Source organism: Kitasatospora sp. NPDC091276, assembly GCF_040684355.1.
In the GTDB taxonomy this organism is placed as follows: domain Bacteria; phylum Actinomycetota; class Actinomycetes; order Streptomycetales; family Streptomycetaceae; genus Kitasatospora.
Genome location: NZ_JBFBFU010000018.1, coordinates 1 through 57671 on the forward strand (window position 1 = coordinate 1; position 57671 = coordinate 57671).

Here is a 57671-nt window from a genome sequence, read left to right on the forward strand (position 1 = left end):
CGCGCCCCGCTGGGGGGGCGGGGGGGCGGCGGGGGGCCGCTCCCCCCCCCGGCCCGGCGCGCGCTCCCCCCCCCCCCCCCCCCACCGCGACCGCGACAACCCGGTCGGCCACCCCGGCGCCCGCGTCCGCCGCCCTGGGCCGCCGGGTCGCCGAGGTGGCCACCGCCCAGCTCGGCGTGCCCTACGCCTGGGGCGGCGGTGACCGGCTGGGGGCGAGCCTCGGCTTCTGCGACGACGAGAACGGCTACCTGGACGGCGTCTGCGTGGGCGAGAGCACGGTCGGCTTCGACTGCAGCGGCCTGTCCCTCTACTGCTGGTACCGGGCCAGCCACGGCACGGTCGAGCTCGGGCACTACACCGTCGCCCAGTTCCACCGCAGCGCCCCGGTGGAGCGTGACGCCCTCGCCCCGGGCGACCTGCTGTTCTTCTCCCGCCCGGACGCGCCGCTGCACCACGTCGGGATCCACGTCGGCGACGGCGCGATGATCCACGCCGAGCGCACCGGGACGCCGGTCGCCCGGGTCGAGCACGTCCTCGACGTCCCGCGCTGGGCCGGCGAGTTCGCCGGTGCCCGCCGCCCCGGGCCGGCCGGCTGAGCGGGCCTCAGAGGCCGCGCCGCTCCCCCGACCCCTGGTGTCCCTGGTGGACGCGCAGCAGCAGGCCGTGCAGCAACTGCCGCTCCCGCGCGTCCAGCGGCGCCAGCACCTCGTCCTGCACCGCGCGCGCCCGGGCGTCCAGCTCCGCGAGCAGCGCCCGCCCGGCGCCGGTGACCGACACCGAGACCCGCCGCCGGTCCGCCGGGTCGCGGACGCGCTCGACGTACCCGGCGGCGGCCAGCTGGTCGGCGACCTTGGCGAGGTCGCTCGGGTCGATGCCCAGCCGCTGGACCAGGTCCCGCTGGGCGTGCGGCCCGAAGTCGGCGAGCGCGGCCAGCACGGCCATGTCCCAGAGCCGGAGGCCGTGCTCGGCGAGCTGCTCGGCGAGGCGGCCCCGTGCCGTCCGGCCGATCCGGGAGAGCAGGTAGGTACTGAGGTCGAGCAGCGTCGGCGGCAGGGAGGGAGTGGACAGGGGAGGGTCGGACAGGGAAGGGGCGGGCAGCGGGGATTCGGGGAGCGGGGGTTCGGGGGCCATGGCGTCAGTCTAGGGTTCATCCCTATAGTGGGTGCCGACCCACTGATATCCGACTGATCCGACCCGCTGAATCCCCGAACCCGGGAGCTTCGACCGTGGACGCCCTGTACCCCCGCCTGCTCGTGACCCGTTTCGCCGAGTGCTTCGGGTTCTACCGGGCGGTCCTGCCGCCCCTCACCGGCGCCGCCCTGGTCAAGGGCGCCCCCGACGGCCCCTACGCCAACTGGGACGTCGACGGGCAGGCCGTCCTGGTGCTCTTCGACCGCGCCGCGATGGCCGCCGCCCTGGGCACCACCGGCCTGCCCGAACGCCCGGCCGCCCCCGCCCAGGACGCCGCGATGCTGGTCTTCAGGGTGGCCTCCGTGGACGACGCGTTCGCCCTCTGCCTGCGCCACGGCGGCGCCCCGGTCGTCGGCCCGGCCGACCGGCCCCGGTGGGGCCCGAACCTGCGCAGCGCCCACCTGCGGGACCCGGACGGCCATCTGATCGAGCTCCAGTCCTACTGAGCCGCCCCGCCCGACCGGCGCGCGGGGTCGTCCGCCCAGAGGTCGGCGCTGCACGCCGCCACCAGCGCGCCGATCCTGGCCCACGCCTCCTCCGCGGGCAGCGGTTCGAGCCGGCGGCCGTCCCGCAGCCGCAGCGCGACCCGGTCGTCCACGGCCTCCTGGGCCCCGATCACGGCCTGGTACGGCACCAGGCGCGCCGCCCGGATCCGGGCGCCCAGGCTGCCGTGCCCGGGCCCGGCGACCTCGGCGCGCAACCCGAGGTCGAGGCAGCGCCGCCGGAGCCGCTCGGCCTGCGGCAGTTCGCCCTCGGAGACCGGCAGCAGCACCACCTGCGCCGGGGCGAGCCAGGCCGGGAACGCGCCGCCGTACAGCTCGATGAGGTGGGCGACCACCCGCTCCACGCTGCCGATCACGCTGCGGTGGACCATCACCGGCCGGTGTTTCGCGCCGTCCGGGCCGATGTAGTGCAGGCCGAAGCGCTCGGGCTGGTGGAAGTCGATCTGCACGGTGGAGAGGGTGAACTCGCGCCCGGCGGCGTCGGCGATCTGCACGTCGATCTTCGGCCCGTAGAAGGCGGCCTCGCCCTCCGCGGCCTCGAACGGCACGCCGGAGCGTTCCAGCACGTCGGTGAGCAGCGCGGTGGCCCGCTCCCAGAGGGCCGGATCCGCCACGTACTTGCCGCCCGCGCCGGGCAGCGAGAGCCGGTAGCAGACCGGTTCGATGCCGAGCGCGCGGTGTGCCGCGCGGATCAGCTCCAGTGCGGCGACGGCTTCGTCGGCGGCCTGCTCCGGGGTGCAGAACACGTGCGCGTCGTTCAGCTGGATCGCCCGGACCCTGGTCAGCCCGCCCAGCACGCCGGACAGTTCGGAGCGGTACATGCCACCCAACTCGGCCATCCGCAGCGGGAGTTCCCGGTAGCTGTGGGGTCGGGAGCGGTAGATCAGGGCGTGGTGCGGGCAGAGGCTCGGCCGGAGCACCATCTCCTCCGAGCCCAGTTCCATGGGTGGGAACATGTCGTCGCGGTAGTGCGCCCAGTGGCCGGAGATCTCGTACAGCTCGCGCTTGCCGAGCACCGGCGAGTACACGTGGCGGTAGCCGGCCCGCCGCTCGCGCTCGCGGATGAACTCCTCCAGGGTGTGCCGGATCGCGGCGCCGTCGGGCAGCCAGTAGGGCAGGCCGGAGCCCATCAGCGGGTCGGTGTCGAACAGGTCGAGTTCGCGGCCGAGCTTGCGGTGGTCGTGCGCGGGGTGGTCGTGTGCAGGGCGGTCGTGCGCGGCGTGGTCGTGCATGGGGTGGTCTCCACTCGGATCTGCGGGCGAGTGGTCCGGAAACGGCGAAGCCCCGGGGCACTCGCCCCGGGGCTTCGGACTAGGTCAGCAGTCAGCGCACCGGGACTCTCTCCGGCGTCGTCGTGGCGAGTGCAGCGCGCTTCATGAGATCCACGATAACAGGGCGCCGACCGCCGTGGTGATCTTTATCCGCGGCCGCTCAGAACAGGACGGCGCAGCCGCGCGCGTCGAGCGCGCCGAGCAGTCGCGGCGAGGGGCGCGCCTCGTTCCACCGCAGGTCCAGCTTCTCCAGTGCGGGCAGTTCGGCCAGCCAGTGCGGCAGTTCGGTGATCCGGTTGCCCCGAAGGTCGAGCCGGCGCAGCAGCGGCAGCCCGGCGAGCACCGGCGGGACCTCGGCGAGCGCGTTGTCCCGCAGTTCGAGTTCACGCAGCGCGGTGAGGCCGCCGAAGGTGTCCGGCAGGGTGGTCAAGTGGTTCCCGCACAGCCAGAGTTCACGCAGGGCGGTCAGTTCGCCGAGACGGTCGGGCAGCGCCGCGAGCCGGTTGCGCTGGACGCGCAGCTCGACCAGGGCGGTCATGTCGCCGATGGTGGCGGGAAGTTCGGTGAGCCGGTTGTCGCCGACGTTGAGGTAGCGCAGCGCGGTGAGGCGGCCGAGCGCGGCCGGCAGTGCGGTCAGCGCGTTGTCGTGCAGGTAGAGGAAGTCGGCGAGCCCGGTCAGCTCGCCCAGTTCGGCGGGCACGCCGGTGAGCCGGTTGTGCCCGAGGTCGAGGGTGCGAAGCCGTCGCAACCCGCCGACCTCGGGAGGCAGTTCGGTCAGGCCGGTCTCGGCGAGGATGAGCACGGTCAGGTCGGTCCGGTCCCACACCTCGGCCGGCACCGCGCCGAGGGGCCGGCGCCAGAGGTTCAGCGTCACGTCGGTCACGCCCGTCATTGTCCCGTCCACGCGCCCGCTGCCGACGGGCGGTCGTGACGACATGTGAACGGATCTGGCGCCTTCCTTCACTGCTCCGATACGTTCTGGATCACTCAGCGGTCAGCAGCCCCTCCGGGAGTCGTCATCAACGCTCAGCCCGTCCCCGTGCCCCTCACCCTCCCCGCCCTGCTGGACCACCGGGCGGCGCTGCACCCCGACCGGGAGGCGCTGCTGGTGCCGGGCGGCGGCAGCCTCACCTACGGCCGGTGGCGCGAACGGGCGGTGCGGGCCGCGCACGGGCTGGCCCGGGCCGGGGTACGGCCCGGGGACCGGGTGGCGCTGCTGCTCGACAACCGGGAGTGGGACGCGTACGCCGTGGCGTTCCTGGCCGCGCACTACGCGGGCGCGGCGGGGCTGGTGATCCGCGCGGACCTCTCCGGGGCGGACGTCGCGCGGCTCGTCGACGCCGCCGGGGCGCGCTGGGCGATAGCCGGGAACGGGCCGCGCACCGCTCTGCCCGCCTTCACCCTCGACGGCCTGGAGAACAGCGGTGACGGCAAGGGAAGCGGTGACGAACCGCCGCATCGGGCCGCTCCCGGGGACCTCGCCCAGATCATCGGCACCTCCGGCACCACCGGCACCCCGAAGGGCGTCCGGGCCGCGCACGCCAGCCTGACCGCCGGGCTCGTCCTCAACCCCCGCCCCCGCCCGTACGCGCACTCGCGCTACGCGGTGCACGCCTTCCCGATCGGGACCAACGCCGCCCAGGTCGTCCTGGTGAACGCGCTGACCGCGCAGCCGGCCACGATCTGCCTGCCGCGCTTCGACGCGGAGGAGTTCGGCCGAGTGGTCGAGGAGTACGGCGCGGGCACCGTCTTCCTGGTGCCGTCGATGGCGGTGGAACTGCTGAACTCCGGGATCGCCGAGCGCCGGGACCTGAGCAGCGTCCTCCTGGTCAGCTCCTCGGCCGCCGCGCTCCCGCCCGCCGTCGCCGCCGGGCTCTGCGCCGCCCTGCCCAAGGCGACCGTCGTCAACACCTACACCTCCGCCGAGGCCTCCCCCGCCCAGATCTCCGCGATCGTGGACGCCGGCCGCCCCGGTTCGGTCGGCCGCCCCACCGACCCGGCCGACCTGCGGATCCTGGACGAGGCCGGGCAGCCCGTCGCGCCCGGCGACACCGGCGAGCTCTGGCTGCGCCAGCCGGGCCCGCCCCGGGGGTACGTCGGCGCGGATTCCGGCGCCGTGTTCCGCGACGGCTGGGTGCGGATGGGCGACCTGGGCCGGCTGGACGGGGACGGCTACCTCCACCTGGTCGACCGGGAGAGCGACATCGTCAAGTCCGGTGCGCTGAAGGTCTCCACGCTGCGCATCGAAGCGGTGCTGCACGAGCACCCGCAGGTCGCCGACGCGGCCGCGCTCGGGCTGCCGCACCCGGTGATGGGCCAGGTGCCGGTGGCGGCCGTGGTCCCGCTCCCGGGCGGGATCGACCTCGACGGGCTGCGGCTCTTCCTCGGCGAGCGGCTCGCCCGGGCCGAACTGCCCGTACGCCTGCTGGTGACGGACTCGCTGCCGCGCAACCCCAGCGGAAAGGTCGTCAAGCACCGGCTCCGGGCCAGGTTCGAGGAGCCCGTGCCCACCGCCGGCACCGCACCGGCCACCGCCCGGGAGCGCGCGCTGGCCGAGCTGTGGCGGGGCGTGCTGGGGCGGCCGGTCCGGGCCGTGGAGGAGGAGTTCTTCGCGCTCGGCGGGGACTCCTTCCGGGCCGTCCAGCTGGCCGCCGCGATCTCCGCCGAGTTCGGCGTGGCGGCCGGTACGGCCCTGGTGTTCGAGCGGCCCTCACTGCGGGCCCAGGCCGCCTGGCTGGAACAGGCGGTGGCCTCGACCGGCTCCGCCGGGCCGGTGGAGCCGGTGGAGGCCGAGGCGACGGCGTTCCTGCGCTCGCTGCGCGCCCAGCCGCACGAGCTCCCGCTCACCGCGCAGCAGGAGAACTTCCTGCGCTGGATGGCCGAGGCCGCGGGCCGCAACGTCGGCTCGGTGGCGGTGATGTTCCGGGTGCTGGAGGAACTGCGGACGGACACCCTGGCCGACGCCCTCCACCAGGCGATCCGCCGCCACCCCGCGCTGCGCACCAGGTTCGTCCCGGTGCCGGACGCCGAACCGGGGGTGCTGCGGGCCGTGCTCGACGACGAGCCGCGCGCGGACGTGGTGCTGCTGGACGCCCCCGGCGCGAGCGATGCGGAGGTGTCGGCCCGGCTCGTCGCCGAACGCGACCGGCTGACCGACCTGGCCTCGGGGGCGATGACCAGGCTCGCCGTGGTGAGCCGGGGTCCCGGGGACCACGTCGTCATGCTGGCGGTCCACCACATCGTCGCCGACGGCTGGTCGCTGGGCGTGCTGCTGCGCGACCTGGGCGTGCTGTACTCGGCGCTGCGCGGCGGCCGCCCGGCGCCGGCCGCCCGGCCCGGCCCGGCGTACCGGGAGCTGGTGGAGTGGTCGAACGCGCACTGGCCGGCCACCCGGGCGCACTTCGCGACGGCGCTCGCGGGCGCCCCCACGGCGATCGACCCGTTCCCCGGGCGGCAGGACACCGAGGTGGTGCTGAGCGCCGTCCGGACGCTGGAGGTGCCGGCCGAGCGGGCGGGCGCGCTGCGGGCCCGGGCGGCGGAGCTGGGGGCCACCCCGTTCCTCGCGATGGCGGCGGTGTGGAGCGGGCTGCTGGCCGCCCGCAGCGGACAGCGGGACTTCGTCCTGATGACCCCGGTGCCCGGCCGCACCAGGCCGGAGGCGGAACGCGCGGTCGGCTGCTTCGTCCAGTCGCTGCTGCTGCGGGTGGACGCCGCCGGGGAGCCCGGGTTCGCCGAACTGCTGGACCGCGTCCGCACGGCCGCCACCACCGCGCTGGACCACCAGCTGTACCCCTTCGCCGAGTTCAGCCCGCTGGTCCCGTTCGCCGCCTGGCTGCGGTACGAGAGCTGGAGCGCCCCGGCACAGCTGCCCGGAGTGGCGTGCGCCGCGTGGGAGCTGCCGCGCAACGCCACCGTGCCGTACCCGCTGCCCGGCGGCGACCGGCACGTGCCGGAGCTCGCCGTCACCGAGCAGCCGGACGGCTCGCTGCGCTGCTGGCTGCGGTACAACGAGCACGCCTTCACGGCCGAGGCGGTGGACGCGCTGGCCGCGGACCTCGCCGCCGCGCTGGCCGGCGCCGCGCGGGTGTGAACCGGGGCCCCCGCCCCCGCGCTGGGGGCGGGGGGGGGCCGCCGGCCGTGCCCTCAGCCGGTGAGCCGGCCGGCGGCCTCCGCCTCGGTGAGGCCGTCGATCTCGGCGATCAGCAGCGCCTCGATCCGGGCCGCCAGGACGGCCGGGGTGCTGCTCTCGAAGACGTCCCGGATCGGCACGTCGAGGCCGAGCCCGGCCCGGATCCGCGCGGCGACCCGGGTGACCAGCAGGGAGTCCCCGCCGAGCGCGAAGAAGTCGTCGAGCACCCCGACCCTGGGCACGCCCAGCACCTCCTGCCACAGCTCGGTGACCAGGTGTTCGGCGTCGGTGCGCGGCGCGAGGTAGCGGGCCCCCGCGGCCGGTTCGAGGTCGGGCAGGGCCGCCGGGTCGGGCTTGCCGTTCGCGGTCAGCGGCAGCCGGTCCAGCAGCACCACGGCGTCCGGCACCAGGTAGGCGGGCAGCCGCCGGGCCAGGTGCTCGCGCAGCTCCGCCGGGCCGGGCCGGGCGCCCGGGCGGGGCACCGCGTACGCCAGCAGCCGCCGCCCGTCGCGCAGCAGCACCGCGGCCTGGGCGACGGCCGGGTGCGCGGCCAGGGCGGACTCGATCTCGGCGGGTTCGATCCGGTAGCCGCGCAGCTTCAGCTGGCCGTCGCCGCGCCCCAGGTACTCCAGCTGCCCGTCCGTGCGCCAGCGGACCCGGTCGCCGGTGCGGTACATCCGGCCGCCGGTGAGCGGGTCCACGGTGAGCGGGTCGCCGGTCGACGGGTCAGCGGTCGACGGGTCAGCGGTGAACGGGTCGGCGGTGAACGGGTCGGGCACGAAGGCGGCCGCCGTCAGGTCGGGCCGGCCCAGGTAGCCGCGCGCCAGCCCGGCGCCGCCGAGGTACAGCTCGCCCTCGGAGCCGCGCGGCAGCAGGGCACCGCGCTCGTCCAGCACGTGGAGCCGGACGCCGGGCAGCGGGCGGCCTAGCGCAGGCCGGCGGGCGGTGTCCGCGGCGGTCAGGTCGGTCGCGGTGACGATGACGGTGGCCTCGGTGGGGCCGTAGGTGTTGACCAGCCGGACGGCGTCGCCGTGCCGCTGCCGCCACCGGCCGACGGCGTCGGCGCCCACCTGGGAGCCGCCGAGGATCTGCAGGCGCAGCGCGGCCGGCCAGCGGGTCTGCTCGCCGAGGCCGACGAGCTCCTCCCAGTAGGCCGTGGGCAGGTCGAGCACGGTGACGGTGTCGCCGTGCGGGCCGCCCAGCAGGTCGGGCAGGGTGCGGCCGCCGCCGGGCAGCAGGACGACGCAGGCCCCGGAGGCGAGCGCGGGCCAGAGCTCCTCGACGTGGGTGTCGAAGCCGAGCGAGGCGAACTGGACGATCCGGTCGGCGGGTCCGAGCGCGTAGCCGTCGGGCCCGGCCATCCAGGCCACCCGCGCGGCCAGCGCGGCGTGGTCGACGGCGACGGCCTTGGGCGCGCCGGTGGAGCCGGAGGTGTAGAGCACGTAGGCCGGGCCCCAGGGGTCCGACGGGACGGGGTCGGCGTGCCCGGGGTCGGGGTCGGCGTGGTCGGGACCGTCGTGGCCGGGGCCGTCGATCGCCGGGTCGACGCCGGTGAGGACCAGGGCGGCGTCGGCCTCGCGCACCATCAGCCGGCGGCGTTCCTCGGGGTGGGCCGGATCGAGCGGCAGGTAGGCGGCGCCGGCCTTCCAGATCGCGGTCAGGGCGACGACCAGGTCGAAGGAGGGCGGCATCGACACCGCGACGACCCGGCCCGCCACCCGGCCGAGCCGTCGCGCCAACGCGCTGGAGCGCCGGTCGAGTTCGCCGTAGGTCAGGCTCCGGCCGTCGCACTCCAGCGCCGGGGCGTCCGGGCGGGCGGCGGCCTGCTCGGCGAACCGCTCCAGCACCGTCCGGGCCTCCTGGGCCTCCGGGCCCGCTCCCAGTGCGAGCAGTTCCGCCCGCTCCTCGGGCCCCACCAGCCAGTCCCCGTGCAACGGGAGCTGCGGGTCGTCGACCACCCGGGCGAACAGGGCGCGGCACCGCCGGCCGAGGGCCTCGACGGTCTCCCGGTCCAGCACCTCGCGGTCGAAGCAGAAGGACAGCGCGATCCCGCCGTCGGCGGTGCGCCAACTGTCCAGCAGCAGGTCGGTCTTGGCCTGCTCGAAGCCGGAGTCCATGCTCGCGGTGCGGACGCCCGCGGGCAGGGCGGGCGCGCCGGGGCCGCCCGCCAGGTCGTACTGGCTCTGGTGGACGAAGACGGCCCGGTACAGCGGCCCGGCGCCGGGCTCCGCGGGCAGGCCGAGGTGGCCGGCGAGCCGTTCGACCGGCACGTCCTGGTGGCCCAGGGCGGCGAGCGTGGCCGAGCGGGTGCGCCGCAGCACGGTGCGGAAGTCGGGGTCCCCGGTGTCGGGGTCGCCGGTGAGGTCGGCCCGGATCACCGCCGTCCGGCTGAAGTAGCCGAGCAGCGCCTCGTGCGCGGCCTCGTTGCGGCCGGCCAGCGGGGTGCCGACCACGAAGTCCCGGCAGCCGGTCCAGCGCGCGAGCACGTACTGGTACCCGGCCAGCAGCACCATGAACGGGGTGCACCGCTCCTGTCGCGCCAACCGGTCGAGGGCGGCGGTCAGTTCGGGGTCGAGGCGGACGGTGGTGAACCCGGCGGGCCGGGCCGGGTCGGCCGGCCTCGGGTGGTCGAGCGGGAGGCGCAACGCCCCGGTGCCGGCCAGCCTCTCCACCCAGTAGCGGAACGCCTCCTCGCCCGCCCCGCCGGCCGTCCTGGCCTGCTCGGCGCGGGCGAAGTCGCCGTACTGGAGCGGGAGTTCCGGCAGCTCGGCAGGGGCCTCGCCGATCGCCTCGCGGTAGAGCGCGAGCAGTTCGCGCCACATCGTCCGGAACGACCAGCCGTCCGAGACGATGTGGTGGACGACGACGCAGAGCGCGTGCTCCCCCTCCCCCGCGCTGATCAGCGCGGCCCGCAGCGGCGGCCCGGCGGCGAGGTCGAAGGGCGCGTTGACGTACGGGCGGCAGGCGTCGGTGAACTCGGCCTCGGCCGCGCCCTCGGGCAGCCGGACCAGGGCGAGGTCGATCTCGGCCGGGGGCTGGACGAGTTGGACGGGTTCCTCGCCGTCCGCGGCCGCGGGCCCTGCGGCGGCGCCGAGCGCGAAGCGGGTGCGCAGGATCTCGTGCCGCGCCGTCAGCCGGTGCAGCGCGGTGCGCAGGGCCTCCGGGTCGATCGGCCCGGTCCACCGCCGGTTGAGGTACATGTTGAAGCCGGCGTCGTCCGGGTGGAGTTGCTGGAGGAACCAGAGCCGGCGCTGTTCGCCGGTCAGCGGGTGGATGGCGGTGGTCACCGGACGGTCACCTCGGTCTCGGAGCGGCGCGGGGCGGCAAGGGCAGCGGGAGCGACAGGAGCAGCAGGGGTGGCAGGAGCAGCGGGGGCAGCGGGGGCAGCAGGGGTGGCAGGAGCGGTCGCGGCCCGGTCCTGGAGGGTCTTCAGCCCGACCAGGTCGTCGGGCTCGGCGTCGGGGACGTCCCGGTCGAAGTGGCGCAGCACGGGCACGGCCAGGCAGACCAGCACCAGGGCGGCCATGGCGAGGCCGAACAGCAGGTAGAGCAGCCCGATGCCGCGGCCGTCGCCGGTGCCGATGAGCCGGCCCACGGTCGGGGCCAGGGCGCCGTCGTGGTCCATCAGCGGCTGGAGCAGCCGGGGCCCGAGCGGGGCGACCAGGGCGAAGCCGACCGGCAGGGTCGACCAGGCGACCATGGTGTTCACGGCGATCACCCGGCCGTGGAAGCGCAGCGGCACCTTGGTCTGCACGATGGTCGCGTAGACGCCGTTGACCAGGGCCAGGCCGAAGGCCATGCCGAACGCGCCGAGGGCGACCACGACCAGCGACGGGCGCAGCCCGGTGACCAGGCACGCCCCGGCCAGGGCCAGGGTGGCGAGCAGCACCCCGCGCAGCCGCAGGTGGCGCGGCCCGCCCCAGGCGAGCAGGGTGAGCCCGCCGAGTACGGCCCCGAGGCCGGCCGCCGTCGACACCCAGCCGGCCGCCGCGAGCGGAGCGAAGGAGAGCACCAGCGGGGTGGTGAGCAGGAACAGCGGGGAGAGGAAGATGTTCAGCACCGCGAAGAACAGCAGCATGGCCCGGAAGTGCCGGCTGCCGAGGGCCCGCCGGAAGCCCTCGCGGATCTCGGCGGAGACGCTCTCGCGCCGGCTGGCGCCCATCAGGTCGGGGAAGCGCACCGCCAGGGTGACGGCGAGGGCGGCGGCGTAGCTGACGACGTCGAGGGTGAGGATGCCTCCGAGCCCGATCGCGGCGAGCAGGCCGACGGCGAACAGCGGGACGAGGAACTGGGCGAGGCCGAAGGCCATCTGCACCAGGCCGTTGGCCCGGCCGAGGTAGCGCTTGGGGACGAGCTGGGGCACCGCGGCGTTCCAGGCGAGCCGTTGGAAGGTGAGCGCGGTGGAGAGCACGCCGATGAGCACGTAGGCGTGCCAGACCTGGAGGCTTCCGGTGAGGTGGAGCAGGAGCAGCAGCGCCTGGGTGGCGCCCGCGGCGAGGTCGCCGTAGAGCATGATCCGGCGCCGGTCGCCCCGGTCGACGACGGCGCCCGCGATCGGTGCGGCGAGGATGCCGGGGACGAGTCCGCAGGCGGCCAGCAGCCCGAACTGGGCCAGGGAGCCGGTGCGCAGGTAGATCCAGACCGGGAGGGCGAACTCGGTGAGCGCCGATCCGATCATCGACACCTGCTGCCCGGAGGCGACGGTGAGGAAGCGGCGCATGGTCGGTCGCAGCGGGGCCTGCTCCGCCCGTGGCGCGCCGTCGCCCCGGGAGAGCCCGGCCAGCCACCAGGTCGCGCCGTCGCTCCGGTGGTGCCGTTCCTCCTGGCCGTCGGCGATCGAGCGGTGGACGCGGGTGAGGATCTCCGCGAGTTCGGCGGCCCGGTACTTGAGGTAGAAGTGGCCGGCCTCGTCGAGCACGACGACCGCGGCGGTGTCGGTGAGCCGGTGCCACTCCCGGTAGCGCTCCTGGTAGAAGTCCGTCGCCGGGTCGCGCTCGCCGCAGACGGCGATGATCGGGGCCCTGATCCGGCCGTCCTCGCTGTCGAACAGCCGGGTGAAGTAGCGTTCGGCGTCCTTGGTGCCGGTGCGGCGGTTGCGCACGATCAGCCGCAGCTGCTCGGCGTCGACCTCGTCGGTGTCCAGCCCGGCGGCGGCCAGCGCGTTGATCATGCCCTGGTCGTTGCGCAACCGGTCGGTCAGGTCGGCCCAGCGTTCGCCGACGGCGGCGCCGCGCCCCCGGGGGCGGGCGAAGGGGAAGATACCGCCGAGGTGGACGGCGTCGATCTCCCGGCCGGCGGCCTCGACCTGCCGGGCGATCTCCACGGCCAGGCGGACGCCGACGCCGCAGTGCCCGTACAGCACGATCGGGCCGGGGACGTTCTCGACGATCTCGCGGGCGCAGGTCGCGGCGACCTCGTCGATGTCCATCGCCTCCTCGCCGAGTTCGTGCCCCGGGACGGCGATCGAGTACAGCGCCCAGTCCTCGGGCAGGGCGTCGGCGAGCGGCTTGTAGATGAGCGCGCTGCCGCCGCCGTAGGGGGCGCAGACCACGCTTGCGGTGGTGCGCGGCCTCGGCGGGGTGAGCCGGTGGAGCAGGCCGCCGGAGCCGCGTTCGGCGGTCGGGTCGGCGACCAGGGCGGCGAGCCGGCGGACGGTGGAGTGGGTGAACAGGTCCATCACGCCGATGGGGGCGGGCAGCTCAGGGAAGGCCCGGCGCAGGCGGGCGACGACCTGGGTGGCGAGCAGGGAGTGGCCGCCGAGGTCGAAGAAGTCGTCGAGCGCGCCGACCCGTTCGACGCCCAGCACCTGGGCCCAGATCGCGGCGATCGCCGTCTCGGCCTCGCCGTCGGGTTCGACGTGTCCGCCGGTCGGCGCCGGGTCCTCGGGTTCGGGCAGCGCCTTGCGGTCGACCTTGCCGTGGGCCAGCAGGGGCAGCGCGTCGAGGACGACGTAGCGGGCCGGGACGAGGTAGTCCGGCAGGACGGCGCCCAGCGCCTCCCGTAGTTCGGCGGGTGTCGGGGCGGGGGCGGCGCCGGGGTGTTCGAGGTAGGCGACGAGGTTCTGGCGGACGCCCTCGCCGCGGAGCGTCACGAGCGCCTGGGTGATGCCGGGCAGCGCGGTGAGCGCGGCCTCGATCTCGCCGGGCTCGACCCGGTAGCCGCGGACCTTGATCTGGTCGTCGGCGCGGCCCAGGTACTCCAGCGTGCCGTCCGGCCGCCAGCGGGCCAGATCGCCGGTGCGGTACATCCGCCCGTCGGCGAACGGGTCATCGACGAAACGTTCCGCCGTCAGGTCGGGGCGGCCCAGGTAGCCGCGGGCGAGCCGGTCCCCGCCGAGGTAGAGCTCGCCCACCACCCCGGGCGGCACCGGTCGGCGGGCCTCGTCCAGTACGTAGCAGCGGGCGCCCGCGAGCGGGGTGCCGATCGGCGTGCTGCCGGGTCCCGCCGGGCCCGGCAGGACCTCGTGGACGGTGACGCCGACCGTCGCCTCGGTCGGCCCATAGTGGTTGAACACGGCGCAGCGGCCCCGGCCGGCGAGGTCCGCCGCCCAGGCCCAGGGCGACGCCTCGCCGCCGAGCACCAGGGCCCGGCGCGGGAGCAGCCGCTCCACGTCCACGTCGGCGGTCAGCGCGGCCAGGTGCGACGGCGTCATCTTGAGGTAGTCGATGCCCGACTCCTCGATGCGCTCGGCGAGTTCGGCACCGGCGATGCGGCGCGGCAGCAGGTGCACCCGGCCCCCGGTGGTCAGCGCCAGGTACAGCATGGTGATGCTGAAGTCGAAGGACAGGGACTGCAGCAGCCCGTAGGCCGCACCGGGCTCGATCCGCAGACGTTCCCGCACGCCGGCCAGGTAGTTGAGGATCTGGCGGTGCTGCACCGCCACGCCCTTGGGCTGCCCGGTCGAGCCGGAGGTGTAGATCACGTAGGCGAGGTCGTCCGGCCCGGACGCCTCCGCCAACGGGGCCTCGTCCGGCAGGATTTGACCCTCGCCGACCGGCTCCCGGTCGACGAGCAGCTCGGCGCCGTCGTAGCCGGCGAACGCCGTCCGCAGCCGCGAGTCCGTGACCAGCACCCGCACGCCCGCGTCCGTCACCAGGTGGGAGAGCCGCGCGGGCGGCTGTTCCGGGTCCAGCGGCAGGTAGCCGCCGCCGGCCTTCAGGACGCCGACCAGGGCCGCCGCCAGTTCCGGGGACTGCTCCAGGCACACCGCCACCCGGTCGTCCGGGCCGACGCCCAGCGCCCGCAGCCGGCGGGCCAGGCCGGTGGCCCGGGCTTCGAGTTCACGGTAGGAGAGGGTGCGGCCGTCGAAGACCAGTGCCGGGCGGTCGCCCGCGCCGCGCGCCGCCTCGGCGAGCAGCCCGGTCAGCGTCCCGGGACCGGCCTCGGGCGCGGGCAGTTCGGGGCCCGCCGCCCAGCGCTCGACCACGTCCCGGCGCTCGGGCCCGGTCAGCATGGGCAGGCCGTCGACGGGCTGCGCCGGATCCGCCGTCGCCGCCGCCATCAGCACCTCGAAGCGCTCGGCGAGCCGCCGTACGGTGTCGGCCTCGAAGAGGTCGGTCCGGTAGGTGATCAGGCCGTAGAGACCGCCGTCCTTCTTCTCCCGCAGGTAGAAGGCGAGGTCGGCGTGGGTCGTGGTGGCCTCGTAGCCGAACCCCTCCGCCGCCGCGGCGGGCGCGGTGGAGGCGGCGCGGTCCCCGTAGTTCTGGAAGGCGAAGGTCACCTGGAACACCGCCGAGCGGCTGACGTCCCGTTCGACGTCCAGGTCCGCCACCATCTGCTCGAACGGCACCTCCTGGTGGGTGTAGGCGTCGAGCGTCGTCTCCCGCACCCGCCCGATCAGGCCCGCGAAGCTCTGCCCCGGCTCCAGCCGGGCCCGGATCGGCAGCATGTTGACGAACGCCCCGACCACGCCCTCCAGTTCGCGGTGGAGGCGGCCGGCCACCGCCGAGCCGACGGCGAAGTCCCGCTGCCCGGAGTGCCGCCCCAGCAGCACCTGGAGGCCCGCCATCAGCACCATGTACGTCGACGCCCCGTGGGCGCGGGCGCACTCGGCGACGGCCCGCACCAGCTCCGGGCTCCAGTGCAGCTCCAGGGCGGCGCCGTCGAAGGTGAGCACCGGCGGACGCGGGCGGTCGACGGGCAGTTCCAGTGCCGGGACGTCGGCGAGTTCGGCACGCCAGTGGTCCCGGGAGGCGGCCAGCGCGCCGCCGGCCAGCCGCTCCCGCTGCCAGTGCGCGTAGTCGCCGAACTGTACGGGCAGCTCCGGGAGTTCGGCGGGGGTGCGGTGGGCGTGCCGGGCGTAGAGCGCGTCCAGTTCGCGGTTGAGGATGTCGATGGACCAGCCGTCGCAGACGATGTGGTGCATCACCAGGGCGAGCACGTGGTCCTCGTCGGCGAGCCGGACCAGCAGCGCCCGCAGGAGGGGGCCGCGCGCCAGGTCGAAGGGGCGGGCGACCAGCGCGCCGATCTCGTCGGCGGCTCTTCGCCGGGGGTCCGGATCGTCGGCCGCGTCCACGAACTCGGCCGGGAAGGGCCCCGGTTCGGCGATGGCGACCTCGGCGGTGCCGTGCTCCGTGGTCGGGAACGACATCCGCAGGCCCTCGTGGCGGTTCACCAGGTCGGCCAGGGCGCGGTCCAGCGCCGGGCGGTCCAGCGGCCCGCGCAGCCGGCGGGCCGGCGCCAGCGCGTAGGCCGTCCCGCCCGGTGTGAACTGGTCCATGAACCAGAGCCGTTCCTGCCCGCTGGACAGCGGCGGTGCGCTGCCCTCGGGGCGCGGCTCGACGGTGCGCCGGGGCGCGGCGGCGCCGCGCAGTCGCTGGGCGAGCAGGGCGCGTTTGGCGGCGGACCAGTCGGCGGGCGGGTCCTGGGTGTCGGTCATCGGCGGTCCATTCGGGCGGGAGGCGGGGGCGGGAGGGGGAGCGCAGGGGTACTCGCCCGTGGTCAGCGGCGCTCGCGGACGGCCGCGGCGATCCCGGCCGGGGTCGAGGCGTCGAAGAACAGGTCGAAGTCGAGCTCCACCCCGAGCGCGGCGCGGATCCGCGCGGTGATCTGGATGATCGTCAGCGAGTGCCCGCCGAACTCGAAGAGGTCGTCGTCCGGGCCGACCTCGGGCAGGCCCAGCACCTCGGACCAGATCGCCAGGACGGCTTCGGCGACGTCGTCGCGGACCTCCACCTCCGCCGGGGAGGCACCGGGGGCGGCCGACGACGGTCCGGCCACGGGCGGCGGGGCGGGCAGGGCGCGGCGGTCGAGCTTGCCGTTCGGGGTGAGCGGCAGCCGGTCCAGCGCCACGAACCGCCGGGGCACCATGACGGCGGGCAGGGTGCGCAGCAGGTGGTCGCGCAGGTCGGCGGCGCCCGTCGGCCCTGCGCCGGGCGCCGGGACGTGGTAGCCGACCAGCCCGGGCTCCCCCGGGCTCTCCTTGTACACCGTGACGGCCGCCTCCGCGACCGCCGGGTGCTCCAGCAGCGCCGCCTCGATCTCGCCGGGTTCGATCCGGTGGCCGCGGATCTTGACCTGGTCGTCGGCCCGGCCGTGGAAGGCCAGTTCGCCGTCCTCGGTCCAGGCGGCGAGGTCGCCGGTGCGGTACATCCGGCGGCCCGTGGACGGGGCGTCGGCGGACAGGCCCGCAGCGGACGGGGTGCCGGCGGGCGGGGCGTCGGCGAACGGGTCCTCGGTGAAGCGCTCGGCGGTCAGGTCGGGGCGGCCCCGGTAACCCTCCGCGACCCCGTCGCCCCCGAGGTGGAGCTCGCCGGGCACCCCGACCGGCAGCGGCCGGCGGTCCGCGTCCAGCACGTACGCCCGGGTGTTGGCGATCGGCCGGCCGATCAGCACGGCCTCCGACCCGGCCGGGACCTCCGCACAGGTGGACCAGATCGTCGTCTCGGTGGGCCCGTAGACGTTGAACAACCTGGCGACGCCGGCCCGCAGTTCACGGGCCAGCGGCAGCGGCAGCGCCTCGCCGCCGACCAGTGCGGTCAGCCCCGGCGGCAGCGTCCCGGCGCTGAGCAGCACCCGCCAGCCGGAGGGGGTCGCCTGCACGTGGGTCACGCCCTCGCGACGGACCAGGTCGCGCAGGCCCGGGGCGTCCAGGGCGGCGCCGTCCGGTGCGAGCACCAGGCGGCCGCCGGTGGTCAGCGGCAGCAGCAGTTCCAGGCCGGAGATGTCGAAGGAGAGCGAGGTCAGCCCGAGCCACACGTCGTGGGGCCCCGAGCCGAGCAGGTCGGCGAAGGAGGCCAGCAGGTTCACCAGCGCCCGGTGGCCGATCTCCACGCCCTTCGGCCGCCCGGTGGAGCCGGAGGTGTACAGCACGTAGGCGAGGGCGCCCCGCGTCGCCGCCGGGGCGGTGGTGGTGGCCGCCGGTGCCGGGTGGTCCGTCCCGAGCCGGAGCACGGCCGGCGCCGCCGCCGCCAGTTCCGGGGCGGGTTCCCGGTCGGTGACCAGCAGCACGGCGCCGGAGTCGGCGAGCAGGTGCGCCAGTCGCTCGCCGGGATAGCCGGGATCGAGCGGCAGGTAGGCGGCCCCGGCGGCGTGCACGGCGAGCAGCACGGCCGGCAGGTCGGCGGAGCGGTCCAGGTGCAGGGCGACCAGGTCGCCCGCCGCGACCCCGGCCCCGCGCAGCACCGCCGCCAGTTCGTCGGCCCGCGCCACCAGGTCCCGGTAGCTCAGCCGCCCGGTGGTGGCGGTGACGGCGGGGGCGTCCGGTGCCTCTGCGGCCCGCTCCCGCACCAGGTCCAGCACCGTGCGGTCGCTCGGGTAGGCGCGGGCGGTGGCGTTCCACCCGGTGGTCACCAGGCGCCGCTCGGCCTCGCCCAGCAGGGCGAGGTCTCCCAGCGGCGTCTCCGGCCGCGCCGTCGCGGCGTCGAGCAGCGCCCGGTAGTGCCCGGCGATGCGCTCGGCGGCGGCCGGCGGCAGGACCGCCGGGGCGTACTGGAGGGAGCAGTCCAGGGCGTCGGCGGTGTCGACCACCTGGAGGTGGAGCGTATTGCGGGCGGCGCCGTTGAACACGGCCCGGTCCACGCGCGCGGCACTGCCCGGGAACACCGGGTCGGCGCCCCGGGCGCGCCGGTACCCGAACGACACCGGGGCCAGGCCGACCCGGGCCGTCAGCCCGCCCACCGCCGCGCCGAACGGCACCGCCCGGAACGGGTACCCGGCGCGCGCCTCGGCGCGGACGGCCCGGGCGTAGCCCGCGAAGGAGTCCCGGACGCTCGCCCCGGACGGCGCGTGGACCGGCAGCTCGTTGACGAACAGCCCCGGCTCACCGGCCTGTTCCGGCGCCCGGACGGACAGCGGCACGGAGACCGGGACGGCCTCGCCGCCGTAGCGCAGCAGCAGTCCGTGCAGCGCGGCGAGCAGGAACTCGAAGACGGTGACGCCGCTGCGCCCGGCCGCGTCGGCCAGCCGCGCCCGGGCCGGACCGTCCAGTCGCCAGCCGACCGACTCCCCCGGCCCCGCCGCCGTGACGGCCTGCCGCAGCCCGGGGAGCACCGGCGCCGTCGCGGCGGCCCAGCGCGGGCCGTACCAGTCGGCGGCCCGGCGCACCAGCTCCGGAGCCGGCGGGGCGGGCGAAGAAGGCGGGCCGGGCGGCGTGGCGGCCTCGACGTCGGCACAGGCCTCGGCGTAGGCGTCGGCGTAGGCCTCGGCGAGGCCCGCGACCAGGACGTCCTTCGACTCCCCGTCGAACACCGCGTGGTGAACGACGATCAGCAGCTCCGCCGCTCCACCCCCGCGGCGGTAGAGGGTGAACCGCGCCGGCGGTCCGGCCGGCAGGTCGAACGGCCGCGCCACCTCCTCGGCCAGCCGCTTCTCCAGGTCCTCCACGCGGTCCCCGGAGGCGTCGACCACCTCCAGGCCCGGGGCGGGCCCCCGCTCCAGCAGCACCTTGCCGTCGCGCTCCACGAACACCACGGACAGCGCACTGTGACGGTCGGCCAGCGCGGACACCGCCCGGCCGAGCACCCCGGCGTCGACCCGGTCGAAGGAGATCCGGACGGGCATCTGGAACGCCCCGTGCACGGGCCCGAGTTGCTCGGTGAGCCAGATGCCCTGCTGGAAGGACGACGCGGACACGGGGAACGACTCAGGCATCTGCGGCTCGATTCGGCAGTCGGCGAAACGGTAGGGGCACGCGACCGGGCAGCGACGCTGCCGCCACGGATCCGCTGGTGACGCGGCCACCGAATACCGCCCGGCCCACCCCTGGCCGGCCGACCGGCCGCACCGGCCCCCACCCTCCCGGCCGCCCAGATCCCCCCTGCGCACGCCCGGGCCGGAGCCGGTCTTCTCCCCCGCGAAAAAGACCTTGGTCCAAACCTGCCGAGAGATTCGCAGAGAACCCACCCCTCGTCAAGGGTTCTCCACCCGCCCCACCAGGCGTCATGTACGCGCCCAGCCTGCGGAAATCCCGCCGTTCCGACTCCGTCCACGAGCCCGCCATGGACGGCGGGGCGACGACGGCGGCTCCGCGCCGGAGCGGATCAGGCCCGGAGCAGCTCCGCGCCAGAGCGGATCAGGCCCGGAGCGGATCAGGCCCGGGCCGGGCGGCCCCGGCTCACCTGCCCGGGGCGGCGGCCGCGAAGCCGCCGAGGAAGGCGAGCGCCTCCTCGGCCGGGCTCCCGGGGGCGGCCGTGTAGACGACCAGGAGGTGGCGCGCGGCGCCCGGCGCCTGGAAGGTCTCGTAGTCGAGCGTCACGTCGCCGACCACGGGGTGCCGGAAGCGCTTGGGGCCGTGGGTCTTCTCGTGCACGTGGTGGCCGGCCCACAACCGGCGGAAGGCGGCGCTGCCGAGTGCCAGTTCGCCGATCAGGCGCACGAGTTCGGGATCGTGCAGCTGCCGGCCGGAGGCCATCCGCAGGATGCCGACGGTGGTGCGCGCGGCGTCCTCCCAGTCGAGGTGGACGTCCGGCGCGCCCGGGTCGAGGAAGATCCGGCGGGCCAGGTTGCGTTCGCGCGGCGGGAGTTGGGGGAAGTCGGCGATCAGCGCGGCGGCCAGCCGGTTCCACGCCAGGACGTCGTTGCGGTCGTTCATGATCAGCGCGGGGGTGGTCGGCATCGCCTCCACGACCCGACGCAGGGCGGGGCGCAGGGCGTCGCCGTCCGCTCCGGCAGCCGCCGCCCTGGCCGCCGAGCGGCGGGGCGGGCGGGCCAGGTCGTACAGGTGGGCGCGCTCGGCGGGGCCGAGCCGCAGGGCGCGGCCGAGCGCGTCGAGCACCTCGTCGGACGGGCGCTCGGCGCGGCCCTGTTCCAGCCGGACGTAGTAGTCGGTGCTGAGGCCGACCAGTTCGGCGACCTCCTCGCGCCGCAGGCCGGGCACCCGGCGGCGTCCGGTCGGCGGCAGCCCCGCCTGCGCGGGTGACACCAGCGCCCGCCGGGTGCGCAGGTAGTCGCCGAGGCTGGCGGCGAGCGTGATCGGTTCGGCCATGCGTTCCAGTATGGGGCGCCCGGCCGGGGGTGCGGGGGCCGGAGGGTGGCCCTGTCACACCCAGGGAACGGGGCTCTCTTCATCCGGCGGCGGCGCCCGCGAACGATCGGGGCCATGACTGTTTCTCCCCGCCTCGACGACGCCCCTCCCGAAGACGCCCGCCGCGCCGCGCCGCCCCGGACCGAGCACCCGGCGGGCACGGCCGCTCCCCCACCGCGTACCGACGGCGGTCCGGGCGGCTACTGGGCGACCGTCACCGCCGTCGGCTGCGCCAGCATGATGCTGCCGTTCTCGGTGACCGGGGCCGCCGTGGCACTGCCCAGCATGACCGCGCAGCTGGGCTCCTCGGTGGGCGCCGCCCAGTGGATGCTGAACGCCTTCAACCTCACCTTCGCCGCCCTGCCGCTGGCGGCCGGCGGCCTCGCGGACCGGATCGGCCGGCGGCGCGTGCTGCTGTCGGGGATCGCGCTGGTCGGCGCGCTGTCCGCGGTGGTGGCGCTCGCGCCGTCGATGGCCGTGGCCGACGCCGCCCGGGCGGTGCAGGGGTGCGGGGCGGCCGCCGTGCTGGCGGCGGGCGCGGCGGTCCTGGCCCAGTCCACCTCCGGGCGGCGCCGACGGCTCGCCTTCGGGATCCTCGGCACCTCCTTCGGCACCGGCCTGGCGATCGGGCCGCCGGCCGCCGGCCTGCTGGTGGAGGCGGCCGGCTGGCGGTCGGTCTTCCTGCTCGTCGCCGTCCTGGCCCTGCCCGCGTGGCTGTGCGCCACCCGGGCCCCGGAGTCCCGCAACCCGGACCACCCCGGGATCGACCTGCCCGGGGTGGTCTGCTTCACCGGCGGGCTCGCCGCGCTGTCGTACGCGCTCGTGCAGGCCGGCACCGCCGGCTGGACGGCGCCGGGCACGCTGCTGCCGCTGGCGGGCGCGGTGCTGCTGCTGGTCCTGTTCGCCGGGGTGGAGGTCCGCCGGGCCGGGCGCGCCATGGTCGACGTCCGGCTGTTCCGCAGGCCCGAGTTCCTCGCCGTGGTGTGCCAGCCGTTCACCGTCACCCTGGGGTTCGTCGTGCTGCTGGTCTACCTCCCGGCCTACCTCCAGGGCGTGGGCGGCAGGAGCGTCCTGACCAGCGGTCTGCTCCTGCTGCCGATGACGGCGCCCGTCCTCCTGCTGCCGTTGGTGGCCGGGCGCCTCGCCGCCGCCGTCTCCGTCCGGGCGGTGCTGACCGCCGCCTCCGCGCTGATCGCGGCGGGCTCCCTACTGCTGGTGACGGTGCGCGGCGACGGGTCGTGGCTCGCGCTGGCGGTGCCGCTGCTGCCGTTCGGGGCCGGGGTCGGACTGGCCTTCGGGGTGATGGACGACGCGGCCGTCGGGACCGTCCCCGCCGAGCATGCCGGGGCCGCCGCGGGCGTCTTCAACACGATGCGGATCACCGGGGAGTCCGTGGCCGTCTCCGGGGCCGCCGCACTGCTCAGCACGCTGACCGCCGCGCACCTGGGCGGCAGCGGCCTCGCCGCCGACGAGGCGGCGCAGCTCGCGGGGCAGGCCGTCCAGGGCAGGGTGGCCGCGGCGCACCAGGCCGCCCTGGCCGCCGGGTTCACCAACGCCCTGCACGTCCTCGGGCTGGTCCTCGCCGCGCTGTCCGCGCTCGGCGCGGTGCTCACCTACCTCGCCCTGGCACCGGACGAGTCGGCCTGACCTGCCGTCGGAGCCGGTGCCGGGCCCGGGGCCGCCGGAACACGGCAGGGCCCGCCCGGGAGGTCGGGCGGGCCCTGCCGTCATGCGGTGCGCGTCACATGTTGATCATGTGGCCGGCGAGGCCGTGGATGGCCTCCTTGACCGCCTCGCCGAGGGTGGGGTGGGCGTGCACGTTGCGGGCCACCTCGTGGACGGTGAGGTCCCACTGCTGGGCCAGGGTCAGCTCGGGCAGCAGCTCGGTGACCTCGGGGCCGATCAGGTGGGCGCCGAGCAGTTCGCCGTACTTGGCGTCGCTGATGACCTTGACGAAGCCGATCGGGTGACCGAGGCCGTGCGCCTTGCCGTTGGCGGTGAACGGGAACTTGGCGACCTTGACGTCGTGGCCCAGCTCGCGAGCCTGCGCCTCGGTGTAACCGAAGGAGGCGATCTGCGGCTGGCAGTAGGTGGCGCGCGGGATCATGGCGAAGTCGACCTCCATGGTCTCCGCCCCGCCGATGGTCTCGGCGGCGATCACGGCCATCGTCTCGGCGGCGTGCGCGAGCATCAGCTTGGCCGTCACGTCGCCGATCGCGAAGATGTGCCCGGCGCTGGTGCGGCCGCGGCCGTCCACCGCGATGGCGCCGCGGTCGGTCAGCTTGACGCCCGCGTTCTCCAGGCCGTAGCCGTTGACGCGCGGCGCGAAGCCGATCGCCTGGAGCACCTTGTCGGCCTCCAGCACCTGCTGCCGGCCGTCCCTGGTGACGGTGACCTTGACCTTGGCGTTCGGGTCGCTGTCGTCGATCGACTCGACCCGGGTGGAGGTGAGCACCTCGATGCCGAGCTTGCGGTACTGCTTGGCCAGTTCGGTGGAGACCTCGACGTCCTCCAGCGGCACCACGCGGTCCAGGAACTCGACGATGGTGACCTTCACGCCGTAGTTGTGCAGCACGTACGCGAACTCGACGCCGATCGCACCGGCGCCCGCGATGATGATGCTCTCCGGCAGCTGCTCGGTGAGGATCTGCTCCTCGTAGGTGACCACCCGGTCGCTCAGGCTGGTGCCGGGCAGCAGCCGGGTGGTGGCACCGGTGGCGATGACGCAGTGGTCGAAGGTGACGACGTCGAAGCCGCCGCCGCTGAGCGCGACCTGGAGGGTGTGGTCGTCGACGAAGGTGCCCCAGCCGTCGTACTCGGTGATGCCGTTCTTCTTCATCAGGTAGTGGACGCCCTTGACCCGGCCGTCGGCCACCGAGCGGCTGCGGCGGAAGGCCTCGCCGAAGTCGAAGGTCACCTGGCCCTCGACCTTGATGCCGAAGGTCTTGGCCTCCTTGGTGAAGATGTGGGCGAGCTCGGCGTTGCGCAGCAGGGCCTTGGAGGGGATGCAGCCGACGTTCAGGCAGACGCCGCCCCAGTACTTGGCCTCGATGACCGCGGTCTTCAGGCCGAGCTGAGCGGAGCGGACGGCGGCGGTGTAGCCGCCGGGGCCGGCGCCGAGGACGACGACGTCGTAGTGCGTGCTCATGTTGCTGACTCCTCCGAGGGTGTCACGGTCTCGTGATCTCGGTCCCATGGTGTCAGGACCGGGTTCGACGCACCCACCGGGTCTCGGCGGATGCGCTCCGCGCGGCACCGTACCCGGCCCGGAGCCGGATTGTCAGTGTCCTCGGCTACGGTGCTCGCAACCTCGCCGGGCAGGGGCGAGGCCCGGGGGAGGTCCGGGCCGGGGCTCGGGGGTGCGAGCGGGAGGAGGGGCCGAATGGCGGACGAGCACGGCGGAGCCGGCGGGTGGGGCGGGTGGGCCCGCCGCCCGAGGACGGCAGCGGGCCCACCCGGGCGTCAGGCCGTCACCTCGTGGGCGTGGCCCCCGCTCATACCGCCGCCGCCCGCCTGGCCGGCGGGGCGCTGCGGCGGCACGGGCCGGTTCAGCGAGGAGAGATCCCAGGCGTAGGTGCCGACGGCATGGGCGATCACGTCGATGTTGACGTCGAAGGCGTCCATGTCGATGTTCTTCAAGCCGTCGCAGGCCTTGTGGTAGCAGGCGTCGAAGGCCACGCCCGCCGTGCCGCCGTAACGGTCCTCCTGCGCCGACGACTTGACCACCTCGGCGCCGGTGTCGGTGCCGCCGGCCGGGATGCCCGCGTCGATGAACGGGCCGTAGTCGGAGCGGCCGTCGAAGGCGGTCGGCTCGTGCGGCAGGCCCCGGCCGTCCAGGTAGCCGGTGAGGTCCCGCTCGATCTGCGCCGAGCCCTCGGGGCCGGCGCCGCCGCCGGTGCTGCCCGAGCCGTCGTAGACGAACTGCGCGTAGTTGGGAGAGGCGATCATGTCGAAGTTGAGGTAGAGCCTGATCTTCTTCCGGTCCGCCTCGGAGAGCGACTTCACGTAGGCCTCCGAGCCCTTGAGGCCGAACTCCTCGGCGGACCACCAGGCGAACCTGACCTTGTTCTTCACCGGGTGGACGGTCAGGTTGCGCGCGACCTCCAGGATGCCCGCCGCACCGGAGCCGTTGTCGTTGATGCCGGGCCCGGCCGCGACGGAGTCCAGGTGCGCCCCGACCATCACGGTGTCGGCCGGGTCGCCGCCCCTGGTCTCGGCGATGACGTTCCAGGTCTTGCGCGGCTCCATGACGGTGCGGATGTCGAGGTTCAGCCGGACCTGGCCGGCGGCGGCCTTCGCGGCCAGCGCCTCCCCGGCGGCCCGGGTGATCCCGCCGACGGGGATCCTGCCGGCCGCGGGGTCCCCGAGAGTGCCGTTGAGGTCGCCGTCGGTGTTGTTGTAGATGATCGCGCCCACCGCGCCGGCCGTCGCGGCCGCGGCCTGCTTGACGGCGAAGCCGCAGCCGCCGCGCTGGATCAGCGCGATCCGGCCGGTGAACGCGCCGGCCGGGTAGTCGGTGGGCGCGCAGCCGGTCGTGGCGCTGACCGGGGCGACCGCCAGGTCGGCGGTCAGGCCCGCGTCCGGACCGCCGAGCGAGTACGTCATGGCGGTCAGCGGGATGCTCTCGGCCTGCGGGGACAGCACCCGCAGCCGCTCCGAGCGGGCCTCGAAGAAGGTGTACTCGAACTCCTGCCGGGACACCTTCAGCCCGGCCCGGCGGGCCTGCTCGTAGACGTAGCGCGCGGACTCGTCGTGCCCCTTCGAACCGGCCACCCGGGTACCGCCGTTGCGGTCGGCGATCCGCTGGAGCACGGCCAGGGTGTCGTGGGCGCTCTCGGCGTCGGCGGCCTCGACCAGGCGCGCGGCGAGCCTCTCGCCTCTGCGCACCGGGTCCGGGTCGGCGGCCGCGCCACCGGCCCCGGCCAGCAGCAGCGGGGCGGCCAGGGCGGCGACGGTCAGTACGGCGCCCGCGCTCCGGACGGTGGCAGTGCGCGGGCGCTGGTCCCGGCGCTGCTGGTGCGGTATCGGGGTGGACTGGTCGAGCGGGCTGGTCGGGCGGAGGGGCAGGGAGATCGGGCGGCGGGCTCGGGGCTTCAAGGCGACTCCTTCCGGCGGTCCGTGAACTCCCGATTTGACATGACCGGCATCACGTTGCCAAGGCCGCCGCGCGGCCGCGGGATGCGGACGGCGGCGGAGGCGGTGATCCTGGAGGGGTGGGGCCGTCTCTTCCAGGAGCGTGACCAGATGTCCATGTTGGATAAGCTCAAGGGCCTGCTGAAGGGCCACGAGGACCAGGCCGACAGGGCCGTCGACAAGGCGGGGGACGCCGTCGACGAGCGCACCCAGGGCAAGTACAGCAGCCAGGTGGACGCCGCCCAGGAGCAGGCGAAGAACCAGTTCCGCGACCAGCCGCCGCAGCAGTAGACCGAACCCCGCCGTACGCCTGCGGCCCCGGTCAGGCCCGCCCGGCCGCACCGGGGCCCAGCCGTTCCGGGCCGTCGTTCAGCTGTTCCGAGCCGGGGTTCAGGCGTTGCGGGTCCGCGTTCAGCCCTTCCGGGCCGGGGTTCAGGCGTTGCGGGTCCGCGTTCAGCCCTTCCGGGCCGGGGCCGATCCGTCCTGGACCCGCGATCAGCCGTCCCGCTCCGGCGCGGCCTCGGCCGCGGGCTGCCGGGCCCCCGCCTCGCCGCCCGTGCCGTCCGCGCTCCCAGCCCCGCAGTTCTCGCACGGTTGCGGCCCTGGCCGCTCGCGCAGGCGCCCGCACTCGGGGCACACCCGGTCCAGCCAGCAGGCCGCCTCTCCGCCTTCGCCCATGCCTCCGAATTCTGCCCGGAGCGCCCGCACCGACGCGAGTAGACACTGTCTACGGCAGCCTGGTAGACAAGGCCCATGACCGATCAGGACAAGGACCTGCGCGCGCGCCTGGTGACTGCCGGCGTCGAACTGGTGACCAGGGAGGGCGTCCACGCCCTCGGCCTGCGCGAGATCGCCCGGCAGGCGGGGGTCTCGCACGGAGCCCCCCGCCGCCACTTCCCCACCCACCGCGAACTGCTCGCCGCCATCGCGCGGCACGGGTTCGGCAGGCTCACCGACACCCTGGCCGGCGCCGACGCGATGGCCGCCACCACCGGCGCGGCCCCCCGCACCCGGCTCGACGCGCTCGCCCGCGCCTACCTCGGCTTCGCGGCGGCCAACCCCGGCATGTTCGAGCTGATGTTCCGTCACGACCTGCTGGAGGGCAGCGGAGCCGAGCTGCGGCACACCACCCTGCCGATGTTCCACACCGTCGCCCGCCTGGTCGGCGAGGCCCGCCCGGAGTCCACCGATCCCGGACCTGCGGCCGCCGCGCTGTGGGCGAACCTGCACGGCCTGGCCCAACTGCGCGCCTGGGGCAGCCTGCGGCTCATCACCGGCGGCGAGGACGTCGAACCGCTGCTGCGCGCCGCCCTGGACGCCCACCTCGGCCCGGCCCCCGGGGCCCTCCCCCGGGGAGCCGTCACACGCCCGTGAAGCCGTCGATGCTCTCCCGGAGCAGGTCCGCGTGGCCGTTGTGGCGGGCGTACTCCTCGATCAGGTGCACCAGGATCCAGCGCAGCGAGACCGTCTCCGAGCCGAACACCGCCGCCGCCCGCTCGGAGAGGCGTCCGGTGTCCTCCAGCGCCGCCGCGGCGGCCAGTTCGCGGCCCTGCTCGACCTCCGCCCGCCAGTCGGTCAACGCCTCGGGCATCCCCCGGTCCGGGGTGAGCGCGTAGCCGCCCTCGCCGTCCGCGCCGTACAGCGGCGGCGCCTCCCGGCCGGCCAGCACCCGCTGGTACCAGGTGCGTTCGACCTCGGCGAGGTGCTGGACCAGGCCCAGCAGCGTCATCGTCGACGGCGGGAAGGCCGCCAGCCGGACCTGCTGGTCGTCGAGTCCGGCGACCTTCTGCACAAGAGTCGCCCGATGGAACTCCAACCAGCCTTCCAGCATGGCGCGTTCGTCTGCGTGCGGGGACGGCAGCGGCCGCCCGTCGAGTGTCGGTCCCATGGCTTCCACTGTGGCACAGCCGGGCGACCGGAGTCGATCATCCGACCGGCTTCGGGGCCCGGTCGCCCTGGTCCGCCAACGGCGCGGGCCGCAGGGGCCCGCGCCGGGCCAGGAGCAGCAGCAGGCCGAGCTGCACGGCCGTACCCACGGCCGGCCCCGCCCACACCCCGGTCACCCCGAGCGGCCCCGACAGGGCCGCGGAGGTGGCGAGTTGGGCCGTACCGACGGCCATCCGGGCGGTGAAGTCCAGGCCGAACGGCGCTCCCGCGCGGACGATCCGGCCCGCCGCCGCGCCGGTTCCCCGGCGGGTGCGGGCAGCCGTGGCCCCAACCGCAGGGTGACGGCGGCGACGGCCGCCCCGCCGAAGGCCGGCCACCCAGAAGGTGCCGATCACCGAGGCGATCACGCCGGACAGCAGTTCGGCGTAGACCGGTCCGGCCAGCGCGGCCAGTCGTCGCGACGGACGCCCGCGCATGCCTCCTCCCCCGTTCCGCCGCCCGCCGACGGCATGCCTCGAATAGAGCTACCTCTTATCGAGGCACCTCGACGAGAGGTATCATGGGGCGCGCCACAGGGCGCACTCCGACGAAAGGGCTTCGACCGTGCTGACCCTCGCGATCCTCGGCTTCCTCTACGACCAGCCGCTGCACGGCTACCAGCTCAAGTCCCGGATCACCGGCCTCACCGGCCACGTCCGGCCGGTCAGCGACGGCGCGCTCTACCCCGCCATCGCCAGACTGGAGAAGGCCGGACTGCTGCGCCGCCGCACCGAACCGGGCAGCGGGGCCGCACCGCGCCAGACGCTGGAGCTCACCGAGGAGGGCCGGACCGAACTGCGGCGCCGGTTGGCCGACCCGGAGCAGGCCGAGATCACGGACCAGATCCGCTTCTTCGCGCACGCCGCCTTCCTGCACCACCTCGCCGACCCGCCCGCGCAGGCGGCCGTGCTCCGGCGCCGGCTGGCGTTCCTGGACGAGCCGAGCAGCTTCTCCTACGACGGCGAGGGCCGCGCGGTCACCGCCGAACTGGAGCCGAACCCCTTCCGGCGCGGCCTGCTGCTGGTCGCCCGGGCCTCCACGGCGGCCGAGCGGGCCTGGCTGGCGGAGACCATCGCCGAGTTGGACGGCCCGGCGCACTGACCCGTGAGGCCGGGGACGCGACCCCGCGCGCGCCTTCGCACAGCAGCGCGAACGCGCGAAATCGCGCCGTTCCGAGCCGGCTCCCAGTCGGCCTCCGCGTCGCTATGATGATCGGCCTCACGTCCACGGCGTCCCCTCCGCGGCGTGAACCCGCCACCGCGCCCCGCCCGCCCTCCTGGAGGCCGCCGTGCCCACCGCCGAGACCGCAGCCACCCGCCCCGCGCCACTGACCCGGGACGACATCCCCGGCTGGTTCTTCCGTCTCGACCGGGCGGCCTTCGGCCACCTGCTGGCGGCCCAGACCACGGCGGGCGCCACCGGCGACATCCTCGAACTCGGCAGCTACCTCGGCCGCAGCGCCGTCCTGCTCGGCGACCACCTCCAGACCGGCGAGCGGCTGACCGTCTGCGACCTGTTCGACTCCGAGGCGGGCGACGCGGACAACGCCGCCGAGATGGCGATGTCCTACCGAAAGACCCTCACCCGGAGCGCCTTCGAGGCCAACTACCTCACCTTCCACGACGAGTTGCCGGAGATCGTGCAGGCGCCCACCTCGGTGCTGGCCGACGGCCGGATCCCGGCCGGGAGCTGCCGCTTCGTCCACGTCGACGCCTCCCACCTGTACGAGCACGTCGCCGGGGACATCGCGGTGACCAGGGCGGCGCTCGCCGAGAACGGCGTCGTGGCGCTGGACGACTACCGCTCGGAACACACCCCCGGCGTGTCGGCGGCGGTCTGGGAGGCGGTCTTCACCGGCGGCCTGCGGCCGGTGCTGCTCACCCCGATGAAGTTCTACGGCACCTGGGGCGACGCCGCGGCCGTCCGGCAGGTCCTGCTCGCCCGCGACTGGCGGGCCGAGGGCTACACGGTGGACGACGACACCATCGCCGGGGAGCCGGTGCTGCGGCTCAACTACCAGGTCAAGGCCCCCGTCCAGCAGTCCACCTCGCGCCGGCTGGCGCTGGACCTGCTGCCGCCGGTCGCCACCCGGGCGACCCGCCGGGTGCTCCGGACGCTGCGCGAACGCCGCGCCGTCCGCCCCGTTCCGGCGTCCTGACGCTCCGGCGGCCGGGCCCGACCGGACCAGGGCGGTGGCGTGGATCTTCCACGCCACCGCCCTTTTCATATGTCTGACATATCTTCAATTCAACGCCTCACTCGAATGAGTGAATCTCCCTTAAAGATTTGCCCACGGAACGTTAAAGGTCGCATAGTGATGGAGCCTCAATTGGGTCTAGGGAAGACCAAGTTCAGGCAAAGCCACCGCGAGTGAGGAGAAGGCCTTGTTCCACGGAACCACGGCGTCGGGCCACGGGCAGCGGCTCCGCGAGGAGATCACGAGCCCGGGAGCCACGCCCCTCATCGGCGTCTACGACATGTACTCGGCCTCCATCGCGGCCGAGCACTACAACGGCATGTTCGTCTCCGGATTCGGCTTCGCCGCCTCCTACTACGGCCTGCCCGACATCGGATTCATCGCCTGGCCGGACATGGTCGGCTTCGTCGAACGGCTGCGCGGCGCCTTCCCCCGGCACCATCTCCTGGTCGACATCGACGACGGCTACGTCGATCCCGAGGTCGCCTGCCACGTCGTGCGCAGGCTCGAACGCATCGGCGCGTCCGGCGTCATCCTGGAGGACCAGAAACGGCCGCGCCGCTGCGGCCACGCCGACGGCAAACAGGTCCTCCCGCTGGAGGAGTACCTGGAGAAGCTGGACCTCGTCCTCGCCAACCGGACGGACCTCCTGGTGGTCGCCCGCACCGACGCCACCGAGGAGGAGGACATCCTGCGCCGCGCCCGAGCCCTCGCCGCCACCGACGCCGACGTGGTGCTGGTCGACGGGGTGCGCAGCGAGGACTGGATCCGGCGGATCCGGCGGGTCGTCGGCGACAAGCCGCTGCTGTTCAACCAGATCGCCGGCGGCAAGTCCCCCCGGTTGTCGCTCTCCGAGCTGACCGAGCTGGGGGTGGACGTCGCGATCTACAGCACGCCCTGCCTGTTCGCGGCCCACCGGGCGATGGACGAGGCGCTGGCCGGGCTGAAGGTGGCCGACGGGCGGCTGCCGGCCGGCGCCGGGGAGAGCCGGCAGATCGGCGTGCGGGAGTCCACCGAACTGCTGGAACGGAACATCGCGCGCTCGCGCCCGCTCACGGGGGTGACGGTGTGACGGCCGGGCTGCGCGGTCCCGCCCCGCCCCCGGCGGCCGCCGTCCTGCGGGCCACCGCGCTGGGGCTGGCCGGGGCGTGCGGCCTGCTCGCCGGCGCGGCGGCGCCCGCGGCGGCGGGCGGGGGGCTGATCACGCTCGTCGACAACTCCAACGCCGATTCCTGGGTGGAGATCGACCGCACGGCCAACGTCCAGAACGGCAGCGGCTCGGCGGGCAGCGACCACGACGGCGCCGGGTCCCTGGTGGGCGGCCTGCTCGGGTCCGGCCCGGGCGGGGCGGCGATCGGGGGTGACCGATGACCGACGACACCGCCCGCCGGGGCCGGCGGCGCGGGCCGCGGCCGCGTCGGCTCGACCCGTACCTGGTCGCGCTCGCCGGGGCGGTCGGCCTGGCCGCCCTGTTCCCGGCCACCGGGGGCTCGGCGCGGGTGGCGGCCGTGGCCTGCAACCTGGCGGTGGCGCTGCTGTTCTTCCTCTACGGCGCCAGGCTCTCCGCCCGCGAGACGCTGGCCGGGCTGCGCCACCTGCGGCTGCACGGGCTGGTGCTCGCCGCCACCTTCGGCCTCTTCCCGCTGCTCGGGGCGGCCACCGCGCTGCTCACGCCCGTCCCGCTCAGTGGGCAGTTGCAGACCGGGGTGCTGTTCCTCTGCCTGCTCCCGTCGACGGTGCAGTCCTCGGTGGCGCTGACCGGCGCCGCCGGGGGCAACGTCCCGGCGGCGATCTGCGCCGGGACGTACTCCAGCCTGGCCGGGCTGCTGCTGACCCCGCTGCTGGCGGCCTGGCTCCTGGACGTGCACACGGCGCTGTCGGCCGAGGGGCTGCTGCGGATCGGGGCCCAGTTGCTCGCGCCGTTCCTGCTCGGGCAGGTGCTGCGGCCGTGGATCGGCGCCTTCCTCGCCCGGCACAGACGGGTGCTGACGCCGGTGGATCGGGGCTCGATCCTGCTCGTCGTCTACACCGCGTTCAGCGCGGCGACGGCCCAGGGCAGCTGGGGCCTGGCCACCCCGGGCGCCCTGCTCGGCCTGCTCGCGGTGCTGCTCGCCCTGCTGGCCGCCGCGCTCGCGGTCACCGGGCTCGGCGCACGGCTGCTGGGCCTCGACCGGCCGGCCACCATCGCGGCGGTGCTGTGCGGCTCGCAGAAGAGCCTGGCGAACGGCCTGCCGATGGCCGCCGTGCTCTTCGGGCCCCAGGCCGGGCTGCTGGTCCTGCCGCTGATGGCGTATCACCAGCTCCAGCTGGTGGCCGGCACCGTGCTCGCCGGCCGTTGGGCCCGCGCGCCGGACACCACACCCGCCGGGCAGGCCCCGCCCGCCGATCGGGTACCGGCCGCGCTCACGGGGCCGGGCGGGCCACCCGTTCCCGGGTGAGCCGACGCCTAGGGCCGGTGCCTGGGCCCGACGTCTGGACTCGACGTCTGGGGCCAGCGCCTGGGGCCGGCCGGCAGCCGCTAGCCGTTCCCGCAGGTCCGTACCGCGGCGGCGCGCGCGTAGTAGTCGGCGGCGTCGGCGGTGAAGCCGTCCTGTTCCGCGAGGCGGCCCGCGCGGTCGAAGTGGTGCCACGCCTCGCCGTTGCGGTCCAGGGTGGCCAGCGCCCTCCCGCAGATGTCCAGGAGCATCGCGCGGCGCGCGACGACCTGGTCCTCCGGGGCGAGGTCGAGCGCGTGCCGCGCGAGGGTGAGCGCCTTCGCCGGTCGCTCGTTCAGCAGGTGGTACCGGGCCAGGTAGTAGGTCGTGAGCATCTCGGTCTGCGGGCTGCCGGCCCTGCGGGCGAGCTGCGCGGCCCGCTCGTAGCCGAGGCCGGCCAGGTTCGTGTCGCCGAGTGCCTCCCGGGCCTGGGCCAGGTTGGCGGTGGCGATCGCCTCGCCCTCGGTGTCGTCGGCGCGCCGGGCCAAGTCGGGTGCGCGCAGCAGGTGCGGCAGGGCCTCCTCGTACCGGCCGTTCTGCCCGAGGACCCAGCCGAGCAGGCTCCTGACGCGGGATTCCGCGTCGGCCTCGGCCAGTTCGACGGCGGAGCCGAGGGCGTGGCCGAGCGGAGCCTCCCAGTCGGCTCCGGGCTGCTGGACGACCAGGGGCCACAGCAGCAGGGCGAGTCGCCACGCCCGGTGGTGGTGCCCGCCGGCGGCGGCCGCCGCGGTGGCGGCGACGAGGTTGCGCCGTTCCCTGGCGTACCAGGCCATGGCCTCCTCCCGGTCGGCGAAGACGGGCGTCGACACCGGCGTCCGGAAGTCCTCCGGGAGCCGGCAGCAGGGTTGGCTGCCCGCCACCGCCGCGCTCGCGGCGGCCAGGGCGGCGTACAGGTAGTGATCGAGGAGCGGAAGGAGGCGGTCGTCCCCGGGGGCGGGGCCGAGCGAGCGGGCGAACAGCCGGATGAGTCCGTGCAGGGCGTAGCGGTCGTGCCCCCGTTCCTCCACCAGGTTGGCGGCGACGAGGCGTTCCAGCACCGCGCGGCTGCCGGCCGGGCTGTCGTCCGCCAGCGCGGCGACCGCCGCCACGTCGATGTCGGGGCCGAAGTGGTGGGCCAGCAGCCGCAGGACGGCGACCGCGTCGGGCGGGAGGTGGTCCACGCTGACGCGCAGGACGGAGGCGAAGTCGATGCCGTCCACCGCGAGGAACGAGATCCGCCGCTGCCCGTCGCGGAGTTCCTCGACCGCGTCGCCGAGCGAGCGCTCGGGCCGCACCGCCAGCCGGGCCGCCGCCAGTCGCAGGGCCAGCGGCAGCCCGTCGCACAGCCGCACCAGGCGCCCGGCCGCGTCCGGCTCCGCTCCGACCCGGTCCGGGCCGAGGATGCGGGCGAACAGTGCCTCGCCCTCCCCCGGCCCGAGCCGGTCCAGCAGCAGCGGGCGGGCGCAGTCGCCGGCGACCAGGCTCTCCAGCCGGTTGCGGCTGGTGACGACGGTGGCGCAGCCGTGGGCGCCGGGGAGCAGCGGGCGGACCTGGTCGTAACTCAGCGCGTCGTCGAGGATGACCAGGAGGCGGCGGTTCCGGAGCAGCGAGCGGTAGAGCGCCTCGGCTGCGGCGGTGTTCTGCGGGATGTCGTCGGGCTGGATGCCGAGCGCGCCGAGGAAGTCCCGGATCACGAAGGCGGGGTCGGCGATCGGGGCGGTGTCGACGAAGCCGCCGAGCCGGGCGAAGAGCACGCCGTCCGGGAAGTCCGCCGCGGCCTGTTGGGCCCAGTGGGCCACCAGCGCGCTCTTTCCGATCCCGGCCGGCCCGGTGACCAGACAGATGGGCGAGTCGTGTGCGGTGTGCCGCACGGCCGCGTCGAGGGCGGCGAGTTCGCGCTTGCGCCCGGTGAAGCCGGCCGGTCGGCGGGGCAGCAGGAGCGGTCGCCGCAGGTCGTTCGCGCCCGGCTGGACCGCGCCGCGGTATGCGTCCGCCTGCCGGTGCGCGTCAGCTCGGCGGTGCGCGTCCGCCTGGCGGCGGGCGGCCTCCTGCCGGTCCGCGACCTCCTGTCCGTGGGGGTCCCCGGGCCGGTGCGTGTCCTCCCGTCGGCGTGCGGCGCGTGGCGGGCCGAGGATCCGGTCGTAGGCCTCGACCATCGCGGGGCCCGGGTCGACGCCCAGTTCGTCACCGAGCAGTCGGGCCGTCCGGTGGTAGAGCTCGATGGCCTCGGCCTGCCGGTTCGTCGACAGCAGGGCGTCGAGCAGGAGCGCCACCAGGGACTCGCGCAGCGGATGCCGGTCCGCCGGTCCGCGCAGCACCGCGACGGCCTCTTCGGCGCGCCGGCCGGTGGTCAGCGCCTGGCCGAGCTCCTCCACCGCGCCGAGCCTCGCCTCCTCCAGTTCCGCTGCCGCGGCGACGACCGGGGGTGTGCCGCAGAGTCCGGCGAGCGCCGGGCCGCGCCAGAGCGCGAGGGCCTTGCGCAGCGCCGGGATCCCGGCCGGTGCGCCGTCGCCGGTGCGCGCTTCGGCGACGGCGGCGCGGAACCGCTCGCCGTCGATGTGGTCGGACGGCGTCTGGAGGAGGTAGCCGTCACAGGCGGTGGCGATGGTGACCGGGCCCACGGGGTGCAGCAGCCGGCGGAGTTGGGAGACGTGCCCCTGGATCACGGTCTTGGCGTGTCTGGGCGGCTGCTCGCCCCACAGGGCGTCGGTGATGCGGTCGTTCGTGACCAGCGCGTCGTTGGCGAGGAGCAGCATCGCCAGCAAGGTCCGGCGTTTCGGTGGCCCGATCTCGACGAACTGCCCGTCGCGCCGGACTTCCACTGGTCCGAGCAGCCGGAATTCCAACAAGGGTCCCTCCCACTGCCGATCACCTGCGCAATGGGTAAGGCTACCCTTGTCAGTGGACACTCACGAGCACACCCCCAGCTGCCGAGGAGCGGTCAGGGGTGCGCGCGAGAACGGCGCCAACGGTCCGCTGCCCGCCCGCTCAGGTGGTGTCGACCCTGACCGTAACCCGCCCTCGGCGGGCGGGCACATCACCGGACGTAGTAGGCGCGGTTGTGGGCGGCGACCGGCGGGGACTGGTAGGTCCAGACCCCGGCGGCCGGGGCGTCGGCGATCAGGTGGGCGAGGTCGCGGGCGGACTCCTCCGCGGGGTTGCCGAGGTCGAGCCGGACGCGGTCGGCGGTGCGGTCGTCCAGGGAGTAGTAGCGGTAGGGGTGGTAGACGTTGAGCGGGCCGGCGAGCAGCTTGCCCTCGTCGTCGGTGCCGTAGCCGGTGATCGGGGTGTTGTTGACGGATTCGGCGGTGAGGCCGATCAGGTTCACGTCGAGGGCGAGGAGTTGCTCGTCGTGGCGGCGCAGCCCGTCCGCCCCGAGGGTGGCCCGGCGACAGGAGACGGACCAGCGCTCACGCACGGCGGGGGCGTTGAGCGAGGGCAGCGCGGTCTCGAACCAGCCTGGGTGCTTGGGCTCGGCGTACAGGCGGCGCCCGGCATCGATGGCGAGCGGATTGTCGCACAGGACGTGCAGACGGGCGATGCCGAGCAGCTTGGTCTGGTCGTAACCCCGGGCGTACTGGCCGTAGTTGAGGACCGGCAGGCGGTCCCCGGCGAACACCGGGTGGGCGACCAGGTTGATCTCCAGCTCCTCGGTGATGCCACCGCCGTTCGGGTACTGGGCGAAGTACAGCTGGTAGTTGAGGGACACGCAGGCCCCGCCGTCGAACACGGCGGCGGTCAGGCCGGGGTGGCGCTTGCCGAGCAGCTCGCGCGCCCGCTCGGGCTGGACCAGGTAGTCGACGCCGATGTTGTGCAGCGCGCCGTAGTGGAAGGGCAGGTGGTACGGCTCCGGTACGGGCGGGAGCGGCAGGCCGGTCATGGTGTCTCCGGAAAGGCGGGCGAACGGGTGGCGGGCGAACGGGTGGCAAGCGAAGGAGCGACGCACGAAGGGGGGCCGGGCGAAGGGAGCACGGGCGAAGGGAGCACGGGCGAGCGAGGCGGGTCGGGGGTCGGCAGCCTGGAGCCGACGGACACCGGGCGGTGCAGGTCCAGCAGGTCCTGGTGGATCCGGTCGGCGCTGCGCAGGGCCAGGGCGGCCATGGTGAGCGAGGGGTTGGAGGTGCCGAGCGAGGGCATCGAGCCGCACCCGACGGCGTACAGGTTGGGGTGGTCCCAGCAGCGCTGCCAGTGGTCGACGACGGAGGTGGCGGGCGAGTCGCCCATGACGTGGGTGCCGCCGGCGTGGCCCGCGCCCCGGTAGCCGTAGGCGGTTCCCAGGTGTTCGAGGCGGCCCGGCCACTGCGGACCGGCCGGGTAGGCGGTGTGGTCCTCGGCGCCGAGCAGGGCGAACAGTTGGTCGGAGACGGCCCGGGCCGAGACCATGCCCGCGCGGACGTACTCGTCGAGGTCGTAGCGGACGGCCGGGCCGGGGAGGCCGAGCGGATCGCGCCGGTCCGGGTCGAGGGTGACCCGGTTGGCCGGGTCGGCGGGCTGCTCCAGTTCGAACTGGAGCGAGAACTGACGGCCGAGCCGGTCGCCGAGGCGCGCCCGCAGCTCCTTGCCGCGCAGCCCGGCGGCCAGCAGTGCGGCCGTCTCCGCCTCGGGGGAGCCGCCGGCCCAGGACCAGCCCCAGTTTCCGATCTCGATCCGGAACGGGGCCCGGCGGGCCCGGGCCGGGCCGAAGCGGAAGGCCTCCAGGCCGCTGGTGGAGCCGGGCCCCCGGTAGGGGCCGACCTGGCCGGGCATGAGCCCCCAGGTGAGCAGTGCCGGGTGGTCCATCAGGTTGCGGCCCACCTGGTCGCTGCGGTTGGCCAGGCCGGACAGGAGCAGCAGCCGGGCGTTCTCGACGGCGTGCGCGGCGAGGACGACCAGGTCCGCGTCCACCCGGTGGGCCGCGCCGCCGGCCAGGTACTCCACCCCGGTGGCGCGCCCGGTCACCGGGTCGGCGAGCACCTTGGCCGCCACGGCCCCGGTGCGCAGTTCGACGCAGGGCGCCCAGCGGGCCTGGGTGCGCAGCGGCGTGTACTTGGCGCCGGTCGGGCAGACCGGGACGCAGCTGGCGCTGCCCGCGCAGGGCGGGCCGAAGCTGTCGCCGGGCCGGGTGGGCAGGCCGTTGCGGGCGTGCGGGGTGCCGGTGACGGCGAGCCGGGCGGGGCCGGGCATGGCGGGGTCGCGGACGGTCCGGCCGTCGAGGGCGTGGGCGAGCCGGCGGTCGAGGTGGCTGGCCGGGATGGCCCGCATGGGGAAGGCGTAGTCGTCCGGGATCGGCAGTCCGACGGCGCGGCGCTGCTCCCCGGCGTCGGCGGCGACGCCGAGTTCGTGTTCGGCTGCGCGGTAGTACGGCTCCAGGTCGTGGTAGCCGATCGGCCAGTTGCGGCCGCGGCCGAGGTCGCCGGTGCGGAAGTCCTCCGGGTGCATGCGCGGGGTGAGGCCGGTCCAGAGCAGTCCGGTGCCGCCGTTGGCACGCAGGTAGCCGCTGGCGTAGGGCAGCGGGCCGTCCTGCCGGAGGTGTCCGGTGGCGGTGAAGCCGCCGCCGGGGAGCCCGGTGAGGTCGGTGACGTCGAGGGACGGGGCGTCGGGGTCGTGCGGGTAGGGCGAGGTGGGCGGGCCGCCGCCGGCCGCGCGGAAGGCGGCGGCGGTCTCGGGCCCGGAGGGCGCTGCCCGGCCGGCTTCGAGGACGAGGACCCGCCGGCCCTGCGCGCCGAGGCGGTGGGCGACCAGCGTTCCGGCGAAGCCTGCGCCGACCACGACGACGTCCCAGCGGGCGGTCACCGTTCCTCACCCCCTCGGGGGGCTTCGGCCCAGCTGCCGTGGCCGGGGGCGGCGGCGCCGGGTGGGTCGGCGCGGAAGGTCCGCCAGGCCAGGCCCTGGTCGTAGGCGCGGGCGGAGCTGGGGGTCTCGCCCGGCCAGGCGCCGACGTACCAGAGGTGGACCAGGGCGTGGTCGTCGCGGACCCGGTGGGCCAGGGTGGTGCGGTGGTGTTCGTGCGCCATGCCGGTGGCGCGCAGCTCGGGCTCGTCGAATCCGGTCAGTTCGGCGCAGACGCGCAGGAACTCGGCGAAGTCGGCGAGGTCGTCGGGCGCCCCGAACTCGGCGAGGCAGTCAACGGCAGGATGGTCGTCTGGCACGGACAAGCGGGCACCCCCACGGTCGTCGACGGTGGCCAAGACATGACAGACCGTGGGGTGGGTGGAAACGGCGGCCCGTCACGGTCTGCCAGCGCGATCCTGCCGCCCGCCGTCGCCACCGGGAACCCGTTGCCCGAATGTGCCCGGTCTTGGCCGTCTCCTGCCCGATCCGCCGCCCACCGCGTTCGGTCGGCGGCTGTTTCCGGTCGGACTACGGGGGCTGGCGCGGGTACGGCGAGGGGTCCGGCGGGACCGGGCGGAGGTCCGGCGAGGGTCGACGAGGGTCGATGAGGGTCCGACGGAGCTCAGCCGAGGGCGCGGACGGCCGCCAGGACGTCGAGGCCCAGCTCCGGGTCCGCCTCCTCCGGCAGGCTGACGGACAGCCGGTCGACCAGGCCCGCGTACCGCCGGGTCAGCTCGCGGGCGACGTCCTCGACCGGACCGGACACCGCGAACGCGTCGAACACCTCGTCGTCGATCAGCGCGGCCATCTCCGCCCAGCGACCGCGCACCGAGTGGGTGTGCAGTTCCTCCTGGAGCCCCTCCCACCCGTGCTGGGCCAGCACCGGGCGGTAGGCCGGGGTGGAGGCGTAGAACGCCAGCCGCTCCCGCACCCCCGCCCGGTTGGCCGCCAGTTCCTCCTCCGTCCGGCCGGTGGCGGTCAGCACGCTGCCGGCGACCTCGAACGGCCGCGCCGTCCACGGGGCGCCCTCGGCCTCGGCCTGCGCCCGGGCCCCGGTCAGACCGGGCAGCACCTGCTCGGCCAGGTAGGCGGGCGACGAGAACGGGTGGCTGAGGAACCCGTCGGCCACCGCCCCGGCCGTACGGGTCATCAGCGGCCCCACGCCGGCCAGCAGGATCCTCGGCACCCCGGCGGGGACGGGGTCGGGCGAGAAGACCGGCGTCATCATCGTGTGGGTGTAGAAATCGCCCCGGAAGCGCAGCCGTTCGCCGGTCTGCCAGCTGTGCCAGATCGCCCGCACCGCGTGCACGTACTCGCGCATCCGCGCGGCCGGCCGGTCCCAGGGCATCCCGAAGCGCTTCTCGATGTGCGGCTTGACCTGCGAGCCCAGCCCGATGACGGCCCGTCCGCCGGAGGCCGCGTGCAGCCCCCAGGCCTGGTAGGCCAGCGTCATCGGGGTGCGGGCGAAGGCCACCGCGATGCCGGTGGCCAGCTCGATCCGCTCGGTCCGGTCGGCGGCGCGGGCCAGCTGGAGGAACGGGTCGTACGCGGTCTCGGCGACCACCAGGCGGTCCATGCCCCGGCTTTCGGCCCGCTCGGCGGCGTCGAGGATCCCCGCCGGGTGCCCGGAGGCGGTGGCGTCGAGACGGAAGGCGGGGGGTCGGTGCATGGCGGTGCTCCTGGGCGCGGGCTGCGGCGGTACCCGGGTAGCCTCCCACGCCGGCGCCCGGGCCCACCCCCGCAGCCTGCCCCTCAGCGCTTGAAGAACTCCACCTCGGCCAGCGCGATGGGGATTCCGGGCCCCGTCCCGGCGGCGGCGCGGACGACCAGCGTCACCTTCACGACGTCGCTGACGCCGGTCAGCACCGTCTGCGGGCCCGGCTTGTCGTTCAGCGTCACCTTCTGCTCGTGCACCTTGCCGTCCGAGGTCGTCATCCGGAGGTCCAGGGCGGTGGGCCGTGCCTGCTGCTGGAACTGCTGCGGCTCGGTGGAGGAGCCGGTGTGGATGATCACGTCCACCAGCCGGAACGGTCGGGCGAAGGGGAAGCTGATCGAGTCCCCGACGTTCGGCGCCCCCCAGTAGGTGTTGCTCAGCCCGTCGACGGTCAGTTTCGCGGGATGGCCCTCGACCTCCGCGCTCGCCGCCGCCCCGGTGGGGGAGATCGCCGAGGCGTCGCGGAGCTTGTCCAGCACGTCCTCGTAGATGTTCCGCCCCGCCGGGTAGAACAGCACGCCCGCGACCACCAGCGCCGCCAGCACGAGCAACGCGATCATCCGGCGCAGGGTGCTGCCGGAGCCGCCGATGCGCACGCGGCGCCGGAACGGCCAGCGGGTGCGCCACCACGGCAGGGCCGCCACGAGTTCGGTGGGGGTCAGCGGCTCCGCGCACCGCCGGCAGAACTTCCGGTCGGGCCGGTTGGGCGTGCCGCACCGGGGGCAGGGTGGGCCGACCTGGGCCTCGTCGGCCGCGGCCGGGCGGACGGTCGGGCGGGGCGCGACGGGCTTGGCGGGCTGCACCGCCACCGGGTCCGCCGCCGCCGGCTGCCGGGCGGCCGTGGGCTGCGGCGGCACCGCGCCGGGGCGGACCGGCGGCACCTCGGCGGCGGGTGCGGGCTTGGGCGCGGGCGCGGGCGCGGGCTTGGGCGCGGGCGCAGCAGCGGGCGCGGCGGCGGACGGCCTCGCCGGCTCGGCGGGCGCCGCGGACGGCCGCACGGGCGGTTCCTCGCGGGCCGCCCCGGCGGGCGGAGCAGCGGGCGACGCAGCGGTCGGATTGGCGCCAGCGGGCGGGACGGCGGCAGCGGGCGGGGCGGCGGCAGGGCTGGGTGCCGCGGAGGCGGGAGCCGCCGAGGTGGCGGCAGCCGTCCCCGACCAGCCGAGGTAGGCACCGCAGTTGCCGCAGAAGTCGTCCCCGTCCTCGTTGGCCACTCCGCACTCGGGACACGTACGCATTGCTCAGCTCTCTTCCGCACCGAGTGGACCGGATGGATCAGGTGGACCGGATGGACCAGGTGGACCGGATGGACCAGGCGGTCCGGGCAGGACCTCCACCCGGCAGGTGAGGTGGACCGGGCAGGACGCCCGGACGACCGCCAGCACCTGCTCCTCGTCCACCGCCGGGGTGCGCTCGGGCCAGACCCGTACCAGCAGTTCCCCGGAGGGCGCGGGCGGCAACTCCGCGCCCGCGGTGGTGGACCAGGCCACGCCGCCGCCGTCCACGATCTGCGCGCCGACGCCGAGGATCAGCCGCAGCCGTTCCCGGAGCCCGCGCCGGGTGCCCCGCCACCGGTGCAGTTCGACCGCGCGGCCGACCACGGCCCGGCGGACCTCCTCCGGCCAGGCCGGGTCGGTCTCGACGGCGACCCAGTCCGCCAGCCACTCGACGAAGTCGGCCGGGGCCAGGCGCGGTTGGAAGTAGGCGGGCAGGTTGTCCAGGGTGGCGAAGACCGGGGCGAGGACGGTGTCCAGGCCCGCGGTGAACCGCTGGGCGAAGTCGTCCTCGGCGTAGAGCGCGGGCAGGAGTTCGCCGATCGGATGCGGGCTGGGCAGCCCGGGGACGGCCGCTCTGCTCATCGCGGACCGTCCGCCGGGAGCGCGGCGACCACGACCTGGTGCTGGTGCGAGAAGACCAGCGCGTCCGGGGCGACGTCGACCCGTTCGGCGGGCGCACCCCGGCGCCCGGTGATCGGATCCGCCGGGAAGAGCCGCAGTTCCTCGACCGCCGTGACCCCGGCCACCTGCTGGAGCACCGCGAACACCTCCCCGTACTGCACGGCCCGGCCGAACGGCCAGCCCCTTCCGTCGGCGCCGCCGCGCAGCGGGTTGAGGTGCCGGAACAGGGCCGCGAGCGCCGCCTCCCGGACCCGGTCGCCGTCCGGGGAGCGGGTCGCGAGCCGGGCGACCACCGTCACCCCCTGGTAGTCGGGCGGTTGGACGACGAGCCGGGTGCCGACGAGCCGCCGCTCGTCCAGGGCCGTCGCGATGGCCGACAGCACCTGCTCGCCGGGGATCAGCTGCTCGAACCGCAGGCGGTCGCCCTCGTCCGCGACCGCGTCGGGGACCACCAGCACCCGCACCGCGCCCGCCTCCCCGGCGACGGCCGGCGCGCAGCGCACCCGGGCCGCCGAGGGGGCGGCCTGCCGGGCGATCAGCTCGAAGTCCCCGGCCGTGACGGCCCGTTCCTGGAGCCGCAGCAGGTGGGGGGCGCGCACCTTGGCGTTCTCCACCGTCTCGCCGTCGACCCCGCCCCTGGCCGCTTCCCGGTTGTCGACCCTGGCCACGTACGGGACGGAGCTGCGCAGCACCGTGATCGTCGCCCGGGCGACGTTCCCGGCGGTGCCGCCGCCCGTGCGGTAGCGCGGTACCCGCAGGTGCGCGCCCTTGGGCGGCACCGCGCCGAAGGCGTGCAGGCCGCCGTCGGGTTCCCGGACGGCGGGCGGGAACGCGAACTCGCCCGTGGTCGCGTCGATCACCACGTGCCGGTCGGTCGGCGCCGAGTCACCGAAGTGCTCGACGGCCGTCCACCGCTCCCAGCCGTCGCCGGCCGCGACCTCGACCACCGGGGGCCCGCCGTCGAGCAGGACGGGCGGCCTGGCGAGCCGGAAGCGCTGGCCCGCGACGCCCTCCGAGGTGCCGAGCGGCGCGTCGGTCACGGTCTGGGCGTGCACGACGGTCGCGGTGCCGCCGACCGTGAACACCTCCGCCCGGCGGATCGTCGGGGACTCCGCGTAGAACGGCTGGCCCGGCTCCGGCGCGGACACCCGGCAGCGCAGCCAGCCCGCCCGGCGCCCGGCGACCACCGAGGCGACCTGCCCGGCGGGCACGAACACCACCACCTCGCCGGGCCGGTTGAGGCCGCCGGTGGTGTCGGAGCCGGTCTCGCAGGCGATCCACCGCGCGCCGTCCCACACCTCCCACGCCAGCGGGGGCTGGCGCGGGTCGACGCCGACGCCCTCGACCCGGCTGTCCAGCCGGACGACGAGGATGCAGCGCGGCACGACGGCCGGCAGCGCGAACAGCATGGCGTCCCCGACCTGGGGACGCGGCTGGAAGCACGGCACGTCCACGCCGTCGGCCAGCCGCGCCGTGGCGTCGGTCTGCTCCCCCGCGGCGGAGACGGTGACCAGCCGGTCGAGGGAGCTGGGGACGACGGGCAGGTCCTCGGCGGTGGAGAACACCACCGCCTCCTCGGTCTCGGTCCGCAGCGTGGACACCTCGGTGCCCGCCCGCAGCAGCACCGTCTCGGGCTGCGGGGCCGACAGCCAGAAGTCGACCTCCGCGGTCGCCGCGGCCGGCGGGAAGAGCCGGACGCCCAGCAGGTCGAGGAAGGCGGAGTAGTTCTTCTCCGGCACCCGGTTCAGCCGGTAGAGCAGCTGGTCCACCATGTACGCGAAGGTCTCGATCAGGGTGACCCCGGGGTCGGACACGTTGTGGTCGGTCCACTCCGGGGCCCGCTGCTGGACGAACCGCTTGGCCTCGTCGACGAGTTGCTGGAACCGGCGGTCGTCCAGGTTCGGGGAGGGCAGCGCCATCAGCTCACTCCCCCGGTCACGGCGCCCAGGGCACCCGGGACGTCCTGGACATCCGGGGCGTCCGGCGAGCTCGGGATGGTGTAGAAGGGGAAGACCAGGTTGCGGCGGTCGTTGGTGGACCGCACGGTGTAGTGGACGTCGATGTAGAGCGTGCCGTCGTCGACGGTGTCGAAGGCGATCACGACGTCGTCCACCTCGATCCGCGGCTCCCAGCGTTCCAGCGCGGTGCGCACCTCGCGCGCGATCCGGCCCGCCGTACCGCCGTCGCTCGGCGCGAACACGTACTCGTGGATGCCGCAGCCGAACTCCGGGCGCATCGGCCGCTCCCCGGGGGCGGTGCCGAGGATCAGCCGGATGGCCTCCTCGATCTCCCGGTCCCGGTCCACCATGCCGATGCCGCCGGTGGCGTTCACCCGCAGCGGGAAGGCCCAGCCCCGCCCGATGAAGCCGCTCACGCGACGCCCCCGATCAGCACGTTGAACGCGCCGGTGACGATCTTCGCGCCGCAGGACGTCTGGTCGCCCACCCGCGCCGCGGGCAGCCCTCCGATCAGGACCAGGCCCCCGGCCGCCGCCGTGGGGCTGGGCATGACGACGTTGCCGGGCCCGAGTTCCACGTGCGGCACGCACACGTGCAGGCTGCCGGTGACGGCGGCCGGGCGGCCGCCGATCAGTACGGTCGCCGCCGCGAGGGCGCCTGGTGGCGGGGTGGTGATGGCACCGCCGTCGCTGGTGGTGTCACCCATCCGGGCTGCGGGGGGCATCTGCGTTCTCCAATCGGGTGGTTCGAGGGGGCCGGACGGTCGGGCCGTGCTGACGGTGGTTCAGTTGATGCGCACGAGGGCCGCCTTGAGCACCGCCAGCGCTCCGCCGTCCACGGTGACCCCCGTACGGCCGGTGACGTTCACCGATCCCCCGCGCAGGTTCACCGCCCCGGCGCCGGCGTCGATGGTGATGCCGGTGGAGGACAGCCGCACCGAACTCGCCGCCGCCGCACCGGCCGCGCCGAAGACGGTCAGGACGATCTCGCCGCGCTGCTCGTCCAGTCGCACCTCCAGCTTCCGGTCCCCGCTGGCCAGCCGGACGCCGGACTGGCCGCCCGGCACGTCCAGCAGTTCCAGGCGGTGGCCCGAACGGGAGACTAGCGAGCGGCGGTTGACCTTCCCGCCGGCCGGGTCGACCAGCGGCACCTCGTGCGGCGAGGGCTTGTCGACGCCGTTGTAGAGGCCGCCCAGCACGTACGGGCTGTCCAGGCTGCCCTGCTCGAAGCCGACCAGCACCTCGTCGTTCACCTCGGGGCTGAACACGCCACCGCCGCCCTGCCCGCCCCACTGGACGGTGCGCACCCAGTCGGAGACGTAGGTGTCGTCCAGCCACGGGAACTTCAGCCGCACCCAGCCGCGTTGCGCGCCCCCCGGCTCCCGGACGTCGGTGACCACGGCGATGGCCAGACCGGGCATCCGCGGCCCGCGCGGCACCGCGCCGCCGCCGGCGACGAGCCCCGCGAGGGAGCGGTCCGGCGCCGCGCTGACCACGACGGTGGTCCGGTAGCCGCGGTAGGGCTCCAGCAGGTGGCGCACCGCGGTGGCCGTGTAGCGGCCCGAGAAGGCGGCGCCGACGTTGCCCAGGGCGACCGGAACGCCCGCCCGCAGCTTCGGGTTGCCCTCGACGACCGCCTCCAGCTCGCCGAACCCGGCGGCCACCGAGGCGGCGACCGACCCGGCCGCGGCCGCCGTCTCCGCCTGCGTGCGGTAGGGGGTGTCGGTGACGGTCATCCGCGCTTTCCCGGCGAAGGCGGCGGCCGCCGTCGACGGGCTCATCCCGGGCCGCACCGTCTCGCTGGCCACCGACGGCTCCGTGGCGACCAGGGCCTTCTTGGTGACGACGTTCCAGCCGCGCACCTCGACGGTGTCCGCCCCGCCGCCGCCCGTCAGGACACCGCGCAGCTCCAGCAGGTTGCGGCCGTACTCCAGGACCATCGGGTTCTGCGGAGCGGGCGTCGAGGGGGCCGGGGCCGAGGAGGCCTGCTCGGGCTTGACGAACTCCAGCAGCCCCTCGTCGTCCGCCCGCACCTGCGCGCCGCTCTCCTGCGCCAGGTACTGGAGGAACTCCCAGTCCGAGACGTTGGCCTGCGACAGCTGCTCGTGGACGACGGGGAACGCGTCGACCCGGCCGCAGCCGAGCCCGGCTCCCGCGGCGACCTGACGGACGACGTCCGCCGTCGACATGTTGCGGAACGCCTTCACCCGGCGCCCGCGCATCAGCCGGTGGGTGATGGCGGACGCCCGCACCACGGTGAACGAGCCGGTGGTGTCCACGTCCAGCTCCAGCGCCGTCACCTCGCCGGTGAACAGCCGCACCTGCGCGTTGCCCTGCACCGTCATCACGGAGACCCGCAGCCGGGTGCCGATGGTGACCCCGGTCGCGGAGAGGAAGGTGTGGTCCGCGTCGCGGAACATCAGCACGGCCGTGTCGGGCAGGCCCGTGCTCTCCTCGATGTCGCAGGAGACCAGCTGGGCCGCCCAGACCGGCGGCAGCGGGCCGGGCGCCTCGACGATCGGATCCGCGGCGAAGGAGCGGCCGCCGCGGGCCTCGGGAGTGGTCATGACCGCCCTCCTCGGGTGGGCTCGTCGATCCCCGGCACGATCAGTTCCACCCCGGGGACGAGCACCATCGGGTCGTCGATGTCGTTGGCCTCGGCGATGGTGCGCCACGCCGTCGCGTCGCCGTACTCGCGCCAGGCGAGCAGCGGCAGGCTGTCGCCCGCGATCACCCGGTGGGTGCTGCGCGCCTCCATCGAGCCGGAGGTCGGGTTCTGGCCCGGCGTGTCGACACTGGCCTCGTCGATGGTGAACGAGCAGGTGGCCCGCAGCGGCTTGCCGTCGACGTCGAAGAGCGAGTAGGTGACCTGAAGGCCGGTCAGCACCCCGTTGAACGACGTCGTCGACGACGTGCCCCAGTCCAGCCGGATCCACGGGCTCGCCGGCTTCTTGCGCGCCAGGCTCGCCGGAGTCGGCACACAGGCCGTCATCAGCTGCTCCACCGCCTTCTCCACCGAGTCGTCATGGGTCGCCGTCGCATCGAGGAACACCTCCATGGACAGCGAGCGGGGCCCGCTGCCGACGAACTCGGGCAGCGCGGACTCGGCGGCCATCCGGGACGGGGTGCGGCGCCACTCCGAGGACTTCCGCAGCACCAGGCTCGACGGGTTGAACTGGAGCGGGAGCCGCGCGATCACCCCGCCGGGCTGGGCGCCGACCGTCGCCGGCGGCTCCATGATGGCCAGTTGGGCCCGGGTGACACTCGCGGGGACCTCTGACATCCCGCACCTCCTTCCGTTCGTCGTCCGATGGGTGGCCTGCGCCGGGTGCGCCGCGCCGTCACGATGACGGGCGCAGCCCGGCGTGGGCGATCTCCAGGGACTCCGTCGCCGCCTGCGAGTTCGCCGGGTCGAACGACGGGCCCTGCCAGCGGACGGGCACGATGCCGAGCACCTGCCAGCTGACGATTGGGCTCAAGTCGGGCCGCAGGGCCACGATCTCACCGTTCTTGGGCTGGACCCGCCGCACGGTCTCGTCCAGCCAGCGGGCGATCTTGACGGTGTCCGCGGTGACCGCACGGGTGAGCGTGATGTTCGACCAGGTGATCCGGCCCGGCAACTGCCAGGAGAAGCCGTTGTTGCCGCCCTCGGCGTACTGGTGGATCTCGACCTCGGCACCCAGCCCCGAGCACGTCGTGAACTCGCCCAGGTCGTTGCCGCCGATCGTGAGCTTGAAGAACACGCTCGTCGCGAAGATGTTGTCGGTCATTCCTGCCTCCGTCGCCCTGCCCACCTGCCACCTGCCACCTGCCACTGCCCGTCTGCCCGCCGCGCCCCGAGCGCTCAGCGACGGCCGTCGTACGGCCGCCCGGCGCGCTCCCTCCCCCTGCGCAACTCCACGCGCAGCAGCCGTCCGACGGGCTCGATCAGGCGCCGGGCCAGTTCGTCGAGGTCGGCCCCCGACGGGGACCCGGTCGACGATCCGCCGCCCGGCTGCGGGGGCGGGGCCGCGGTCGGCGGCGGGGACGAGGCGGTCTGGACGGTCACCGGGGTGCGGGCCGGTACGGCGGTCAACGGCACCCCGGACAACCCCGCCTGCTCCGCCACCCGTTGCAGCACCCGGGCCGTCTCCGTCGAAGGCCGCGCCGGCCCGGACGGCCCTGACGACGGGCCCGCGCCGTCCCGGGACGGCGCGGTCCACGACCACGACCCGGTGCGCAGCGGCGACTCCCCGCCTGCCCCCGGTCCGCCGAAGCCGCCCCCCGCGACGCCCGGCGCCCCGGCGCCACCGCTCGGCAGCGGCGGCGTCGCGGACGCGGGCACGGCCGGGCCCGCGGGCCCGGCGACCGGCAGCCGCTGGACCATCGCCGGGGACGCCGGGGACGCCGGGGCTCTCGGCGGGGTGAGTCGTACCAACGGCACGCTGGGAACACGGCCGCCGGAGGAGGCAGCGGGCGCGGACGCAGGACGCCCCCCGCGACCGGCGGGGACGGTGGGGACGGCGGCAGGCGCCGACGCGTCGTCGGAGAACGCCGGTCGCACGGCCGCCTCGACCGGGCCGGGGGCGAGGGCAGGGCCAGCGGCAGCAGCGGCAACGGCAGGGCCCGCGACAACAGGGCCGGCGGACACCGAGCGCTGCACGCTCGCAGCGCGCCCGACACGAGAGGCGCCCACGGCCGCCGGGCCGGCATCGGCCACGACGACCGGGGGTGCTGGACGCTCCCCGTGCCGCACCCGACCGGCGGGAACCACGACAGGCACCGCAGCACCTCGCGGCTCCGCCGACCGGACACCCGGCTCGACGGGGCTCGGACCGCCGGAGACCGACCGCTGCACCGCCGGACCACGGCCGCCACGCTCCACAGCCGGCGGCGGCACGGGAGTCTCCCCTCGTCGCGCCCGCCCGGCCGGGGCGGTGTCGGGCGCTACGGGCTGCCCGTCCGACGCCTCCCGGCGAGGTCCCCCGGCCGTCGTCGAACGCTGCACACCGGCCCGCCCCGCAGGAGGACCGCCGTGCTCCGACCGGCGCGTATCCGCCTCCATCGGGCCGGTACCGGGGCCGACGGCCACCGGACCGGTGCCACCAGTCGCCGGACCCCGCACACCCGCACGCCCCGAGGGGGCCCCACCGCGCTCCGACGGTCGCGGCCCCCGCGCCGCCGAGCCCGCCGACGCCGACGAGCGCGCATCCGCCTTCACCGGGCCGGCGCCACCGGCCGCCGAACGCTGCACGCTCGGACGCCTCACGGCAGCAGAACGCCCTACCGCGCCCGAGCCGGCAGGGTCGGCGGAGCCGCCGGACGCCGGTTCCCGCGCACCCGCACGCGCCACCACGGCACCCCGCGCACCCCGCGCCGCCGGGCCGGTGCCTTCCGGGTCCGCCGGGGACGCCGGTGCCGCTGGGGACGCCGGGCGCGCAGCGTCGGGTCGGCTCGCCTGTGCCCGTCGGGGCAGGCGCAGGACGGCGGCGGCCCGGTGCCGCCAGCTCGCGGGTGCCACCGGTTCCGGGGCCTGCGGCACTTGGGTGCGCGCCGGCGGCTCCTGTGGCCAGGCGGCCCTGACGACGGGTGGGGCGGGCGCCGGCGCCGGCGCTCGGCCGGACACCGGTGCGGGCGCCGTCGCCGGTGCGGCGAGTGTGGACGCCATGCGGCGCTCGCCGAGCAGGCCCAGCGTGCGGTGGCCCGGCTCGGCCGGCGGACGTGCGGCGGTGCCGCCGATCGGCGAGCGGGCCACGACCAGCGGGCCGGGCTCGCCCGGCGAAGCGGTGGGCCGCACGTCCCGGGCGCCACCGGTACCCCCCGTACCACCGGTACCACCGCTGCGCCGGGCCCGGCGGCCCGCGTCCTGCGGTGCCGCCCCGGGGGGCGACTGCGGCCCGACGGCGGGGCCGGGCGCGGTGGAGCCGCCCTGCCCGCTCGTGCCAGCGCTTCGCGCGCCGGGCGCAGCCGCACGCTGGACTGCCGTGGCGCCCGGCTCGGCGGGGGCCGTGCCCGTGGCGCGAGGAGCGCCTTCCGGGCTCGGGGCCGCCGCGCTTCGGCCGGTCGGCTGCGGCGGTGCGGACGTGGCAGGGGTGTCGGAAGTCGCTGGAGTGTCGGGAGTCGCGGGGGCGCCGTGGCCCGGGGCCGTGGTCCGCCGGACGGGGCCGCGCCGGCCGTCGGCCGTACCGGCGGCCCGTGCTCCGGGTGCCGCGCCCGCCGTCGGCGGCAGCGCCGTCAGCGGCGCGCCCAGGCCGCCGTGCGTGCGGGCGTTGGACGATTCGGGGCGCGGCTGTTCGGTGCGCGGCTGTGTGGCGCGCTGCACGGCGGTCGGACCGCCGCCGGTCTGGACGGCGCGCTGCACAGGGGCGTCCCCGCGCCGTCCGGGCTCGGGACGGGCAGGGCGAGCCGAGCGGGCCGGGCTGCCCGGTGCCGGCGGTTCCGCACCGTCCGGCCTGCTCCCCGCCGGAGCGGCCGGCTGCGCGGGCGGGGAGACGATCGGCATCGGTCCGTGCCCGGCCTCGGGGCCTTGACCAGGGACGATGCCTGACGCGCCGTCGGCGTTGAGCCGTGGCGAGGCGCTGGCGGGCAGCGAGGTCAGCGGGGCACCGAGCACGGGCCGGCCCGGTGCGGCGCCTCCCCTCGCGCCGCCTCCCCTCGCGGCGCGCTGCACGGCGTTGCCGGTGCGCGGGGTCGGGGCATCGGTCGGCCGCACCGGAGCCGGTTCGGAGGTCTCGGACGGCCGCGCGGTGGCACCCGGCTCCACGACGGGCGGAGCGACGGCGGCGGAATGCTCCACCGTCGTCGCGCTCGCGGGCCGTTCCACCGGTGCCGCGCCCTCGGACCGCTCCACCGGCTTCACACCGTCGGGCCGCTCCACCGGCGCGACGGCAGCGGCACGCTCCACCGTCGTCGCGCTCGCGGCACGCTGCACCGGCCGGGGCGGGATCACGGCCACCGCGCGCGCCGGCAGCGACCGGGGGCGGGGTGCGGTGGTCAGCGGCTTCCCGACGCGACGCGACGGGACCGGCCTGGCAGTCCTGGCCTGCCCGGCAGACGGCACCTCGGACCCGTGAGCGGGCGCGGGGGCAGCGGGCGCGGAGGCAGCCTGCGCGTCGCCGCCCTCGGCAGCCACCGCCCGTACGGGCAGCCGTCGCACCACGGCGCCGGACCTCTGCACCTGCCGCACCTGACCGAGCCCGCCCGTCGCGCCCGGCCCGCGCCCCACCGAATCCGAAGCCGAAGCCGGTACCGGATCCGCAGCCTCCGACGGCGCCACCGCCGGTGCGGCGTACGGCAGCACGGGCCCGTCCGCCCCGGCGGAGACCGCCGGGCCGAGGGGCCGTGCCACCGCCCGCAGGATGCCCGCCGGGGCGGACGGCAGGGCCGCGTGCCCGAGTGCGCCGGTCAGCGAGGGGTTCTGCCAGGAGGCGAGCCGGGACCGGAACCGCAGGCCGTCGCTGACCCCGCCCGCCGCTCCCGCGAGGGTCGGGGTCAGAGGCGCGACCGCGCGCCAACCACCGTCCGGGGCGGGCGCGTCGGCCCGGGGCGCGGGAGCCGCGTCACCCGTGCCGCCGGCAGCACCCGAGGTGCCCGGGGCACCCGAAACGCCCGCCTCGCCCGGGCCGCCGGCCTTCCGGCGCCCGAGCCGGTCCCGAATCCCCATCCCGCGCTCACCCGCCTTCGTTGACGCGGGTGTTGATCCGCGCGATCTCCCGCACCCACGCGCGGCGTTCCTGGTGGGACAGGTCGAGGATGTCCTCCCGCTGCCAGTGGAAGTGGTAGGCGATGTACGCGACCTCCTCGTACAGCCGGGTGGTCGCGTACGTCACCATTCCCCCAGGCGCCCACCAGCGAGGTCGACTTCGAAGGAGCCGTCGCAGTGCGGGCAGGTCACCGCGGCGCGGGTGTGGCCCTCGCTGTTGATCCGCTGGTAGAAGTCCTGCAGGAACGCGACGTCGGTGGCGTACATCTGCTCGACGACGCCGGCGTGCACGTCGGTGACGGTGCCGAGCCGGGTGATCACGTGGCTGAGCAGCACCACGCTCAGGTACGCCGGGTTCTCCTTGACCCGCAGGTCGATCTGGGGCATGAGTTCGTCCCGCGCGGTGGCCAGGCGCATGGCGCCGTGCCGGTGCAGGACGCCCTCGTCGTCCAGGTACCCGCGCGGGAGCTCGAACTCGAACTCCGTGTGCAGTCCGTGCCCCTGCGAGCCCCGCCCCCGCTGCGGCGCGGCGGCCTGCGGGGCCGCGGCGGGAGCGGGGGCGGCTGCCGGAGCCTGCTCCAGGAGTTCGTCGAGGCTGATCCGTCGTCTCATTCGACGGTGATCTCCTCGAACACGATGGTCACCGTCTCGGTCGCGGCGCTGGACTCACCGGCGGTGAGGGTGGGGCCCTCCCACCGGCTGGCCCAGGCGTTCATCAGCTGGATCCGCCGGAGGGTGGCACCGGTGGTGTCCTTCACCTCGATGGTGAGGTTCTGCCGCGCGGTGTTGATCGCGCCGTTGTTGAGGGTCTCGTTGATCCACTTGGTGAACGCCCCGCTCTTGTCGAGCCCGCGGGTGATCGTCACCTCGCCCGGCAGCCGCGCGCCGGGCTGTTTGCGGACGATCAGCTTGCCCTGCTGGGTCACCTGCTTGTACTCGACGACGTCCTGGTCGACGGTCAGGTTGCTGATCTCCTTGACGGACTCGACGTTGTAGCCGCCGAGTTGGACGCCGAATATGTGTGTGGAGAGCGGATCGCCTTCAGCCATGACTTCCTGTCACCTTCCGGTCTGTGCTGGCCTGCTGGTCACTCGTTGACGAGGCTCGTGCTGTCGGAGAACTGGGACAGCCGGAACACCACGAACTCGGCGGGCTTCACCGGAGCGACCCCGATCTCGCACACCACCTGCCCGAGGTCGATGGACTCCTGCGGGTTGTTCTCACGGTCGCACTTGACGTAGAAGGCCTCTGCGGCGGTGGCGCCGAACAGCGCTCCGCGCCGCCACTCCTCGGTCAGGAACGCCGTGATGTTGCGGCGGATGCTGGACCACAGCCGGTCGTCGTTGGGCTCGAACACCACCCACTGGGTCCCCAGGAGGATGGACTCCTCCAGGTAGTTGAAGAGCCGCCGCACGTTGAGGTAGCGCCACGCCGGGTCCGAGGAGAGGGTCCGGGCGCCCCAGATCCGGATGCCGCGCCCGGGGAAGGCCCGCACGCAGTTGACGCCGATCGGGTTCAGCAGGTCCTGCTCGCCCTTGCTGAGGCGGATCTCCAGGTCCACCGCGCCGCGGATGACCTCGTTGGCCGGCGCCTTGTGCACGCCGCGCTCGGCGTCGCTGCGCGCCCACACCCCGGCGGCGTGCCCGCTCGGCGGGACCATGGTGTTGCGGCCGGTCGCCGGGTCGAACACCTTGATCCACGGGTAGTACAGGGCCGCGTAGCGGGAGTCGAAGCCCGCCTCGTTGTTGCGCCAGTTGCGCACCTGCTGGGCGCTCAGCCCGGGCGGGGCGTCCAGGACGGCGATCCGGTCGCCCATCTGCTCGCAGTGCGACATCACCGCGAGCTGGACGGTCCGCACGCCCTCGGCGTCGATGTCCCCGCGCTGGTAGGCGCTCATCAGGTCGGGCACCGCGACCATGGTGATCTCGTCGATCGCCTCCAGGCCGGAGAACCCGGTGCGGGCCGAGGCGTCGCCGACGTACTCGGCGGGGCTGATCCGGGTCGTGGCGGCGGGGGCGACCGGCCCGGGCGCGGGGGCTGCGGCGAGGGCGAGCGTCTGGCGCTCCGGACGGCTCGGCGCGGTGCCCGGCTGCTCGCTGACCGCGACGAGCTTGGACTCGCGCAGCTGGGTGACGACGTAGCCCTTGGTGTTCTTGCGGGTCGAGACGTCGTACGTCTCGGCGACCTCGGCGCCCTTGCGGACCACCAGCCGGAACCGGTCGTCGGGGACGTTGTCGCCCTCGACGTCGGCGATCTCGACGGTCAGGTCGGCGCCCCCAGCGGGCAGGGCCGTGAACAGGAAGCCGGCGTGGGCGGTGGGCGCGGGCGCCGATCGGGCGGCCGGCGGCCAGCCGCCGGCCGTCTCGCCGGCGGGCTCGCCGATCCGCACGACGTAGACGGCGCCGCCGCCGTTGGCGAAGAAGCCGTAGACGGCGTGGGGCAGGTAGGTGCCTTCGGAGAAGCCGCCGAACTGCTGGACGTACTGGTCCCAGTTGGTCACCAGGGTGGGCTCGTGGAAGGGGCCGGTCTGGGCGAAGCCGACGAGGGCGGCGACGGCCGTGCCGACACCCTCGATCGGCCGGGCACCGGACTGGACCTCCTCCACGTACACGCCCGGGGTGAGGTACGACGGCATGCTCGCTCCTTCGGGGTGGCCGATCATTCGCCACCGAGTCTGCTGCCGGGCCGCCACCCGCGACATGTCCGCAGGTCCCGGACCAGGGGCAGAGCCGCTGCCCCGGCGGGCACCCCGGCAGGGCCTCACCGGTCGTCAGCCGGTCGTCAGTCGGTCACCGGCCGACCGCGGCCGGTGGTCGCCCGGCCGCGCGCTCAGGCCCGCCCGGTGCCCCCGGAGGCACGCGACCACGGCCCGAACTCGCTCTCCAGGACGAGCCGGCCGAGCTTGCGGTACTCCCGCTCGACCGCGAACACCAGCTCCGCCATGCCCAGCGGGCGGCCCGTCTCGGCGGCCAGGTAGGCCGCGGTCACCGCGCAGGCCCGGATGGAGCCGCCGGCGAGTTCGAAGTGCCGTGCGCAGAACGCCAGGTCGAGGTCGTCGCCGCGGGGGATCAGCGGGCCCAGGCAGCGCTCCCACAGGGCGTGCCGCTGTTCCTCGTCCGGCACCGGGAACTCCGCGATGACGTCCAGCCGTCGGGTGAACGCCTCGTCGAGGTTGGCGCGCAGGTTGGTCGTCAGCACGGCGATCCCGTCGAAGGACTCCATCCGCTGCAACAGGTACGCCGACTCCACGTTGGCGTGGCGGTCGTGGGCGTCCTTGACCTGCGACCGCTTGCCGAAGATCGCGTCGGCCTCGTCGAACAGCAGGACGGCGTTCACGTGCGAGGCCTCGGTGAAGATCCGCTCCAGGTTCTTCTCCGTCTCGCCGATGTACTTGTCCACGACGGTGGACAGGTCCACGACGTACAGCTCCATGCCGAGTTCGGCGGCGACCACCTCGGCCGACATGGTCTTCCCGGTGCCGGACTCCCCCGCGAACAGCGCGATCACCCCGCGCCCACGCCCTCCGCCCGGCCGCATCCGCCACTGGCCGAGCACCTGGTCGCGGTGCCTGGCACGCAGCGCGAGCTCGTGCAGTTGGCGCGCGGTGGGCTCGGGCAGCACCAGGTCGTCCCACCCGACGGCGGGCTCGATCCGGCGGGCGAGGCGGGCGAGCCCCGCCCCGTTCTGCGCCCGTACGGCGGCCCGCAGGTCGTCGGCGGTCACCGGGCGGTGTTCGGCGGCGGCCGTCCTGGTCGCGACCCCGGCGGCCCTGGCCACCTGGTCCTCGTCCAGCTGGTACGGGGCGACGGCCTCGGCCAACTCGGGTCTCAGCACGCCCTCGTACGGCCCTTCCGCAGGGCCTTCCCCGGGTTCGCCCGAAGGCTCACCCGAAGGCTCATGCGAAGCGCCGCCCAGCGCGTGCGCCCAGCGTTCCGCGCGCTGCGCCGGGTCCAGCGGAGGGGCCACGAGCACCACCGGGCTCTCCTGCGCCCAGGTCGGATCCCACGGGCGCGACCCGTGCACGAGCAGCGGCACCTCGGCGAGTTCCGCGCACAGCTCGCGCAACAGCCCGGCCCGCTCGGGGCGTTCGGGTTCGAGCCGCTCCAGCGGGCCCAGTACCACACCGCTGCCGCTCAGCCGCGCCTCCCGGGCGAGCGCCCGGACCACGGCTTCCGGGGGGCGGGCGGCGAGCGCGGTGACGTCGACGACCAGGGCCCGGCGGCCGAGGCCCGCGAGGGCGTCGACCGCGAGCCGCCCGGCGTTGCCGCCCCGGTCCAGCAGGTGCACCAGTCCGCCGCCGTTGGCCACGGTGGCGCGCAGCCGGCGCGCGGCCTGCGGCGGGGTGCCGACGCCGGACCGGCCGACGCGGACCAGCCCGCGCAGCGCGCCGTCGGGTTCGTCCGAGCCGAGCAGATGGGCCGTCACCCGGTCGGGCAGGCGCAGGCCCCGGGAGAGCAGCGGGCGTTCCGGTTCGGTGATCTCCAGCAGGCCGCCGGCGACCAGCGGGGCCTGGGCGGAGAAGCGGAACCGGCCGGCGCCCGCCCCGGACAGCCCGCACAGTTCGAGCGCGAGCCCGATGGTCGGCCGGCGCAGGGTCAGGTCGTCGTTGAGGTACCCGTAGAGCCGTTCGAAGCGGGTGTCGAGGTCGGGGGCGAGTGTCACCAGCAGGAGTTCGAGGTCCAGCGGGAGCAGTCCGAAGCCGTCGACGATCCGTTCGGTCCTCGATCCGGGCGGTGGCGGCGGCGGTTCCCCGAGGTCGGCGCCGGCCCGGCCCGTCGCGGCGGGCGCCGCGAGGATCCGTTCCGCCGCCTCCGGGGTGAGGTACTGGCCCCGGTACGGGTCGTCCGGGTCCGGGTCGTCGGCCCTGCGCTCGCGGACGGCGGCCCGGATCCGCTGTTCGAGGCGGCTCAGCCGCTCCCACAGGTCGTCCAGGTCGGCGGCGGGCCCGCTGGTGGCCGCCGCTTCCAGGTCGAGGGTCATCGCGGCGCACCGCCGCGCCGTCTGCGGCCCGGCGGCAGCTGGCGTTCCCGGGGCGCGGCGAAGCCGTCCGCGCCGGGGTCCGTGCCGCCCTCGTAACGCAGCCGGCGGCCCGGGTCACCCGTGGCCTCCGGGGCGTCGGCGTCGCTCTCGTGGCTCTCGCCGCTCTTGTCGACGGCGCGCAGCACGAGCCCGTCGGTGACCGGGGGCCCCGCCTGGGCCCGCCGGCCGGACAGCGGGGCGAGCACCCTGAGGTCGATCGAGGGTTTCAGCTCGCCGCCGAGGGCCGACCACACGTCGGACACCGAGGGCATGCCCTCGCCGCGCCCGGCGGTCTCCAGCCCGATGGTGAGCCCGAGTTCGGCGAGCGTGCCGGTGAGCAGCCGGGCGGGCAGCGCGTCGGCGGCCGTCAGGCAGCGGAGCACCTCCGACAGCAGCCGGTGCTCGTCCTGGGCCCGGTTGGTCCACGCCGTCACCAGGTAGGCCAGTTCGAACCAGCGGGGCGCGCTGCGCCAGGCCACGACCACGCCGTCGGCGTCGTGCTGCTCGGCGGCGCCGGCCTGGCGGCGGGACACGTCCTCGCGGATGCCGTAGAGGAAGACGCTGACGGTGGGGGCGTTGCGCCGGGCGGCCCAGTCCCGGGTCGGCGATTCGAAGACCAGCTCGATCCCGCGTTCCTGGAGGCCGCTCTCGACGAGCAGGAGCCGCAGCGCCTCGTCGACTTCGTGGATCACCGCCGCTGCACCTCCCCCGGCGGGCCGACGCTGCCGGCCACCACGAGGAAGGGGGTGGTCACCGGGGAGAAGCCGGGGCCGCTCGCGGTGATGGTCCGGGGGCCGGTCTCGTCCTTGGCGAGGATGAGCAGCTGGCCCGCGAAGGTGCCGTCGGTCTTGGGGACGGTGGGCGCCGCGGCGGCGGTGATGCCGGGCGTCCAGGTGAGGGTCACCGGTGTGCCGGGCGGGAAGTCCACGCCGCGGACGGAGGTCACGAAGCCGGGCTTGCCGATCGGCGGCACCGCGACGATGCGGGGCTGGAGGATGCGCAGCGGGGTCCGCGCGACGTGGTCGCCCGGGTCGGCGTCCGTGCCGGTGGTGGTCAGGACGGAGGTGATGGTGGTGTCCAGGGTCGCCTCGGGGGCGAGCACCACCTGCACGACGGCGCTGCCGCCCGGGGGCAGGTCGGCCACGTCGCAGACGCCGCCGGTGCAGCCGGGTGGCATCGGCCCGGTGGGGACGCCGGCGGGCAGGCCGAGCGAGACGCGCAGTCCGGTGGCGAGGGCCTGGCCGTCGTTGCGCACGGTGTAGGTGACGGTGACCCGGCCGCCGACGTATCCGGGGTTCGGCTGGGCGCCGACCGTCACGGCCGGTCCGG

45 protein-coding genes (1 of these 45 running past the window's edge) are annotated in these 57671 nt (G+C 75.5%); 12 read left to right on the forward strand and 33 right to left on the reverse strand.

All coding sequences use genetic code 11. The annotated features are described in order from the left end of the window. The first annotated feature begins 155 nt into the window (after positions 1–155). Positions 156–596, forward strand: coding sequence for an NlpC/P60 family protein (locus AB0O19_RS22445; protein ID WP_363621726.1), 441 nt, complete (start codon positions 156–158; stop codon positions 594–596). A 7-nt stretch (positions 597–603) separates the two neighbouring features. On the opposite strand, the gene AB0O19_RS22450 is transcribed toward AB0O19_RS22445, so the two are convergent. Then, positions 604–1131 carry a MarR family transcriptional regulator gene (locus AB0O19_RS22450; RefSeq protein WP_363621728.1) on the reverse strand — a complete coding sequence of 176 codons (528 nt, stop codon included), beginning with the start codon at positions 1129–1131 and terminating at the stop codon, positions 604–606. 95 nt (positions 1132–1226) lie between these two features. Between AB0O19_RS22450 and AB0O19_RS22455 the strand changes: the two genes are divergently transcribed. Continuing rightward, a complete protein-coding gene (locus AB0O19_RS22455; RefSeq protein WP_363621730.1) occupies positions 1227–1637 on the forward strand; it encodes a VOC family protein in 411 nt (136 codons plus the stop codon). On the opposite strand, the gene thrS is transcribed toward AB0O19_RS22455, so the two are convergent. Together thrS and AB0O19_RS22465 are read right to left on the reverse strand one after the other, a co-directional pair. Beyond that, complete coding sequence (gene thrS / locus AB0O19_RS22460; RefSeq protein ID WP_363621732.1) at positions 1631–2926, reverse strand: threonine--tRNA ligase; 1296 nt, start codon at positions 2924–2926, stop codon at positions 1631–1633. The two genes, AB0O19_RS22455 and thrS, sit on opposite strands and share 7 nt — an antisense overlap. A 199-nt stretch (positions 2927–3125) precedes the next feature. After that, positions 3126–3857, reverse strand: a complete 732-nt coding sequence (locus AB0O19_RS22465) for a leucine-rich repeat domain-containing protein (protein WP_363621734.1) — start codon at positions 3855–3857, stop codon at positions 3126–3128. 147 nt (positions 3858–4004) lie between these two features. On the opposite strand from AB0O19_RS22465, the gene AB0O19_RS22470 reads away from it, so the two are divergent. Beyond that, positions 4005–7055 carry an AMP-binding protein gene (locus AB0O19_RS22470; RefSeq protein ID WP_363621736.1) on the forward strand — a complete coding sequence of 1017 codons (3051 nt, stop codon included), beginning with the start codon at positions 4005–4007 and terminating at the stop codon, positions 7053–7055. 53 nt (positions 7056–7108) lie between these two features. Here AB0O19_RS22470 and AB0O19_RS22475 read toward each other — a convergent pair whose 3' ends face one another. The 4 genes from AB0O19_RS22475 to AB0O19_RS22490 all read right to left on the reverse strand — a co-directional run bounded on the left by AB0O19_RS22475 (position 7109) and on the right by AB0O19_RS22490 (position 20517). Continuing rightward, positions 7109–10381 (reverse strand): amino acid adenylation domain-containing protein, encoded by a 3273-nt coding sequence (locus AB0O19_RS22475; protein ID WP_363621738.1) that lies wholly within the window; start codon positions 10379–10381, stop codon positions 7109–7111. Further along, positions 10378–15972 carry an amino acid adenylation domain-containing protein gene (locus AB0O19_RS22480; RefSeq protein WP_363621740.1) on the reverse strand — a complete coding sequence of 1865 codons (5595 nt, stop codon included), beginning with the start codon at positions 15970–15972 and terminating at the stop codon, positions 10378–10380. The genes AB0O19_RS22475 and AB0O19_RS22480 overlap by 4 nt, the downstream gene beginning before the upstream one ends. A gap of 62 nt (positions 15973–16034) precedes the next feature. Continuing rightward, entirely contained in the window at positions 16035–19184 is a 3150-nt protein-coding gene (locus AB0O19_RS22485; protein ID WP_363621742.1) for an amino acid adenylation domain-containing protein, read from the reverse strand. 463 nt (positions 19185–19647) lie between these two features. Continuing rightward, complete coding sequence (locus AB0O19_RS22490) at positions 19648–20517, reverse strand: helix-turn-helix transcriptional regulator (RefSeq protein ID WP_363621744.1); 870 nt, start codon at positions 20515–20517, stop codon at positions 19648–19650. A gap of 114 nt (positions 20518–20631) precedes the next feature. On the opposite strand from AB0O19_RS22490, the gene AB0O19_RS22495 reads away from it, so the two are divergent. Continuing rightward, positions 20632–22203, forward strand: a complete 1572-nt coding sequence (locus tag AB0O19_RS22495; protein ID WP_363621746.1) for an MFS transporter — start codon at positions 20632–20634, stop codon at positions 22201–22203. A 94-nt stretch (positions 22204–22297) separates the two neighbouring features. Here the strand turns inward: AB0O19_RS22495 and lpdA are convergent, their stop codons facing one another. Together lpdA and AB0O19_RS22505 are read right to left on the reverse strand one after the other, a co-directional pair. Beyond that, positions 22298–23704, reverse strand: coding sequence for a dihydrolipoyl dehydrogenase (gene lpdA / locus AB0O19_RS22500; protein WP_363621748.1), 1407 nt, complete (start codon positions 23702–23704; stop codon positions 22298–22300). Between the two features lie 314 nt (positions 23705–24018). After that, positions 24019–25515: a M28 family peptidase gene (locus tag AB0O19_RS22505; protein WP_363621959.1), complete on the reverse strand. Its 1497-nt coding sequence runs from the start codon at positions 25513–25515 to the stop codon at positions 24019–24021. 285 nt (positions 25516–25800) lie between these two features. On the opposite strand from AB0O19_RS22505, the gene AB0O19_RS22510 reads away from it, so the two are divergent. Further along, positions 25801–25980, forward strand: coding sequence for an antitoxin (locus AB0O19_RS22510; RefSeq protein WP_063350839.1), 180 nt, complete (start codon positions 25801–25803; stop codon positions 25978–25980). Positions 25981–26184: 204 nt separating this feature from the next. Here the strand turns inward: AB0O19_RS22510 and AB0O19_RS22515 are convergent, their stop codons facing one another. After that, a complete protein-coding gene (locus tag AB0O19_RS22515; RefSeq protein ID WP_363621750.1) occupies positions 26185–26367 on the reverse strand; it encodes a hypothetical protein in 183 nt (60 codons plus the stop codon). A 75-nt stretch (positions 26368–26442) separates the two neighbouring features. Between AB0O19_RS22515 and AB0O19_RS22520 the strand changes: the two genes are divergently transcribed. After that, positions 26443–27063, forward strand: a complete 621-nt coding sequence (locus AB0O19_RS22520; RefSeq protein WP_363621752.1) for a TetR/AcrR family transcriptional regulator — start codon at positions 26443–26445, stop codon at positions 27061–27063. Here the strand turns inward: AB0O19_RS22520 and AB0O19_RS22525 are convergent. Together AB0O19_RS22525 and AB0O19_RS22530 are read right to left on the reverse strand one after the other, a co-directional pair. Beyond that, entirely contained in the window at positions 27050–27577 is a 528-nt protein-coding gene (locus AB0O19_RS22525) for a DinB family protein (protein WP_363621754.1), read from the reverse strand. The two genes, AB0O19_RS22520 and AB0O19_RS22525, sit on opposite strands and share 14 nt — an antisense overlap. A gap of 37 nt (positions 27578–27614) precedes the next feature. Continuing rightward, positions 27615–28052: a hypothetical protein gene (locus AB0O19_RS22530; protein WP_363621756.1), complete on the reverse strand. Its 438-nt coding sequence runs from the start codon at positions 28050–28052 to the stop codon at positions 27615–27617. Between the two features lie 127 nt (positions 28053–28179). Between AB0O19_RS22530 and AB0O19_RS22535 the strand changes: the two genes are divergently transcribed. From AB0O19_RS22535 to AB0O19_RS22555, 5 genes are all read left to right on the forward strand, one after another. After that, positions 28180–28716, forward strand: a complete 537-nt coding sequence (locus AB0O19_RS22535) for a PadR family transcriptional regulator (RefSeq protein WP_363621757.1) — start codon at positions 28180–28182, stop codon at positions 28714–28716. Between the two features lie 187 nt (positions 28717–28903). Then, on the forward strand, positions 28904–29773 hold the full coding sequence (locus AB0O19_RS22540) for a class I SAM-dependent methyltransferase (RefSeq protein WP_363621759.1): 870 nt from the start codon (positions 28904–28906) through the stop codon (positions 29771–29773). 226 nt (positions 29774–29999) lie between these two features. After that, on the forward strand, positions 30000–30884 hold the full coding sequence (locus AB0O19_RS22545; protein WP_363621761.1) for an isocitrate lyase/PEP mutase family protein: 885 nt from the start codon (positions 30000–30002) through the stop codon (positions 30882–30884). After that, positions 30881–31183, forward strand: a complete 303-nt coding sequence (locus AB0O19_RS22550) for a hypothetical protein (protein ID WP_363621762.1) — start codon at positions 30881–30883, stop codon at positions 31181–31183. The genes AB0O19_RS22545 and AB0O19_RS22550 overlap by 4 nt, the downstream gene beginning before the upstream one ends. Then, positions 31180–32250: a bile acid:sodium symporter family protein gene (locus tag AB0O19_RS22555; RefSeq protein WP_363621764.1), complete on the forward strand. Its 1071-nt coding sequence runs from the start codon at positions 31180–31182 to the stop codon at positions 32248–32250. The genes AB0O19_RS22550 and AB0O19_RS22555 overlap by 4 nt, the downstream gene beginning before the upstream one ends. A gap of 80 nt (positions 32251–32330) precedes the next feature. On the opposite strand, the gene AB0O19_RS22560 is transcribed toward AB0O19_RS22555, so the two are convergent. The 14 genes from AB0O19_RS22560 to AB0O19_RS22625 all read right to left on the reverse strand — a co-directional run bounded on the left by AB0O19_RS22560 (position 32331) and on the right by AB0O19_RS22625 (position 47762). Beyond that, positions 32331–35114 carry a BTAD domain-containing putative transcriptional regulator gene (locus AB0O19_RS22560; RefSeq protein WP_363621766.1) on the reverse strand — a complete coding sequence of 928 codons (2784 nt, stop codon included), beginning with the start codon at positions 35112–35114 and terminating at the stop codon, positions 32331–32333. A 188-nt stretch (positions 35115–35302) separates the two neighbouring features. Next, positions 35303–36145: a hypothetical protein gene (locus AB0O19_RS22565; RefSeq protein WP_363621768.1), complete on the reverse strand. Its 843-nt coding sequence runs from the start codon at positions 36143–36145 to the stop codon at positions 35303–35305. Then, the gene (locus AB0O19_RS22570) at positions 36142–38037 is read right to left on the reverse strand and encodes a GMC family oxidoreductase (protein WP_363621770.1); all 1896 of its coding nucleotides are present in this window, start codon (positions 38035–38037) and stop codon (positions 36142–36144) included. The genes AB0O19_RS22565 and AB0O19_RS22570 overlap by 4 nt, the downstream gene beginning before the upstream one ends. Continuing rightward, positions 38034–38393, reverse strand: coding sequence for a hypothetical protein (locus AB0O19_RS22575; RefSeq protein WP_363621772.1), 360 nt, complete (start codon positions 38391–38393; stop codon positions 38034–38036). Before AB0O19_RS22575 ends, AB0O19_RS22570 begins: the two co-directional genes overlap by 4 nt. Positions 38394–38698: 305 nt before the next feature. Continuing rightward, positions 38699–39745, reverse strand: coding sequence for a TIGR03617 family F420-dependent LLM class oxidoreductase (locus AB0O19_RS22580; protein ID WP_363621773.1), 1047 nt, complete (start codon positions 39743–39745; stop codon positions 38699–38701). Between the two features lie 83 nt (positions 39746–39828). After that, complete coding sequence (locus tag AB0O19_RS22585; RefSeq protein ID WP_363621775.1) at positions 39829–41025, reverse strand: zinc-ribbon domain-containing protein; 1197 nt, start codon at positions 41023–41025, stop codon at positions 39829–39831. A gap of 3 nt (positions 41026–41028) precedes the next feature. Further along, positions 41029–41646, reverse strand: a complete 618-nt coding sequence (locus AB0O19_RS22590; RefSeq protein ID WP_363621777.1) for a phage tail protein — start codon at positions 41644–41646, stop codon at positions 41029–41031. Further along, on the reverse strand, positions 41643–43604 hold the full coding sequence (locus AB0O19_RS22595; RefSeq protein WP_363585552.1) for a putative baseplate assembly protein: 1962 nt from the start codon (positions 43602–43604) through the stop codon (positions 41643–41645). The genes AB0O19_RS22590 and AB0O19_RS22595 overlap by 4 nt, the downstream gene beginning before the upstream one ends. Continuing rightward, positions 43604–44059, reverse strand: coding sequence for a GPW/gp25 family protein (locus AB0O19_RS22600; protein WP_350881814.1), 456 nt, complete (start codon positions 44057–44059; stop codon positions 43604–43606). The genes AB0O19_RS22595 and AB0O19_RS22600 overlap by 1 nt, the downstream gene beginning before the upstream one ends. Beyond that, on the reverse strand, positions 44056–44367 hold the full coding sequence (locus AB0O19_RS22605; protein WP_350881816.1) for a PAAR domain-containing protein: 312 nt from the start codon (positions 44365–44367) through the stop codon (positions 44056–44058). The genes AB0O19_RS22600 and AB0O19_RS22605 overlap by 4 nt, the downstream gene beginning before the upstream one ends. Before the next feature lie 60 nt (positions 44368–44427). Then, the gene (locus tag AB0O19_RS22610; RefSeq protein WP_363621779.1) at positions 44428–46209 is read right to left on the reverse strand and encodes a VgrG-related protein; all 1782 of its coding nucleotides are present in this window, start codon (positions 46207–46209) and stop codon (positions 44428–44430) included. Next, positions 46206–46925: a peptidase M23 gene (locus AB0O19_RS22615; protein ID WP_363585555.1), complete on the reverse strand. Its 720-nt coding sequence runs from the start codon at positions 46923–46925 to the stop codon at positions 46206–46208. The genes AB0O19_RS22610 and AB0O19_RS22615 overlap by 4 nt, the downstream gene beginning before the upstream one ends. Before the next feature lie 58 nt (positions 46926–46983). Then, positions 46984–47412, reverse strand: a complete 429-nt coding sequence (locus AB0O19_RS22620; RefSeq protein ID WP_363373130.1) for a phage tail protein — start codon at positions 47410–47412, stop codon at positions 46984–46986. Between the two features lie 74 nt (positions 47413–47486). Next, on the reverse strand, positions 47487–47762 hold the full coding sequence (locus tag AB0O19_RS22625; RefSeq protein ID WP_363585556.1) for a hypothetical protein: 276 nt from the start codon (positions 47760–47762) through the stop codon (positions 47487–47489). 2398 nt (positions 47763–50160) lie between these two features. Here AB0O19_RS22625 and AB0O19_RS22630 point away from each other — a divergent pair. Continuing rightward, positions 50161–50694: a hypothetical protein gene (locus tag AB0O19_RS22630; protein ID WP_363621781.1), complete on the forward strand. Its 534-nt coding sequence runs from the start codon at positions 50161–50163 to the stop codon at positions 50692–50694. Between the two features lie 597 nt (positions 50695–51291). On the opposite strand, the gene AB0O19_RS22635 is transcribed toward AB0O19_RS22630, so the two are convergent. The 7 genes from AB0O19_RS22635 to AB0O19_RS22665 form a co-directional block, all read right to left on the reverse strand. Beyond that, a complete protein-coding gene (locus tag AB0O19_RS22635) occupies positions 51292–51450 on the reverse strand; it encodes a DUF6760 family protein (RefSeq protein ID WP_347878560.1) in 159 nt (52 codons plus the stop codon). Further along, the gene (locus AB0O19_RS22640; RefSeq protein ID WP_363621783.1) at positions 51447–51935 is read right to left on the reverse strand and encodes a hypothetical protein; all 489 of its coding nucleotides are present in this window, start codon (positions 51933–51935) and stop codon (positions 51447–51449) included. The genes AB0O19_RS22635 and AB0O19_RS22640 overlap by 4 nt, the downstream gene beginning before the upstream one ends. Further along, complete coding sequence (locus AB0O19_RS22645) at positions 51932–52372, reverse strand: phage tail protein (RefSeq protein ID WP_063346012.1); 441 nt, start codon at positions 52370–52372, stop codon at positions 51932–51934. The genes AB0O19_RS22640 and AB0O19_RS22645 overlap by 4 nt, the downstream gene beginning before the upstream one ends. Positions 52373–52410: 38 nt before the next feature. Beyond that, a complete protein-coding gene (locus AB0O19_RS22650) occupies positions 52411–53958 on the reverse strand; it encodes a phage tail sheath family protein (RefSeq protein ID WP_363621785.1) in 1548 nt (515 codons plus the stop codon). Between the two features lie 194 nt (positions 53959–54152). After that, entirely contained in the window at positions 54153–56303 is a 2151-nt protein-coding gene (locus tag AB0O19_RS22655; protein ID WP_363621787.1) for an AAA family ATPase, read from the reverse strand. After that, positions 56300–57034 carry a DUF4255 domain-containing protein gene (locus tag AB0O19_RS22660; RefSeq protein ID WP_363621789.1) on the reverse strand — a complete coding sequence of 245 codons (735 nt, stop codon included), beginning with the start codon at positions 57032–57034 and terminating at the stop codon, positions 56300–56302. Before AB0O19_RS22660 ends, AB0O19_RS22655 begins: the two co-directional genes overlap by 4 nt. Beyond that, positions 57031–57671 carry the end of a hypothetical protein gene (locus AB0O19_RS22665; RefSeq protein ID WP_363621790.1) on the reverse strand. The gene runs 2629 nt beyond the window's last position, so only the last 641 of its 3270 coding nucleotides appear in the window; the start codon falls outside the window, past its right edge — the gene reads right to left on this strand; it ends in the stop codon at positions 57031–57033. Before AB0O19_RS22665 ends, AB0O19_RS22660 begins: the two co-directional genes overlap by 4 nt.

Excerpts from the sequence above, each read along its gene's own strand:
- AB0O19_RS22450 (WP_363621728.1), bottom strand. The coding sequence starts at position 1,131 with ATGGCCCCCGAACCCCCGCTCCCCGAATCCCCGCTGCCCGCCCCTTCC.
- thrS (WP_363621732.1), bottom strand. The coding sequence starts at position 2,926 with ATGCACGACCACGCCGCGCACGACCGCCCTGCACACGACCACCCCGCG.
- AB0O19_RS22465 (WP_363621734.1), bottom strand. The coding sequence starts at position 3,857 with ATGACGGGCGTGACCGACGTGACGCTGAACCTCTGGCGCCGGCCCCTC.
- AB0O19_RS22480 (WP_363621740.1), bottom strand. The coding sequence starts at position 15,972 with ATGACCGACACCCAGGACCCGCCCGCCGACTGGTCCGCCGCCAAACGC.
- AB0O19_RS22485 (WP_363621742.1), bottom strand. The coding sequence starts at position 19,184 with ATGCCTGAGTCGTTCCCCGTGTCCGCGTCGTCCTTCCAGCAGGGCATC.
- AB0O19_RS22490 (WP_363621744.1), bottom strand. The coding sequence starts at position 20,517 with ATGGCCGAACCGATCACGCTCGCCGCCAGCCTCGGCGACTACCTGCGC.
- AB0O19_RS22495 (WP_363621746.1), top strand. The coding sequence starts at position 20,632 with ATGACTGTTTCTCCCCGCCTCGACGACGCCCCTCCCGAAGACGCCCGC.
- lpdA (WP_363621748.1), bottom strand. The coding sequence starts at position 23,704 with ATGAGCACGCACTACGACGTCGTCGTCCTCGGCGCCGGCCCCGGCGGC.
- AB0O19_RS22510 (WP_063350839.1), top strand. The coding sequence starts at position 25,801 with ATGTCCATGTTGGATAAGCTCAAGGGCCTGCTGAAGGGCCACGAGGAC.
- AB0O19_RS22515 (WP_363621750.1), bottom strand. The coding sequence starts at position 26,367 with ATGGGCGAAGGCGGAGAGGCGGCCTGCTGGCTGGACCGGGTGTGCCCC.
- AB0O19_RS22520 (WP_363621752.1), top strand. The coding sequence starts at position 26,443 with ATGACCGATCAGGACAAGGACCTGCGCGCGCGCCTGGTGACTGCCGGC.
- AB0O19_RS22525 (WP_363621754.1), bottom strand. The coding sequence starts at position 27,577 with ATGGGACCGACACTCGACGGGCGGCCGCTGCCGTCCCCGCACGCAGAC.
- AB0O19_RS22530 (WP_363621756.1), bottom strand. The coding sequence starts at position 28,052 with ATGCGCGGGCGTCCGTCGCGACGACTGGCCGCGCTGGCCGGACCGGTC.
- AB0O19_RS22555 (WP_363621764.1), top strand. The coding sequence starts at position 31,180 with ATGACCGACGACACCGCCCGCCGGGGCCGGCGGCGCGGGCCGCGGCCG.
- AB0O19_RS22565 (WP_363621768.1), bottom strand. The coding sequence starts at position 36,145 with ATGACCGGCCTGCCGCTCCCGCCCGTACCGGAGCCGTACCACCTGCCC.
- AB0O19_RS22580 (WP_363621773.1), bottom strand. The coding sequence starts at position 39,745 with ATGCACCGACCCCCCGCCTTCCGTCTCGACGCCACCGCCTCCGGGCAC.
- AB0O19_RS22585 (WP_363621775.1), bottom strand. The coding sequence starts at position 41,025 with ATGCGTACGTGTCCCGAGTGCGGAGTGGCCAACGAGGACGGGGACGAC.
- AB0O19_RS22590 (WP_363621777.1), bottom strand. The coding sequence starts at position 41,646 with ATGAGCAGAGCGGCCGTCCCCGGGCTGCCCAGCCCGCATCCGATCGGC.
- AB0O19_RS22595 (WP_363585552.1), bottom strand. The coding sequence starts at position 43,604 with ATGGCGCTGCCCTCCCCGAACCTGGACGACCGCCGGTTCCAGCAACTC.
- AB0O19_RS22605 (WP_350881816.1), bottom strand. The coding sequence starts at position 44,367 with ATGCCCCCCGCAGCCCGGATGGGTGACACCACCAGCGACGGCGGTGCC.
- AB0O19_RS22610 (WP_363621779.1), bottom strand. The coding sequence starts at position 46,209 with ATGACCACTCCCGAGGCCCGCGGCGGCCGCTCCTTCGCCGCGGATCCG.
- AB0O19_RS22615 (WP_363585555.1), bottom strand. The coding sequence starts at position 46,925 with ATGTCAGAGGTCCCCGCGAGTGTCACCCGGGCCCAACTGGCCATCATG.
- AB0O19_RS22620 (WP_363373130.1), bottom strand. The coding sequence starts at position 47,412 with ATGACCGACAACATCTTCGCGACGAGCGTGTTCTTCAAGCTCACGATC.
- AB0O19_RS22630 (WP_363621781.1), top strand. The coding sequence starts at position 50,161 with ATGCCTGACGCGCCGTCGGCGTTGAGCCGTGGCGAGGCGCTGGCGGGC.
- AB0O19_RS22640 (WP_363621783.1), bottom strand. The coding sequence starts at position 51,935 with ATGAGACGACGGATCAGCCTCGACGAACTCCTGGAGCAGGCTCCGGCA.
- AB0O19_RS22645 (WP_063346012.1), bottom strand. The coding sequence starts at position 52,372 with ATGGCTGAAGGCGATCCGCTCTCCACACACATATTCGGCGTCCAACTC.
- AB0O19_RS22650 (WP_363621785.1), bottom strand. The coding sequence starts at position 53,958 with ATGCCGTCGTACCTCACCCCGGGCGTGTACGTGGAGGAGGTCCAGTCC.
- AB0O19_RS22655 (WP_363621787.1), bottom strand. The coding sequence starts at position 56,303 with ATGACCCTCGACCTGGAAGCGGCGGCCACCAGCGGGCCCGCCGCCGAC.